Origin of the sequence: Streptomyces sp. NPDC051364 (assembly GCF_040682115.1) — a bacterium.
In the GTDB taxonomy this organism is placed as follows: Bacteria; Actinomycetota; Actinomycetes; order Streptomycetales; family Streptomycetaceae; genus Streptomyces.
Map to the genome: position 1 here is coordinate 56886 of NZ_JBFBAH010000022.1, position 52262 is coordinate 109147.

The 52262-nt window shown below is 71.8% G+C and carries 42 protein-coding genes, 1 pseudogene and 1 riboswitch (1 of these 44 only partly in view); of the genes and pseudogenes, 23 read left to right on the forward strand and 20 right to left on the reverse strand.

Annotated elements, in window-relative coordinates; all coding sequences use genetic code 11:
- On the forward strand, positions 1-1006 hold the 3' portion of the coding sequence (locus AB0M76_RS31965) for a family 2 encapsulin nanocompartment cargo protein terpene cyclase (RefSeq protein ID WP_365956227.1). Its footprint begins 242 nt before the window's first position; 1006 of the gene's 1248 nt are visible here — the last part of the coding sequence; the start codon falls outside the window, past its left edge; the stop codon is at positions 1004-1006.
- A gap of 2 nt (positions 1007-1008) precedes the next feature.
- Positions 1009-1902 carry a geranyl diphosphate 2-C-methyltransferase gene (locus AB0M76_RS31970; protein WP_365956228.1) on the forward strand — a complete coding sequence of 298 codons (894 nt, stop codon included), beginning with the start codon at positions 1009-1011 and terminating at the stop codon, positions 1900-1902.
- 62 nt (positions 1903-1964) lie between these two features.
- Here AB0M76_RS31970 and AB0M76_RS31975 read toward each other — a convergent pair whose 3' ends face one another.
- Entirely contained in the window at positions 1965-2642 is a 678-nt protein-coding gene (locus AB0M76_RS31975) for a TetR/AcrR family transcriptional regulator (RefSeq protein ID WP_365956229.1), read from the reverse strand.
- 98 nt (positions 2643-2740) lie between these two features.
- On the opposite strand from AB0M76_RS31975, the gene AB0M76_RS31980 reads away from it, so the two are divergent.
- Positions 2741-5056 carry an MMPL family transporter gene (locus tag AB0M76_RS31980; protein ID WP_365956230.1) on the forward strand — a complete coding sequence of 772 codons (2316 nt, stop codon included), beginning with the start codon at positions 2741-2743 and terminating at the stop codon, positions 5054-5056.
- Between the two features lie 11 nt (positions 5057-5067).
- Complete coding sequence (locus AB0M76_RS31985) at positions 5068-5796, forward strand: DUF2993 domain-containing protein (protein ID WP_365956231.1); 729 nt, start codon at positions 5068-5070, stop codon at positions 5794-5796.
- On the opposite strand, the gene AB0M76_RS31990 is transcribed toward AB0M76_RS31985, so the two are convergent.
- The 7 genes from AB0M76_RS31990 to AB0M76_RS32020 all read right to left on the reverse strand — a co-directional run bounded on the left by AB0M76_RS31990 (position 5789) and on the right by AB0M76_RS32020 (position 12106).
- Entirely contained in the window at positions 5789-6604 is an 816-nt protein-coding gene (locus AB0M76_RS31990) for a class I SAM-dependent methyltransferase (RefSeq protein WP_365956232.1), read from the reverse strand. The genes AB0M76_RS31985 and AB0M76_RS31990 overlap by 8 nt on opposite strands.
- A 121-nt stretch (positions 6605-6725) precedes the next feature.
- Positions 6726-7055, reverse strand: a complete 330-nt coding sequence (locus AB0M76_RS31995) for a PfkB family carbohydrate kinase (protein ID WP_365956234.1) — start codon at positions 7053-7055, stop codon at positions 6726-6728.
- A complete protein-coding gene (locus tag AB0M76_RS32000; RefSeq protein WP_365956235.1) occupies positions 7052-8041 on the reverse strand; it encodes a zinc-dependent alcohol dehydrogenase family protein in 990 nt (329 codons plus the stop codon). Before AB0M76_RS32000 ends, AB0M76_RS31995 begins: the two co-directional genes overlap by 4 nt.
- On the reverse strand, positions 8038-8865 hold the full coding sequence (locus AB0M76_RS32005) for a carbohydrate ABC transporter permease (RefSeq protein WP_365956236.1): 828 nt from the start codon (positions 8863-8865) through the stop codon (positions 8038-8040). Before AB0M76_RS32005 ends, AB0M76_RS32000 begins: the two co-directional genes overlap by 4 nt.
- Positions 8862-9833 carry a sugar ABC transporter permease gene (locus AB0M76_RS32010; protein WP_365956237.1) on the reverse strand — a complete coding sequence of 324 codons (972 nt, stop codon included), beginning with the start codon at positions 9831-9833 and terminating at the stop codon, positions 8862-8864. Before AB0M76_RS32010 ends, AB0M76_RS32005 begins: the two co-directional genes overlap by 4 nt.
- A gap of 22 nt (positions 9834-9855) precedes the next feature.
- Positions 9856-11214, reverse strand: a complete 1359-nt coding sequence (locus tag AB0M76_RS32015; protein ID WP_365956238.1) for a sugar ABC transporter substrate-binding protein — start codon at positions 11212-11214, stop codon at positions 9856-9858.
- Between the two features lie 133 nt (positions 11215-11347).
- Positions 11348-12106, reverse strand: a complete 759-nt coding sequence (locus tag AB0M76_RS32020) for a DeoR/GlpR family DNA-binding transcription regulator (RefSeq protein WP_365956239.1) — start codon at positions 12104-12106, stop codon at positions 11348-11350.
- 473 nt (positions 12107-12579) lie between these two features.
- Here AB0M76_RS32020 and AB0M76_RS32025 point away from each other — a divergent pair, with 473 nt between their 5' ends.
- Both AB0M76_RS32025 and AB0M76_RS32030 read left to right on the forward strand, forming a co-directional pair.
- A complete protein-coding gene (locus tag AB0M76_RS32025; RefSeq protein ID WP_365956240.1) occupies positions 12580-13140 on the forward strand; it encodes a sigma-70 family RNA polymerase sigma factor in 561 nt (186 codons plus the stop codon).
- Positions 13141-13314: 174 nt separating this feature from the next.
- Complete coding sequence (locus AB0M76_RS32030; protein ID WP_365956241.1) at positions 13315-14280, forward strand: alpha/beta hydrolase; 966 nt, start codon at positions 13315-13317, stop codon at positions 14278-14280.
- A gap of 23 nt (positions 14281-14303) precedes the next feature.
- On the opposite strand, the gene AB0M76_RS32035 is transcribed toward AB0M76_RS32030, so the two are convergent.
- The 3 genes from AB0M76_RS32035 to AB0M76_RS32045 are packed head-to-tail and all read right to left on the reverse strand — an operon-like array spanning position 14304 to position 18821.
- Positions 14304-15275 (reverse strand): antibiotic biosynthesis monooxygenase, encoded by a 972-nt coding sequence (locus tag AB0M76_RS32035; protein ID WP_365956242.1) that lies wholly within the window; start codon positions 15273-15275, stop codon positions 14304-14306.
- Between the two features lie 4 nt (positions 15276-15279).
- Positions 15280-17997, reverse strand: a complete 2718-nt coding sequence (locus AB0M76_RS32040) for a molybdopterin cofactor-binding domain-containing protein (protein ID WP_365956243.1) — start codon at positions 17995-17997, stop codon at positions 15280-15282.
- The gene (locus AB0M76_RS32045) at positions 17994-18821 is read right to left on the reverse strand and encodes an FAD binding domain-containing protein (protein ID WP_365956244.1); all 828 of its coding nucleotides are present in this window, start codon (positions 18819-18821) and stop codon (positions 17994-17996) included. Before AB0M76_RS32045 ends, AB0M76_RS32040 begins: the two co-directional genes overlap by 4 nt.
- 190 nt (positions 18822-19011) lie before the next feature.
- Between AB0M76_RS32045 and AB0M76_RS32050 the strand changes: the two genes are divergently transcribed.
- Positions 19012-21516, forward strand: coding sequence for an MDR family MFS transporter (locus tag AB0M76_RS32050; RefSeq protein WP_365956245.1), 2505 nt, complete (start codon positions 19012-19014; stop codon positions 21514-21516).
- 33 nt (positions 21517-21549) lie between these two features.
- On the opposite strand, the gene AB0M76_RS32055 is transcribed toward AB0M76_RS32050, so the two are convergent.
- The 3 genes from AB0M76_RS32055 to AB0M76_RS32065 form a co-directional block, all read right to left on the reverse strand.
- Positions 21550-24450, reverse strand: coding sequence for an AAA family ATPase (locus tag AB0M76_RS32055; RefSeq protein ID WP_365956246.1), 2901 nt, complete (start codon positions 24448-24450; stop codon positions 21550-21552).
- A gap of 190 nt (positions 24451-24640) precedes the next feature.
- Positions 24641-25993: a cytochrome P450 gene (locus AB0M76_RS32060; protein WP_365956247.1), complete on the reverse strand. Its 1353-nt coding sequence runs from the start codon at positions 25991-25993 to the stop codon at positions 24641-24643.
- Positions 25994-26007: 14 nt separating this feature from the next.
- Positions 26008-26940, reverse strand: a complete 933-nt coding sequence (locus AB0M76_RS32065; RefSeq protein ID WP_365956248.1) for a terpene synthase family protein — start codon at positions 26938-26940, stop codon at positions 26008-26010.
- Positions 26941-27729: 789 nt separating this feature from the next.
- On the opposite strand from AB0M76_RS32065, the gene AB0M76_RS32070 reads away from it, so the two are divergent.
- Both AB0M76_RS32070 and AB0M76_RS32075 read left to right on the forward strand, forming a co-directional pair.
- The gene (locus AB0M76_RS32070; RefSeq protein WP_365956249.1) at positions 27730-28173 is read left to right on the forward strand and encodes a hypothetical protein; all 444 of its coding nucleotides are present in this window, start codon (positions 27730-27732) and stop codon (positions 28171-28173) included.
- 109 nt (positions 28174-28282) lie between these two features.
- Positions 28283-28489 (forward strand): annotated as a pseudogene (locus AB0M76_RS32075) (zinc ribbon domain-containing protein); the annotation flags it as partial.
- 40 nt (positions 28490-28529) lie between these two features.
- On the opposite strand, the gene AB0M76_RS32080 reads toward AB0M76_RS32075, so the two are convergent.
- On the reverse strand, positions 28530-29339 hold the full coding sequence (locus tag AB0M76_RS32080; RefSeq protein ID WP_365956250.1) for a dienelactone hydrolase family protein: 810 nt from the start codon (positions 29337-29339) through the stop codon (positions 28530-28532).
- A gap of 433 nt (positions 29340-29772) precedes the next feature.
- Here AB0M76_RS32080 and AB0M76_RS32085 point away from each other — a divergent pair, with 433 nt between their 5' ends.
- The 3 genes from AB0M76_RS32085 to AB0M76_RS32095 are packed head-to-tail and all read left to right on the forward strand — an operon-like array spanning position 29773 to position 33887.
- On the forward strand, positions 29773-31239 hold the full coding sequence (locus AB0M76_RS32085; RefSeq protein WP_365956251.1) for a hypothetical protein: 1467 nt from the start codon (positions 29773-29775) through the stop codon (positions 31237-31239).
- Between the two features lie 57 nt (positions 31240-31296).
- Positions 31297-32811 carry a hypothetical protein gene (locus AB0M76_RS32090; RefSeq protein WP_365956252.1) on the forward strand — a complete coding sequence of 505 codons (1515 nt, stop codon included), beginning with the start codon at positions 31297-31299 and terminating at the stop codon, positions 32809-32811.
- Complete coding sequence (locus AB0M76_RS32095) at positions 32808-33887, forward strand: beta-ketoacyl-ACP synthase III (RefSeq protein WP_365956253.1); 1080 nt, start codon at positions 32808-32810, stop codon at positions 33885-33887. Before AB0M76_RS32090 ends, AB0M76_RS32095 begins: the two co-directional genes overlap by 4 nt.
- A 22-nt stretch (positions 33888-33909) precedes the next feature.
- Here the strand turns inward: AB0M76_RS32095 and AB0M76_RS32100 are convergent, their stop codons facing one another.
- The gene (locus AB0M76_RS32100; protein WP_365956254.1) at positions 33910-34701 is read right to left on the reverse strand and encodes a lysophospholipid acyltransferase family protein; all 792 of its coding nucleotides are present in this window, start codon (positions 34699-34701) and stop codon (positions 33910-33912) included.
- Between the two features lie 154 nt (positions 34702-34855).
- Between AB0M76_RS32100 and AB0M76_RS32105 the strand changes: the two genes are divergently transcribed.
- From AB0M76_RS32105 to AB0M76_RS32145, 9 genes are all read left to right on the forward strand, one after another.
- On the forward strand, positions 34856-35107 hold the full coding sequence (locus AB0M76_RS32105; protein WP_365956255.1) for an acyl carrier protein: 252 nt from the start codon (positions 34856-34858) through the stop codon (positions 35105-35107).
- 102 nt (positions 35108-35209) lie between these two features.
- Positions 35210-37315, forward strand: coding sequence for a SpoIIE family protein phosphatase (locus tag AB0M76_RS32110; protein ID WP_365956256.1), 2106 nt, complete (start codon positions 35210-35212; stop codon positions 37313-37315).
- A gap of 40 nt (positions 37316-37355) precedes the next feature.
- Positions 37356-37967, forward strand: a complete 612-nt coding sequence (locus AB0M76_RS32115) for a nucleoside/nucleotide kinase family protein (protein WP_365956257.1) — start codon at positions 37356-37358, stop codon at positions 37965-37967.
- A gap of 345 nt (positions 37968-38312) precedes the next feature.
- Entirely contained in the window at positions 38313-38891 is a 579-nt protein-coding gene (locus AB0M76_RS32120) for a sigma-70 family RNA polymerase sigma factor (RefSeq protein WP_365956258.1), read from the forward strand.
- 962 nt (positions 38892-39853) lie between these two features.
- Entirely contained in the window at positions 39854-40657 is an 804-nt protein-coding gene (locus tag AB0M76_RS32125) for an IclR family transcriptional regulator C-terminal domain-containing protein (protein WP_365956273.1), read from the forward strand.
- Positions 40658-40797: 140 nt separating this feature from the next.
- On the forward strand, positions 40798-41430 hold the full coding sequence (locus AB0M76_RS32130; RefSeq protein ID WP_365956259.1) for a hypothetical protein: 633 nt from the start codon (positions 40798-40800) through the stop codon (positions 41428-41430).
- 107 nt (positions 41431-41537) lie between these two features.
- Positions 41538-41789 (forward strand): ferredoxin, encoded by a 252-nt coding sequence (locus AB0M76_RS32135; protein WP_365956274.1) that lies wholly within the window; start codon positions 41538-41540, stop codon positions 41787-41789.
- The gene (locus AB0M76_RS32140; RefSeq protein ID WP_365956260.1) at positions 41782-43173 is read left to right on the forward strand and encodes an FAD-dependent oxidoreductase; all 1392 of its coding nucleotides are present in this window, start codon (positions 41782-41784) and stop codon (positions 43171-43173) included. The genes AB0M76_RS32135 and AB0M76_RS32140 overlap by 8 nt, the downstream gene beginning before the upstream one ends.
- A 26-nt stretch (positions 43174-43199) precedes the next feature.
- Complete coding sequence (locus AB0M76_RS32145; protein ID WP_365956261.1) at positions 43200-44438, forward strand: cytochrome P450; 1239 nt, start codon at positions 43200-43202, stop codon at positions 44436-44438.
- Between the two features lie 99 nt (positions 44439-44537).
- On the opposite strand, the gene metE is transcribed toward AB0M76_RS32145, so the two are convergent.
- The 4 genes from metE to AB0M76_RS32165 form a co-directional block, all read right to left on the reverse strand.
- Entirely contained in the window at positions 44538-46856 is a 2319-nt protein-coding gene (gene metE, locus AB0M76_RS32150; RefSeq protein ID WP_365956262.1) for a 5-methyltetrahydropteroyltriglutamate--homocysteine S-methyltransferase, read from the reverse strand.
- Positions 46857-47009: 153 nt separating this feature from the next.
- Positions 47010-47228: riboswitch (cobalamin riboswitch) on the reverse strand.
- Positions 47229-47372: 144 nt separating this feature from the next.
- The gene (locus tag AB0M76_RS32155) at positions 47373-48056 is read right to left on the reverse strand and encodes an HAD family acid phosphatase (RefSeq protein ID WP_365956263.1); all 684 of its coding nucleotides are present in this window, start codon (positions 48054-48056) and stop codon (positions 47373-47375) included.
- A 115-nt stretch (positions 48057-48171) separates the two neighbouring features.
- The gene (locus tag AB0M76_RS32160) at positions 48172-48930 is read right to left on the reverse strand and encodes a 3-hydroxybutyrate dehydrogenase (RefSeq protein WP_365956264.1); all 759 of its coding nucleotides are present in this window, start codon (positions 48928-48930) and stop codon (positions 48172-48174) included.
- A 112-nt stretch (positions 48931-49042) separates the two neighbouring features.
- Positions 49043-50080: a PHB depolymerase family esterase gene (locus AB0M76_RS32165; RefSeq protein WP_365956266.1), complete on the reverse strand. Its 1038-nt coding sequence runs from the start codon at positions 50078-50080 to the stop codon at positions 49043-49045.
- Between the two features lie 86 nt (positions 50081-50166).
- On the opposite strand from AB0M76_RS32165, the gene AB0M76_RS32170 reads away from it, so the two are divergent.
- Both AB0M76_RS32170 and AB0M76_RS32175 read left to right on the forward strand, forming a co-directional pair.
- Positions 50167-51135 (forward strand): LysR family transcriptional regulator, encoded by a 969-nt coding sequence (locus AB0M76_RS32170; protein WP_365956267.1) that lies wholly within the window; start codon positions 50167-50169, stop codon positions 51133-51135.
- Complete coding sequence (locus AB0M76_RS32175) at positions 51132-52004, forward strand: serine hydrolase (RefSeq protein ID WP_365956268.1); 873 nt, start codon at positions 51132-51134, stop codon at positions 52002-52004. The genes AB0M76_RS32170 and AB0M76_RS32175 overlap by 4 nt, the downstream gene beginning before the upstream one ends.
- The last annotated feature ends 258 nt before the right edge of the window (positions 52005-52262 follow it).

A 52262-nucleotide genomic window follows, 5' to 3' on the forward strand; every position in this document is an offset into this window, starting at 1 on the left:
TGCGCCGGAGGCGGAGCCCCCGGTGGCGGGCCGTCCGATCCCAGGTCTCTACTTCCACCCGGTGCCGGAACCCGACCCCGTACGGGTCGAGGAGCTCAGCCAGAGGATCAAGGCGTGGGCGGTGGACGAGGTCGAGCTGTACCCCCCGGAGTGGGAGGACCAGTTCGACGGCTTCTCCGTGGGCCGCTACATGGTCGCCTGTCATCCGGACGCCCCCACCGTCGACCACCTGATGCTCGCCACACGGCTGATGGTCGCCGAGAACGTCGTCGACGACTGCTACTGCGAGGACCACGGGGGCTCGCCCGTCGGCCTCGGCGGACGCCTGCTGCTGGCGCACACCGCCCTCGACCCCCTCCACACCACGACGGAGTACCAGCCGGAGTGGGCGGAGTCGCTCCACTCGGACGCGCCGCGGCGCGCGTACCGCTCGGCCATGGAGTACTTCGCCCACGAGGCCACCGCCTCCCAGGCCGACCGGTTCCGGCACGACATGGCCCGTCTGCACCTGGGGTACCTCGCCGAGGCCGCCTGGGCCGAGACGGACTACGTCCCGGAGGTGTGGGAGTACCTGTCGATGCGCCAGTTCAACAACTTCCGCCCCTGCCCCACCATCACCGACGCCGTCGGCGGCTACGAACTGCCGGCGGACCTGCATGGCCAGCCCGCCATGCAACGGGTCATCGCGCTCGCCGCGAACGCGACCACCATCGTCAACGACCTGTACTCCTACACCAAGGAACTCGCCAGCCCCGGCCGGCACCTCAACCTGCCCGTGGTGATCGCCGAACGCGAGGGCTGCTCCGTCCGCGACGCCTATCTGAAAGCGGTCGAGGTCCACAACGACCTTATGCACGCGTTCGAGGCCGCGGCCGCCGACCTGGCCGCCGCCTGCCCCGTCCCGAGCGTGCTGCGCTTCCTTCGGGGCGTGGCCGCGTGGGTCGACGGCAACCACTACTGGCACCAGACCAATACCTACCGCTACAGCCTGCCCGACTTCTGGTAAGGATGGATTTATCTGTGACCAACACCGAGCTCACCATGCCCCCCGCCTCCGCGTTCATCCCCGCCCCGGCGACGCCCTACCAGGGTGACATCGCCCGTTACTGGGACCACGAGGCCCGGCCGGTGAACCTGCGTCTCGGCGACGTCGACGGCCTCTACCACCACCATTACGGCATCGGTGACGTCGACCACGCAGCCCTCGGGGACACCGAGGACAGCTCATACGAGAAGAAGCTGATCGCCGAGCTCCACCGCCTGGAGTCGGCGCAGACCGACGTCCTCCTGGACCACCTGGGCGCCATCGGCCACGGCGACATCCTCGTGGACGCCGGCTGCGGCCGCGGAGGCTCGTCGGTCATGGCCCACCAGCGGTTCGGATGCAAGGTCGAGGGCGTCACGCTGTCCGCCAAGCAGGCCGAGTTCGCGAACGAGCGCGCCCGCGAACTCGGCATCGAGGACTCGGTCCGCGCCCGCGTCTGCAACATGCTGGACATGCCGTTCGAGACGGGGCAGGCCGCGGGCTCGTGGAACAACGAGTCGAGCATGTACGTAGACCTGCACGACCTGTTCGCCGAACACTCCCGCGTGCTCGCCGTCGGGGGCCGCTACGTGACCATCACCGGCTGCTGGAACCCCCGGTATGGCCAGCCCTCGAAGTGGGTCTCCCAGATCAACGCGCACTTCGAATGCAACATCCACTCCCGCCGGGAGTACATGCGGGCCATGGCCGACAACCGTCTCGTACCGCAGGCCGTCATCGACCTGACGCCCGCGACCCTGCCCTACTGGGAGCTGCGGGCCACGTCCTCCCTGGTCACAGGTATTGAAGAGGCGTTTATCAACTCCTACAAGGACGGCTCGTTCCAGTACGTCCTGATCGCAGCCGACCGCGTCTGATCCGAAGGAAGCCCGAAAGGGCGGCCGGGCCCGTGACCCACGGGCCCGGCCTTTTGCGTACGTCACGCAGACCGCTGCGGCGCCCCCGCAGGAGGGTCGATCGAGGCGAGCAGGCTCAGTACGGTGGCCTCCATGGCGTGCCGCGCCTCCTCGGGGCCGAGCCCGGTGGAACGCCAGTGGTGCCAGGCGCCCCACGTGGTCACCGCGTCGAGCCCGTTGACCAGGTCCGTACGCCGCCGGCCCGACACTCGGTCGAGTTCCTCCGCCAGCACGGCCTCCATGCGTCGGCGGGCGTCGGCGAAGGTCTCCTCGGTCACCTGACGGATGCGCTCCGAGGGGCGGTCCATGCGGATCATCGCCAGGCGTGCCGGGGTGATCCATTCGAGGATCCGGGCCCGCTGTTCGGCCAGGGCCGCCACTCGCGCGGCGCGCGGACCCTCGGTGGGCAACGGCCTGATCTGCTCGGCCAGTTGTTCCAGCCGCCGGGTGATGGCTGTGTCCACGAGCTGGGCCATGTCGTCGAAATGGTGGAACACCGACCGCCGTGAGACCCCCGCGTACTGGGCCACCCGGTCGGCGGGGAAGTCCGTCATGCCTTCGTCGAGGAGCGCGAGCAGCGCGTCGGCGATCTTCTCGCGGGTCTGCCGGCCGCGCTCGGTCCGGCCGTCCGTGGCGCCGGCGGCCGGCGGGCTGCCCTGCTCCGGCCGCTGCGGGGTGTCCTGCTCGGGATGCCGTCCCACCTGGGGCTCCTCTCTCCGATTGACATTATTGCACTCCGAGTGCAACGGTGAATGTGCACTCGGAGTGCAACTTCATTCGTGGAGGGAAGCGCAGCACGATGTTTCTTGCCCTGGGCCGCTGGTGTGCCCTGAGACCGAGACGGATCCTCGCCGTCTGGGCGGCCGTGACGATCGCCGTCGCCGTCGTCGTGATGCTCCACGGCCGGGTCACCAGCGAGGCGGTGGCCATCCCCGGCAGCGACAGCCAGGCGGCCCGCGACGCGGCCGACTCGTTCCACGGGCCCGTCTCCGGTAACCAGCCGGTCGTCCTGCACACGGCCCCGGACGGGCCGGTGCTCACCTCCGCCGCCGCGCAGCAGGCGGTCGAGGCGGCGGCCGGGGACGTGGCCCGGGTGGACCACGTGGTGAGCGTCGCCGCGCCGTACGGGCCTTCGGGCCTGGCGGCCATGAGCCCGGACGGCCACACCGCCTACCTCTCGGTCGGGCTGGACGTGACCGGGCGTGACATCACCCCGGAGATCAGCGAGGCCGTGCTGTCGGCCACCGGGCCCGCCCGGCAGGCCGGAATCGAGGTCACGGCCGGCGGCGGCCTCGCGGCCGCCGCCGACAAGGGGTCCACCGCCCACAGCGAGCTGATCGGTCTCGCAGCGGCCGCGGTCATCCTGTTCCTCGGGCTGCGCAGGGTCCTCGCGGCCGGCCTTCCCCTGCTGGTGGGGGTCCTGGGGCTGGTGATCTCGCTCTCGGCGATCGGGCTGGTCGGGCACGTCCTCGACATGCCGTCGGCGGGTGCCACGATCGCGGCGATGATCGGCCTCGGCGTGGGCATCGACTACACCCTCTTCTGTCTGACGCGCTTCCGTGACCTCCTGGCGGAGGGGCACGGCGTGGTGGACGCCGTGGGGTACACCACGGCGGGTGCAGGCAAGGCCGCCGCCTTCGCCGGCTGCGCGGTGGCGGCCGCGCTGGCGGGTCTGGCTCTCGGCGGGCTGCCACTGCTGTACGCGCTGGCGCTCGCACCGGCGATCGCCGTACTCGTCGCGGTCCTCGCGGCCCTGACCCTGCTTCCGGCCCTGCTCGCGCTGTTCGGCCACCGGCTGGGCCGGAAGGCGGGCCACCGGCCGGCCCCGGCGAACCCTGCCGACCCTGCCGACATGGCCGACACGGCCGATGCGGGCGACGTGACCGAGGCCGCCCGTGCGGCCGACGCCGCGGGCGTGCGCTGGCAGCGGTTCGCCGCGCACGTGGCCGGCCGCCCCTGGCGCTACCTGCTCGCGAGCCTGGTCCTGGCGGGCGTACTGGCCGCGCCGGCCGCCGGGTTGACGTTCGGCCAGCTCGACGCGGGGGACAAGGCGGCCGGCACGTCGAGCCGTACTGCGTACGAGCAGCTGGCCGAGGCCTTCGGACCGGGCGTGAACGGCCCCCTCCAGGTGACCGAGACCTTGCCCACGGCGGCCGACGGACCGTCCGACCACCGCGTCTCGACGGTCACCGAGACCCTCGGGCAGACCCCCGGTGTGGCCGCCGTGAGCCCGGCCCGGCTCGGCACGGACGGTCGTACCGTCCTCTGGCAGGTCACCCCCACCACCGGCCCCGGCGATCCCACCACCGTCGCGCTCGTGGACCGGCTGCGGGACAACGCCCTGCCCGAGGCCACCGCCGGCACCGGGGCCACCACCCACGTCGGCGGGCCGACGGCCGCGCAGGCCGACCTGAACGCGCGGCTCGCCGCCCGGATGCCGGCGATCATCGCCACCGTCGTGCTCGTCGCCGGCCTGCTGCTCCTGCTGGCCTTCCGTGCACCGGTGGTCGCGGCCAAGGCGGCCGTGATGAACCTGATCTCGGTGGCGGCCTCGTACGGCGTGCTGACCGCCGTGTTCCAGTGGGGCTGGGGGGCGGGCCTGCTCGGCCTCGACGGCCCGGTGCCGATACCGGGATACGTCCCGCTGCTGATGTTCGCGGTGCTGTTCGGGCTCTCCATGGACTACGAGGTGTTCCTCCTGAGCGCCGTACGCGAGTCCTACCTCCGGCACCGGGACAACACGCGCGCGGTCGTCGACGGACTCGCCGGGACAGCCCGGATCATCACCTCTGCGGCCATGATCATGGTCTGTGTGTTCCTCAGCTACCTGCTCTCCGAGGACCCCGTGGTGAAGATGTTCGGCATCGGACTGGCCACGGCCGTGGCCCTGGACGCCACGGTCGTCCGCGGACTGCTCGTCCCGACCAGCATGGTGCTGCTCGGCGAGCGCAACTGGTGGCTGCCCGCCCGGCTCGACCGCATCCTGCCCCGGACGGACATCGAGGGCACCCCGACACCCCCTGTACGCCGCCGGTCCCTGGCCGCCGCCACCGCTCCGGTTCCGCCCACCGCATCCACCGCCGCGCCCGGTCCCGACCGGCTTCCCGCCCCCTGAGGTACGTACCCATGCCGCTGAAAGCCCCGCACACCCCGACACCTCCGAAGAGCCGGACCGTACGAAGGGCTCCGCCACGGCGACGTGTCCGGCGCGCCGTCGCCGTGGTCGTGCTGGCAGGCGCCCTGCTGCTCACGGTCGACGCCGTCGCCCGCCAGGTGGGCGAGGAGAGGTTCGCCGACCGGATCGCCTCCCGCCAGGGCGGCGGTCTCAGGTCGCCGGAGGTCACCATCGAGGGCTACCCCTTCCTGCTCGACGCCGCCCGGGGCAGCCACCCCGAGGTGCGCGTCAAGGGAGACGCCCGTACGAGCGACGGCATCCCGGTGAAGGCCGCGGTCGACCTCCACGAGGTGTCCGAGCACGCCGGTGGCTACGCGGCGCAGTCGTTGGACGCCGCGTTCACGGCCTCCTTCGACTCGCTCGGCTCCCGCGGCGACCGCAGCGTCCGGCTCTCCGATGCCGGCAACGGCCGGGTACGGATCGAGGCCGCCGTCGTGGGCATGCCGCTGGTCATCACGGCCGCACTCCGCCTCGACGCAGGCGCCGTCACCCTGAGCGCGGACAGCGCCTCCCTGGCCGGCCGCCCGCTCGACCCGGCCACCCCCGCCATCGGCAGGGCGCTGTCGGAGCGCAGCCGGGAGATCCCGCCCCTCCCGATGGGCCTGGAGCCCACCGCCGTATCGGTGGGCCCCGGCGGGGTGACCGTGCACGCCCGAGCACGACGCACGGACCTCACCTGACGAGGCCGGCCGGCCTGCGGCCCCAGGCGGTGATCATTCCGGGGGACAACGCGGCGCAGTCCGGCGAGTCGAGATACCGGATCGCCTCGTCGACCGTCGCGCCGTCGACCAGTCCGGTGGCCACGATCGCCTCCCTGGCCCGGTCCCATGTCCCGGCCCAGAAACGGCTGAGGGGGCTGTGCGGGACCAGGGGTGGCACCCGTATCTCGGCGGCGACGGACACAAGTCCCGCATCGAGCAAGTGCCGTGGGTAGTCCGGGACCCACGAGATGTCGGTGCCGATGGTGTCCCGCAGCCCTTGCCACATGGCCTGCATGACCCGGGTGTACGGGGTCGGCGGTGCGTTACGGGTGGTCAAGTCGACGGCGTCGCTGAGGACCAGCACTCCGCCCTCGGCCAGCAGTCCGCCGAGCCCGGCGATCAGGCGCCGCCACGACGGCAGGTGCATCAGGACGAACCGGGCGTGGACGAGCTGGAAACGGCTGCCGGGGTCGAACTCCGGCCCGCTGATGTCCGCCTCCAGGAGGTCGAGCCCCGGCAGGGGCCGGGTACTGAGGAAACGCACGTCGCGGTCGACCGCGAGTACATGTCGGACCCCGGCCTCCTCGATCAGCCGCCGGGCGATCGTGCCGGTGCCGGCCCCCACCTCGAGGCAGTTCCAGCCCGGCCCGGCCCCCAGGGCCCGCAGCCGGTCCATCGTCATGTCGTCGTACGTGAGTGCCCCGAGGTCGATCCGATCGTCCTCGCCTGCCTGCTCGGGCCGGAACACGGCCTCGCCGTAGCGGCCGTGCCTGTCACCTGTGCTCATGCGTCGGTCACCACCTCTGCGCGGCCGGGGGCACCGGTCACCGCCGCGGCGCGTGCCCTTCCATTGTCGCCGGGGTGCCCCGGCCGCGCCCGGCGTCAAGGGACGCGCGGCGGCTACTCCCTCAACTCCCCGCCGTCCACTTGACGAGGTCATGGCGGGTCGGCGGGTCCGCGCCTTCGCGGGTGCACGTCAGCGCCGCCGCGCGGGCAGCCAGGGAGAGGGCCGAGGCCACGCGCCGGTCGAGGTGCGCGGAGGCCGTGGCCTCGCGCAGTGCCGTACGGGCGCGGGCGGCGTCGGGTGCTCCGGGCAGGCCGGCCGAGGCCAGCAGGCCCGTGTGGAGCAGACCGCTGACCAGGCCGGCCATGAACGCGTCGCCCGCGCCCACGGTGTCGGCCACCTCGACGGGAGTTGCCGGTACGTCGCACCGGCCGTTGCGCGGGCCCGCCGTCACGGGGTGACCAGGATCTTGCGGCCCTGCCCTGCCCGGAACCGCTGGAGCGCGGCGGCGTAGTCGGTGAGCGGCAGCCGGTCGCTGATGAAGACCTCCGGGTCGAGAACGCCCGCGGCGAAGAGCTCGGCGGCCCGCTCGTAGCTGTGCAGGACCGCCATCGACCCGGTGATGGTGATCTCCCGGTTGTAGATGCGGTACGGCTCGATCGTGGCGCGGGCCGCGTAGTCGGCCACCCCGAACTGGAGGTACGTACCGCCCCGGGCCACCCGGCCGAGGGCGTCCTGGATGGCCTGTTCGCTGCCGGTGGCGTCGATGACGAGGTCCCAGCCGCGGGGCCGGTCGATCTCGTCCGGGGATCCGACGGCGTGGGAGCAGCCGAGGGTGCGGGCGGTCGCGAGTCGATCGGGGTTGATGTCGACGATGTCGACGGCGATGGCGCCGGTGCGTTTGGCGAGCTCCAGCATCATCAGGCCCATCGTGCCGGAGCCGTAGATCAGGACGCTGCTGGCGAGTTGGGCGCGCAGGACGTCGTACCCGCGTACCGCGCAGGAGAGCGGCTCGATCAGGACGGCGTCCTCGGGGCGGACGTGGTCGGGCAGTTTGACGCAGTTGGCCGCGGGTGCGACGGCGAACTCGGCCGCGGCTCCAGGGACGGTGACGCCGATCGCCGCGTAGCGCTCGCACAGGTTGTTGCGTCCGATGCGGCAGTAGTGGCACGCATTGCAGTACAGCGACGGGTCCACCGCCACCCGGTCGCCGAGGGTCAGCCCGGTTGTCCCGGGGCCGTAGGCGACGACGGTACCGGCGAACTCGTGGCCCGGTACGAGCGGCAGGCTGGGCGCGAACTCGCCCTGGAGGATGTGCAGATCGGTCCCGCACAGGCCGCAGGCGGCGACCTGGACCACCACCTCCCCGGGGCCGGGCTTCGGGTCGTCGACGGTCTCGGTGGTCACGACGCCGGGAGCGCTGATGACGGCTGCTTTCACTTGACTGCTCCAAGGGAGAGGCCCTGGACGAGCTTGTCCTGGGCGGCGAACCCGGCGACGAGAACCGGCAGCGAGATGCACACGGCGGCGGCGCACACCTTCGCCAGGAAGAGCCCCTGGCTGGTGACGAACCCGGTGAGGAAGACGGGTGCGGTGCCGGCCACCACTCCGGTCAGAACGCGGGCGAAGAGAAGCTCGTTCCAGCTGAAGATGAACGAGATGAGCGCGGTGGCGGCGATACCGGGCGCGGCGACGGGCGCCACGATCCGCACCAGGGTCGTCGGCAGTCCGGCGCCGTCGATCGAAGCCGCTTCCAGGATCTCCTTCGGCACCTCGGCGAGGAAGGAGCGCATCATCCAGACGGCGATCGGCAGGTTCATCGAGGTGTAGAGGATGACCAGGAGCCAGATGTTGTCCAGCATCCCGGTGTTCTGCGCGATGAGGTAGAGGGGCAGCAGCCCGGCGACGGCGGGCAGCATCTTCGTCGAGAGGAAGAAGAACAGCACATCGGTCCACTTCCGGACCGGCTTGATGGACAGGGCGTACGCGGCGGGCAGGGCCAGCGCCAGGACCAGCAGGGTCGACACGACGCTCGCCGTGGCCGAGTTGATCAGCGGCGGCCAGGGGCTCGTCCCCGTACTCGCACCGAAGAACTCCCGGTAGCCGTCCAGGGTGAACCCGGCGCTCACGCTGGGCGGGTTGGTCGCGGCGTCCTGCTCGCTGTGCAGTGAGGTGAGGACCATCCACCCGAACGGGAGGAAGAACAGCAGCCCGCAGAGCCAGGCCACGAGGCCCCAGAAGCTGCGGCGGACGAGGGCGGTCACAGCGCCTCCTCGCGGAACAGGGACGAGACGGTACGCAGCGCGAAGGTGGCGATGACCATGGAGCAGACGACGACGAGAACGCCCTCGGCGGAGGCCTGGCCGTAGTCGTGGGCCTGGTAGAAGGTCTGGTAGACGGTGTAGGGCAGGTTGGCGGTGCCGAGGCCGCCGGAGGTGAGGGTGAAGACCGCGTCGAAGTTCTGGACGACGTAGATGCTGCCGAGCAGGGCGGCCAGCTCCAGGTAACGGCGCAGGTGCGGGAACGTGAGGTGGCGGAAGACCTGCCAGGTGTCGGCCCCGTCCACGTGCGCGGCCTCGACGATGTCGGGCGGCCGGCTCTGCAGCCCGGCGAGCAGGATCAGCATCATGAACGGCGTCCACTGCCAGATCAGCGACACCTCCACGGCGACCAGGGGGAGGCTGGACATCCAGTCGGGCTGCGGTGCGCTGTCACTGCCGAACAGGCTCCAGATCCAGGTGAGCGAGCCGTTGATCAGCCCGTACGAGGCGTTGTAGAGGGCGTGCTTCCACAGCAGGGCGGAGGCCGCCGGGACGACGAGGAAGGGCGCGATGAGCAGGGTCCGGACGATGCCGCGGCCGAGGAAGCTCCGGTCGAGCAGCAGGGCCAGCCCGAGGCCGAGGAGCAGGCTGGTGAGCACCACCGCCGAGGTGAGGACGACGGTGGTCAGGAGCGAAGACCTCAGCGCGGGATCGGTCAGGGCGTTGCGGTAGTTGGCGAGGCCGCCGAAGCCCCGGTCGTCCGGCGCCAGGGCGTTCCAGCGCATGAACGAGATGACCAGGGTGGCGACGAACGGCAGCTGGGTCACCGCGATCAGGAAGACCAGAGCCGGCAGCAGCGGGGCGCGCCGGGCCCAGGCGCCGCGGGGGCGCGATCCGGTGGGGCGGGCGGCCCGGTGCAGGCCGCCGCGCAGCGCGGTGCGAGGGGGTTTGGCTGTCAGAGGGGCGGTCATGGGGTGGCCTCCGTCCTGCCGCTCAGTTGCCCGCGTACTTCTTGGCGACGGCCTCGGCACGGGACTGACCCGCCTTGAGGGCTTCCTCGACGCTGGTACGGCCCGCGATGGCGGAGCTGATCTGCTGGGAGACCTCGGTGGCGAGGTCGGTGAACTCGGGGATGCCGACGAACTGGATACCCGGGGCGGGCCGCGGCTGGACGCCCGGGTCGGCGGGGTCGGCCGTGGTCAGCGCGGACTTGGTGGCGTCGGCGAAGGCGGACGCGGCGGCGACGTACTGCGGGTTGGCGTACGTGGAGGTGCGCTTGCCGGCCGGGAGGCGGGACCAGCCGAGCTGCTCGCCGACGAGGTTCTCGTACTCCTTGCTCGACGCCCAGGAGACGAACTTCCAGGCGTCGTCCTGGTGTTTGCCGGCCTTCTGCAGGCCCCAGGCCCAGGTGTAGAGCCAGCCGGAGCTCTTGGTCCGCTCGACGGGGGCGGGCGCGTAGCCGACCTTGCCGGCCACGGGGGAGGCCTTGTCCTCCAGGGGGCCGGCGGCGGAGGTGGCGTCGTACCACATGGCGACCTTGCCCTGCTCCATCTCGTTGAGGCATTCGGTGAACCCGGCCTGGGGGGCTCCGGCTTCGCCGTGGTCGCGGACCAGATCGACGTAGAACTTCACGGCCTTGGCGAACTCGGGGCTGTCGAGCCGCGCTTTCCAGTCCCTCTCGAACCAGGTGCCGCCCATGGTGTTCACGACAGTGGTCAGCGGGGCCATCACCTCGCCCCAGCCGGGCAGGCCGCGCAGGCAGATCCCCTTCATGCCGGGCCTGGCCCCGTCGGCTTTCGCCGCGAGCTCGGCGACCTGGGCCCAGGTGGGGTTCGCGGGCATGGTCAGGTTCTTCTCGGCGAAGACGTCCTTGCGGTACATGAGGAACGACGACTCGCCGTAGAACGGCTCGGCGTAGATCTCGCCGGAGGCCGTGAGGGACTGCTGGATCGGGGGCAGGATGTCGCCCTGGTCGAAGGCGGGGTCGGCCTTGGCCCGGGCGGTGAGCGGGGAGAGCCAGCCGTTCTTGGCGTAGATCGGGGTCTCGTAATTGCTGATGGTGGCGACGTCGTACTGGCCGGCCTGGCTGGCGAAGTCCTGGCTGATCTTGTCCCGTACGTCGTTCTCGGGCAGCGTGGTGAAGTTGACCTTGATGCCGGTCGCCTTGGTGAAATGGCCGGCGGTGAGCTTCTGAAGGTCCGCCATCTGCGGGTTGTTGACCATCAGTACGTTGATGGAACGGGCCCCGGAGTCGCCTGCGGTTGCGCCGGCGCCGGAGCACGCGGCGAGTACGGCGACGCCGAGTCCGACGGCTCCCGCGTGGGCGGTGGCTGCTGCTCCTCTGGTCGTCATGGTGGATCCCCTTTGCGGTAGTGGTTTCCGGGCACGCCGAAGACACGCGTGGCGTGCGTGAGGCACTCTTTGTCACCGGTCGGAGTCGGGTCGGAGTCGGGTTGGAGACGGTCGGAGTCAGGTCGGCGTCGGATCAGACGCGGATGACCTGCGGGCCGAGAAGCGTGTAGCGGTGGGCCTCGGTGGCGGACAGGCCGGTGTCGGTGATGATCGTCTCGAAGTCGGACACCTCGGCGAAGCGGCAGAAGCTGCTCGCCCCGAACTTGCCGTGGTGTCCCATGAAGATCCGTCTGCGGGAGACCTCCAGCGCCTTCGCCTTGACGTCGGCCACGACCGGATCGGGGGTGGTGAGGCCGGAGTCCCGGGAGATGCCGTTCGATCCCAGGTAGGCCAGGTCGATGACGAAGCCCGAGAGCATCGCGCAGGCCCAGGAGCCCACGTTGGCCAGCGTCCGGGCGCGGACCCGGCCGCCCAGGAGCAGGGTGGTGTGGGGCGAATCGGCCACCGCCGCGGCCGTCGACAGGGAAGCGGTGACCAGGGTGAGCGGTCGGTCGGCAGGCAGCAGGGTCGCGAGCAGCTGCGGGGTGTACCCCTCGTCGATGAAGACGGTCTCCGCTCCGCCGAGCAGTTTGGCGCCCTGCGCGGCGATCCGGCGCTTGTTCTCGACGTGCAGCGTGACGCGCTGCGCAAGGTTGGTCTCGAAGCCGGCGCTCTCGACGGGATACGCGCCGCCGTGGGTGCGGCGTACCAGGCCCCGGCGTTCCAGTTCGCTCAGGTCCCGGCGGATGGTCTCCGGCGCCACCCCGAAGTCGGCCGCGACACCCGCGACCTCGAGCCGGCCCTGCTGCCGGGCCAGGGTGAGCAGCCGCTGGTGACGTTCCTCTGACCGCATCGGACGTACCTGCCCTTCCCTCGCCCGTTCGGGCACCGGCGGCCCGAACGGGCCTGCCACAGATTTATACCGCCGGGCGCGAGCGGCACACCGGCCCGTTCCGGGCAGGACATGGCTTGGATGCGCCCGTTCCGGAGACCGGCCAACAGCACGTCACGGCACGCCAGTTGGGCATTCCGGGCACCGGTGGTGCCCGTTTGGCGGCGTGTGCGTGCCGGATCGTGTGCGGCACAGGAATGCGAAACTCCCCGGGCCGCAATCGGATCGGCGAAACCCGCCCTTCGGGCACCCGGTGCGGGCGCCAGGCCCTGCGGATCACCGCTGAACTGGGGATGCGCGCTCGTCCGGGCGGTCGAACTCGGGCGCGATCCGCTCCGTAACGGGCCCGGTCCGGCTGCCCGTTCGGCACTACAACTGCATCAGAGATCAGATGCGGCAGCCGCCACTGCCGGTGCCGGACCGGAGGAACCGTCGTGCATGACCTACTGACAACGACCCCGCAGGCATCGCAGAACCCTTCCGCGGAGCCGAGCGACGCATTCCTGAGAGCGCTCTACGAGAAGTACGGATACGTGCTCATGCGCTTCGCGGCCCGGCTGCTCGGCGGCGACTGGCACCGAGCCGAGGACGTGTTCCAGGAAGCGGCCATCCGCGCCTGGCAGCACGCCGCCGAGCTCGACCCCAGCGGCGAGGCGCTGCGCCCCTGGCTGTTCGCAGTGGTCCGCAATCTGGTGATCGACGGCTACCGGGTCCGCCGGGCGCGCCCGCCGGAGGCCGACGACGGAGGCCTGGGCCGGCTGCCCGTACCGGACGGGGTCGACCGGGCCCTCACCACGCAGGTCGTGGTCGACGCCATGCGCGACCTCGCGCCGTTCCAGCGGGAGGTGTTGCTGCACATGTACTACATGGGGCGCAGCGTGAGCCAGACCGCGAAGGTGCTGGGCGTGCCGCCGGGCACGGTCAAATCGCGTACGCACTACGCGATGCGAGCCCTCCGGGAAGGCCTGAGCAGCCGGGGCCTCAGCGCGGCCTGACCCCCGCATCGCCAGGGTGTTCTCGAAGTCCTCGATCGGGATGCCGATCAGGCCCTCGGCGCGTCGCTGCCGCAGGACGAGGCCGCCCGCCGGGAGCCTTGAGCAAAGGGCGCCCATCGGCCTGCATCAACCGGCCGGGCTGCCCCTCCGGTACGCCGTACGAGGAGAACCGTTATGACCGACACCTCCGCCCACCGCCCCGTACTCGAGCCGGCGGCCGCCCAGCTCGCAGCGGATACGGCGAATCCGCCGTACCTGTTCGAGCTGGGGCCCGCCGGGGGCCGCAAGGCCGTCGACGAGATCCAGTCCGGTGACATCTCCGTGCCCCGCGTCGACGAGGAGTGGTTCACCGTCCCCGGCGGCCCGACCGGCCAGGTCAAGGCACGTGTCGTCCGCCCGGCGGGCACGACCGGGCTGCTGCCGGTCGTCCTCTACATCCACGGGGCCGGCTGGGTGTTCGGCAACGCCCACACCCACGACCGGCTCGTGCGCGAACTGGCCGTCGGCGCGGGCGCGGCCGTGGTCTTCCCCGAGTACGACCTCGCGCCCGAAGCCCGCTACCCCGTCGCCATCGAGCAGAACTACACGGTCGCCCGCTGGATCGTCACCGAGGGCGCCGGACACGGGCTCGATGCCACCCGCATCGCGGTCGCCGGGGACTCCGTCGGCGGCAACATGAGCGCCGCGCTCACCCTGATGGCCAAGGAACGCGGCGACGTACCTCTCGTCCAGCAGGTCCTCTTCTACCCGGTCACCGACGCCGCCTTCGACACGGCCTCCTACCACCAGTTCGCCGAGGGCTACTACCTGCGCCGCGACGGCATGCAGTGGTTCTGGGACCAGTACACCACCGACGAGGACCAGCGGGCCGAGATCACCGCATCCCCGCTCCGGGCCACCACCGAACAGCTGAGGGACCTGCCCCCGGCCCTGGTCATCACCGGCGAGGCCGACGTGCTGCGCGACGAGGGCGAGGCCTACGCCGACAAGCTCCGCCAGGCCGGCGTCCCCGTCACCGCCACCCGCTACCCGGCCATCATCCACGACTTCGTCATGCTCAACGCCCTGCGCGAGACGCACGCCGCGGGAACAGCGATCCAGCAGGCCGTGGACACCCTGCGAGCCGCGCTCCACAACTGACCGTCGGCGCAGCCGAGGGTCGGTCAGGGCAGTGTCCAGATCTTCGTCGTCACGACGTAGAAGACGACGACCCAGAACAGGTTCGCCACCGCGACGATCCCGAGGCCGATGAGGTTGGTCTTCAGTGCCGGTTGGTCCGGGGCGGGGCGCAGCCACCGCTTCAGCAGCGGGTTCACGTAGAACGGCATCGTGAAGAAGCTCATGATCAAGCTCGAGAGGAGGTTTCCCAGGAGCAGCCCGATCCAGAGCGGCAGCTTCAGCGGCGAAAGGGCGAGCGCCAGCAGTACGACCGTCGGGTACAGGCCGACCCAGATCGCGATGGCGGTTTTCGTGACCGACGGCGGCGGTGCTTCCCTGCCGTTCTCGTCGAAGGCGAACCAACTGCCGAACGAGTTGTCGATGGTGCGCATCTTGTAGTCGCTGAACTTCTCGCCCTCGGCGAGGACCTCCTGCCGCTCGGCCGACGTCAGCCAGGCGTCGAGGTGCTCGGCGTTGTCGAACCGGTACAGCGTGGTCCATTCGTCCTGGACTCCCTCGACCGGCCGGAAGAGCTCGGTTCCGCGGAATCCTTCGAATCTGCTCTCAGCCTCGCTGATGTGCCGCTGCCATGCGAGGAAGTCGTCGACGGATTCCGGGTGGACGTGGTGGCTGACCACCACGGTCACCAGCGGATCTGCCGGCCGGGTTCCACCGCTGAGCACCTGCTGGGTCGCCGGACCGTCGAAGAACTCGCTGCCGGCATCGAGGAGCCGCTGCCTGGTGGCGCTGTTGATCCACGTCTGCAGATGGGCTATCGAGTCGAAGCGGTACACGGTGACCCAGTCGGGCTGCAGCGGCGTCGGCGGGGAGACCTCGGAGCCGAGGGCCCCGGGATAGTCGGCGGCCGCGGCGTTGACCTCCTCCTGCCACGTCTCGTACTCCCGATCCCGTCCGGGCCGGACCTTCTGGCCGATGATCGCGGTCGCCGTGGCTTCGTGGTGTCTCTCGGCGTTCATGGTCTCAGGCCGTCTGTACCGACCGGCTCTCGCCCAGCCGGCTGTAGATGCGCTCAGGAGTCAGGGGCAGGGCGCGGAACCGGACGCCGGTGGCCTCGTGGAGCGCATTCGCCAACGCGGGGGCCACCGGGTTGATGCAGCATTCCGCCATCCCCTTCGACCGCATGGGCCCCACGGAATCCGACGAGTTCACCAGGAGCACGTCGGTGCGGGGGACATCGGCGTAGGTGGGGATGCGGTAGTTGCGGAAGTTCGGGTTGACCATGACACCGTTCGCGTCGACGTGGAAGTTCTCCGTCAGCGCGAAGCCGATTCCCTGCGCGACGCCGCCCTCCACCTGCCCGCGGACCTGCGCCGGGTTGATCACGACGGCAGCGTCGGTCGCCTGGACGCTGTACAGGATGCGGATCTCGCCCGACACCCGGTGGACGGCGATCCGGAAGCCCTGCGTATTGGAGACGACGCTCCGGGGCGAGCCGTAGGCCTTGCGGGCAGCGGTGAACCGGATCCCGCGCGCCCGGGCCAGGGCGACGAGCTCGGCCAACGACACGCGCCGGTCCCCGCAGAGGACGCCGTCGTCGGCCATCGAGCACATCACGAGGTGGACGCCCGTATGGGCGGCGGCGAATTCCAGGATGCGGTCGCGCACCGCGTTGGCTGCTCGTAGTACGGCATTGCCCGATACGAAAAGGCCCGCGCTCGCGAAGGCGCCGGTGTCGAATCCCGTGCGGTCGGTGTCGGACTGCACCAGACGGATCCGCGACGGCGTCGTGCCCAGCTGGTCGGCCGCGATCTGGACATGGGCGGTCGACGTACCCTCGCCGAATTCGACGGTCCCGACGGCCAGTTCGTAGATGAGATCGTCGCCGAGCGTGACCCAGGCCTCCGAGACGTGCTCGGTCGGGGGCGCGGTCTCGTGCAGGGAACTCGCGACGCCGGCCCCGACGAGCCACCCGGGGCCGGGCGACGGCTGATCGGCTGTCCGGGCCATGGCCCGGTCCACCAGGTCGATGCACTTCGAGAGTCCGTCCTCGGTGAAGATCACGTCGTCCGGGCCGTCGTGCAGGGCGACGAGCGGTTCACCCGGCCGCACGATGTTGCGCCGTCGCAGTTCGAGCGGATCCATGTGCAGCGCGCGTGCCAGTTCATGCATCGCCGATTCCACGGCGAACGCCGGCTGTGTCATCCCGTACCCGCGCAATGCACCGCTCGGCACGGTGTTCGTATAGACCGAGTACGCGTCGTACTTCTTGTTGGGGCAGCGGTAGATCATGACCGCAGCGCCGCCCGCGTACAGCGTTTCCCCGCCGTGGTTGCCGTAGGCACCCGTGTTCGACACATTGCGGACCTGGAAAGCCGTGAGCCTGCCGTCCGCCTTCGCACCGAGCTTGACCGTCAGCTTCATCGGATGCCGCGGCGACGCCGTGGTGAACTCCTCCTCACGGGTGTACTCGAAGCAGACCGGCCGCCCGGTGTCCAGGGTGGCGAGCGCGGCCAGATCCTCCGAGATCACCTCCTGTTTGCCGCCGAAGCCGCCGCCGACGCGCTTGCAGAACACACGGAGCTGGTCGGGACGCAGCGCGAACAGATAGGCGAGTTTGACCTTCGCGATCGACGGCGACTGCGAACTGGTGCGGACGTTCAGGCGGCCGTTCTCCATCCACGCGATCGAGCCGTGGGTCTCGAGGTGCGCGTGCTGCACGCGCGGTGAGACGTACGTGCCCTCGTGGATCACGTCGGCCTCGGCGAAGCCCGCGTCGACGTCGCCGATGTGGGAGTGGATTTCGAGCAGGATGTTGTGGGCGGGATCGCGGGCGAACGGATCGTCCGTGACGTGCAGTTGTGGCGCGCCCTCGGCCATGGCCTCTTCGGGGTCGAACACCGCCGGCAGCACCTCGTAGTCGACGTGAACCCTGCGGCAGCCCTCCTCCGCCGCCGCGGCCGTGTCGGCCAGGACCGCAACGACGCGCTGGCCGACGAAACGGACCGTGTCGTCGAGGATGAAGGTGTCGTCCGGATCGACCAGGTGGTCGGTGTGGATCGCCGTGGTGAACCGCCTGCGCGGCACGTCCTCCCAGGTGTAGACGCGCTGCACCCCGGGAACGGAGAGTGCGTCGGTCTTGTCGATCGAGACGATCCGGGCGTGCGCGTGCGGCGAGTGCAGCACCTTGAGGTGCAGCATGCCTTCGATGTGGGTGTCCATCGTGAACTCGGCGCGGCCGGTCACCACGTCGTCGGCGGCCGGCGCGCCGACGCTCGTCCCGACGGCCTTCCCCGGCGCGGCGCTCTCCACGCCGACGACGCCCTTCACCGCGTCCTCGATTCCCCGATAGCCGGTGCAGCGGCAGAGGTTGCCCTGCAGCGCCCGCGGCAGGTCCGCCTTCTGGGCCTCGGTGAACGTTGCCGAGGTCATGATCATCCCTGCGGTGCAGAAACCGCACTGGAACCCAGGGGCGTCGCGGAACCGGCGCTGCATCGGATGCAGGCGGCCCGGCGATCCGAGCCCCTCGATCGTGGTCACCGCACGACCCTCCGCGCGGAACGCGGGGGTGATGCAGCTGTGGACCGGGCTGCCGTCCAACCAGACGGTGCAAGCGCCGCAATCGCCTGCGTCGCACCCCTTCTTGACGCCGTAGTGGCCGAGGGAGCGGAGGAACGTACGCAGGCACTGACCGGGTTCCGGTTCCTCGTCGAAGCTCTTGCCGTTGACGGTGTAGGTCATCCCGGGCCCCCGGTCATCAGTTCGCGACGTATCTCCTCGGCGAAGTGCTTCGTCAGGTGGCGACGGTGGTCGGGGGTCCCGTTGGCGTCCGCGAACCAGACGCCGGCGGGGATGACGTCGATGCTCTGCTGCAGGGTTGCGGCATCGGGCATGCTGTCGAACGCCATGCGCACCGGGCGCGTGGTGCCGGCCGTGACGGTGAGCAGCAGGTCGCCCGTTCCCGGCGTCTGCGTACCGATGAGGAACACCGTCGAACGGCCGAGGTGGGTCAGCGTGAAGCGGCGGTGCGTGGTGCGTTTGCGCAGGGCGGGCGCCGGGATGTCGATGCGCCGCAGGATTTCCCCGGGCGCGAGGACGTTTCGATGGTCGCCGGTCACGAAATCGAGGGCATCGACGATGCGCGTGGACCCGTCGGGGGCCCACAGCTCGTACGTCGCCTCGAGGGCGACCGTCAGCGTGATCATGGGGCCGGCAGGCAGGGACATGCAGATGTTGCCGCCGACGGTCGCCGAGTTCCAGACCTTGAAGGAGGAGAGGAACGCCTCGCAGCTCGTCGCGAAAAGGCCGCCCGCGATCCAATCGGCGGGCGGCGCAAAGGCGTACAGGTCGCGAACGGTGCACGTCGCGCCAATCTCAAGGCCCTTGTCGCGCGGGACGAGCGGATCCCAGCGCAATGCCGTCAGGTCGATGAGGCGGTGCACGCCCGGCTGCTCCGCCGAGAACAGCCAGGTTCCGCCGGCGAGCCAGGCGTCGCCCTCGCGCCACTCCGCACCTGGACGGTCGGACGGCCGCCGGACGAGTTCGGTAACGGTGTTCAGATCCATGGGAACTGATCTCCCTCGGCGCTCTTCACAGGATATCGCGGAACGTGTCAAGCCGGCCAAGCGAGCGCGAGTGCCGATGAGCGCAGCGCATCCTGCGCTCATATGAGCACGAAGTTCGGCTCTTCCCGGCCACTGATCGATTCGGCCGATGTCCCCACTGGCGTTGGATAGTTGGACTATCCTTCTCCCCGTGGACCAGCTGATCGCCGAAGACCCGCCGCGCATAGGCCCGTACCGATTGATCGCCCGGCTGGGCGCAGGCGGCATGGGCCTGGTCTATCTGGGTCGCTCCGAGGGCGGCCGTACCGTCGCCGTGAAAGTCGTGCAGGCCGAGTACGCCGGGCACCCCGAGTTCCGCAAGCGCTTCGCCCGCGAGGTGGCCGCTGCGCGCAGGGTGGGCGGGAGTTGTACGGCGGCCGTGCTCGATGCCGATCCCGAGGCCGCCATCCCCTGGGTGGCGACCCAGTACATCCCGGGGCCCGACCTGCACGCCGTGGTCGCCAAGCACTTCGGGCCGCTGCCCGAGCACTCGGTGCACACCCTCGCCAACCGCCTCGCCCTCGCCCTCCAGGCCGTGCACGGGGCGGGCCTGATCCATCGCGACCTCAAACCGTCCAACGTCCTGGTCACCGTCGACGGCCCCCGCGTCATCGACTTCGGCATCGCGCGGGCGATGGACAGCCTCGCCGACGACCACAGCCTGCACACCCGCACCGGTATGCTCATCGGTTCCCCCGGCTTCATGTCGCCGGAACAGGTCCGCGGCCTCGAACTCACCCCCGCCAGCGACGTCTTCTGCCTGGGCGCCGTCCTCGTCTACGCCGCCACCGGGCGGCTCCTCTTCGGGGCCACCGACACCGGGCTCAACGCCCACCTCTTCCGGGTCGCCGAGGAGGAGGCGGACCTGACCGGCGTACCGGAGACGCTGGTCGACCTCGTACGCGCATGCCTGCACAAGGACCCGGCCCGCCGGCCCACCCCCCAGGAGGTGGCCGAACGTACGGCGACGGACCAGGCCGCGGAGTGGCTGCCGGGCACGGTCCTGGCGCAACTCGGTCGTCATGCCGCCGAGTTGCTGGACTTCGCCCCCGCGGTGCATGCCCAGGCCCCCGCCGAAACTGCCGCACTGCATCCCGGGCCGATGCCGCCCCCGCCGCCCGAGTACGCCCCGACGGCCGCCGGGCACTTCGATCCCGCGCAGGGGTTCGGCCCGCCCCCGGGACCGCCCCCGGGCGCCTGGACCGTACCCCCGCCCCGGGCCGCCCTCCCGGACCCGGCGTCCCCGCACCCCAGGCGCTGGTGGGGCCTGGTGGTGATCGCCCTGGCGCAGCTGATGGTGCTGTTCCAGGCGGCGAACTTCGACATGGCGATCCCGGCCGTCCAGGCCGACCTGGGCCTCTCCGGCGACGGCCTGGAACCGATGACCAACGCCTACTTCATCGCCTTCGCCGCGGTGCTGCTGATCGGCGGGCACATCGCGGACCTCGTGGGGCGCAAACAGACCGTGGTCGTCGGCCTGCTCGGATGTGCAGCCGCCTCGGCGCTCGGCGGATCGGCCGGCGAGTCCGGCACGCTGGTCTGGGCCCGCGTCCTGCAGGGCGTCTTCGGCGCGCTGCTGACAGCGGGCGCGCTGTCCGTGGTGGCCACCGGCTTCACCGACCCGAAGGAACGCGGCAGGGCCTTCGGGATCTACGCCGCGATCACCGGCGGCGGTTGGGCACTCGGGCTGGCCGCGGGCGGCTGGCTCCTCCAGGTCCTGTCCTGGCGCGGGTCCCTGTACGCCGCCGTCCCCGTGGCCGTGATCGCCCTGATCGGCGCGCTCACCCTGCTCCCCGACCGCACGGTCCGCACCTCCGGCCACTTCGACGTACTCGGCGTGCTGCTCGGCTCCGGCGGAGTCGCCGCCCTCGTCTACAGCCTCGGCGAGGGCCAGTCGAGCGGCTGGACCACCCCCCTGGTCCTGGCCCTGCTCGCGGGGGGCGTCCTCCTGCTCGTGGCCTTCGTGTGGTGGCAGACAGCGACATCGAGCCCGCTCCTGCCGCCGTATGTCTTCAAAGACCCGAACCGTGCCGGCAGCATCCTCAGCATGATCCTGGCCGGCGTCGGCATCCTCGCCCTGTACCCGGCCGTTGGGTACTACCTCCAGAGCATCTGCGGATTCGACCCCCTCATGGCCGGGCTGGCCTACCTGCCCATGGTCGCCGCCCTCATCATCGCCTCCACCCAGGTCTCCGCCCGCCTGCTGCGCCGCGCCGCGCCCCGCGTCCTGATCCTGGCGGGCATGGTGCTCACGGCCGTCGGGCTGCTCCTGCTGACCGGCCTGAGCGTCGACGGCTCTTATCCGACCGAGGTCCTGCCCGGCACGCTCCTCGCCGGCTTCGGCATCGGCCTGGCCTTCGTACCGATCTTCGCCATCGCGACCGGGGGAGTCGCCGCCGAGCACTCCGGTGCTGCTTCGGGAGCGATCACCACGGCCCAGGAGGTGGGTGCGGCGATCGGCGGGGCAGTGCTCAGCAGCGTCCTCTCCAGCCACCTGCGCGATGCAGCGTCGTCCGACACGGTCGGCGAGGACCTGCTGGGCGGCTACACCGCCTCGCTCTGGTGGGCGGCCGGCAGCGTGCTGCTCGCGGGCCTGGTCGCCGCGCTGATGGTCAGGGCCCGGGCACCCCGGGACGACGCCCGCCTGCCGCTGTGATTCCCACGGCGGCAGGCGGGCGTCGTCCGGCCGTCAGATTCCCAGGGCTCGGCGCAGGCCGAGCCGGTCGGTGCCCAGCTTGGTGAAGACCGCCGACAGCAGCTCCGACACCGCTTGAGCGTCGGTGTGCATCTTCGCCGCGATCGCCGTGTTGTCGAGGCCGAGGGCGGCATGCCCGGCCGCCGTGTTCTCGGCGACCGTCAAGGTGTCCTGCTCGAACGTGTGCAGACGGCGGGGGCGCAGCCCGGCTGACGCGAGCTGTGAACGGGCGCGGCGTGCAAGGGCATCGGCGCCGCAGGCGGCGGCCGTTTCCATGCCACGGTAGAGCTGCTGCGCCGCCCGGTGCGGGTCACCGAGGGTGTGCAGGGCCGTGCCGTGATCGATGAGCGCATGGGCGAGTTCGCAGGCGGCCGGGGACTGTTCGAGATGGTCCACCGCCTCCTGCAGCAGGACCGCCGCCTGAGCGGCGTCCGTGGTCGCCGCCGACACCCGCAGGGCGTGGCCGATCACGCTCGACGTGCCGAACGCACGTGCCCGGGACACCGCTTCGGCCGCCGTGGCGCTCGCCTGCTCGGGCTCGCGGGCCACCTGTGCCAGCGCCAGGTCGAGTTGCCAGGGGCTCCAGGACGGGTTGCGGGTGCCGCGCAGATCCAGGCGCTTGCCCGCCGCGGCGAGGTGCTGCACCGCCTCCTCCACCCTGCCCTGGGCCAGGAGGAGCTTGCCCCACACGGCCTGCGGGTCGGGGTAGACGACCGCCTGCGGGAAGCCGTCCCCCAGCTTGTACGTGTGGGCGACCCGCTGGGCCTCCTCGGTGTTCCCGCGGGCGAGCAGGGTCTCGATGAGGGTTCCGATCGCGTACCACTGCGCCGGGGTCCCGTGTCCGATGCGGTCGGCGATCTGCAGGCCGTTGCGTACGAAGTCCTCGGCCTCGGCGAGGCGCCCGCGCCGGAAGCGGACGTACCCGAGCAGGGTGTACACGAACGACAGGTGCGCGCCGCGCCAGCCCTTAGCCTCGAACTCGACGATGCCGGTGTTGAACAGGTCCTCGGCGCGGCCCGGCTGGTCGCAGTACATGAGGGTGACGGCGACGGAGGCCGGCACCTCGAATCCGAAGTCCTGGTCGGTCCAGCTCATGCCGCCGTCCAGCGCCTGTTCCGCGTACTCCAGGGCCGTGGTGGCGGGTTCGCCGCGCATGGCGGCGTCCCAGGCCCGCAGGCCCAGGATGTGCCGCTCGGCCAGGCCACGGCCGGTGAGCCGCTTGGCGAACTGGGCGAGGAGCCGGGAGCGGGCGGGCGAATTCTCCTCGTCGACCCGGACCGAGTTCCACTTGAACTGTTCGGCCTGCATCCGCAGCCGCGTACGGGAGCTCGTGGCGCGCTTGGCCTCCTCCGAGAGGAGGTCGGCGGCATCCGCCAGCTGACCGGTGTGGGCGAGGGCCTGGGCGAGCCGGTACGTGATCGCCTCCCGCAGGCTCTGTTCGGCCTTGGGCTCTTCCAGCGCGGCCCTGAGCTGGTTGATGGTCGTCACCGGATCGTGCAGGAGGTTGGCGGAGCCGAGTTCGAACAGCACCTCGGCCCGGTCCTCGACGTCCGGCGGCTCGCGCAGCGCCCGGGCCAGATAGCGCCGTGCGGCATCGGGCGCTCCCGCCGAGAAGCTGTCGCGGGCAGCCTGGCGCAGCTGCTGCACCACCCAGGGATCGCCGTCGGGGTGCATCTCGAGCAGGTGGCGGGCCGCGGCGGCGGCACCCTGCCCGTCGTCGACGAGAGCCTGCGCGGCCATGCCGTGCATGGCGACGCGGACACTGGGCGGGATCGAACGGTAGACGGCGGTGGCGATGAGCGGATGGAAGAACTCCACGACCTCCTTGCGCCGCAGGCTGGTGAGGACGGTCAGGATGCGGGCGCTGCGCAGTTGGTCGATGGCCTCGGAGAGCTGGGCCTCACCGAGGGCCGCCACACTGCCGACGATGCTGGTCGGGACCGCGGTGCCGAGCACCGCGGCGGCCCAGGCGAACCGGACGGTGGACGGTCCGAGCTGTTCGAGGCGGGCGATCAGGCCGCTGCCCTTGACGGCGGAGGCCAGATCGCGCAGCTCGGGGATGCTGTCCTGGTGCGGCTTCAGCTCGCGGTCGCGGCCCTTCATGGCCAGCTCGACGACCTCGAAGGGGTTTCCGCCGGTGATGGCCCAGCACTCCCGGCAGAACACGTCGTCGGCGCTCTGTCCGAGGGCGTCGCGCACTATGCGGGCCACCGCGCTCGTGGTGAGGGGAGCCAGCTCGTGCGGACGCGTCCCCTGGCGTCCCATCAGGGCGCGCAGGGCGCCGGCGCCGGCGGGGATCTCGTCCGGCCTGCAGGCCACCATGATCAGCATGGCCAGCTCCTCGGCCCGCGCCGTGAACGCGGTCAGCCACGCCAGGGACTCGGCGTCCGCCCAGTGCGCATCGTCGAGGACGAGGACGACGGGTGCGCTGCGCACCGTCAGATGGGTGACGACCCAGTCCAGGCCGTCGCGCACGCCCTGCGGGTCGGGCGCGGTGGGGACTTCCGGGGCGGCGGTCAGGCCGAGCGCCGGGGCGACGATGTTGTACCAGGTGCCGAGGACCTCGTGCCGTTCGGCCTCGGTCATGGCGGCGAACGCCGGCTGGATGAGCTGCCGCATCACGTGGAACGGCACCTGCTTCTCCTGCTCGCCGCCGCGGGCGAACAGTACGGTGCAGTTGCGCTCGGCGGCATGCCGGCGGGCCTCGGCGAGCAGCGTGGTCTTGCCGATGCCGGCCGCCCCCGCGAAGGTCAGCACACCCCCGCGGCGGGCGGCGGGACCGGTGTCCGTGATGCCGCAGAGATCGTCCACCGCACGGTGGATCGCGAGAATCTCGGGCTCCCGTTCGAGCAGGGGCTGGGACGCCCACCCTCGCGGTTCCGTGACATGTGACATTCCTGCCCCCTCCTGCGCGTGCGGCCGAGTGTACGACCCAGGGGACGAGAAATTGCTGCTTAAGCACATTATTGCGGGATCACGTCACTCGTACGGGAACGACGCTGTATCCTCCGCTGACGTCACGAGCGGTGTGACGTCAGCGGATCGGTGAACTCGCCATGAAATGAACCGGATCGCCGGTCCCCCGTCAATGGCGTGAAACAGGGATCATGGGCAATTCGCTGGGCTGGGGTATGCCCGCCGGGAGTTCACGCACCGTCACACCCGGGGCGGGCACCAGCTTCCACCGGGACGCCACGGTCGCCACCGCGGTCAGGATCTCCGCCACGGCGAACGCATCACCGATGCACTTGTGCTGGCCCGCCCCGAACGGGATGAACCGGTGGGGCCGAGGCAGCTCGTCCCCGTCCTCCTGCCAGCGGTCCGGATCGAAGGCCGTGGGATCGCGGAACAGCGCGGGGTCCCGGTGCAACGCGTACGGGCTGTAGGCCAGTTCCGCCCCGGCCGGGATGGAGACACCGCCCAGGGTGAGGGGCTCCAGGGACCGCCGGGTGAAGAGCAGCGGCGAGTGCAGGCGCAGCGCCTCCTGGAACACGTTGTTCGTGTAGGTCAGCCGGGGGAGGTCGTCGGGGCGGACGGGGCGCGCGCCCACCACCGCATCGACCTCGGCGTGGAGGCGCTTCTCCACCTCCGGATGCCGGCCGAGTTCATGGAAGATCCAGGCCAGGGTGGTGGCCGGGGTCTCCGTCCCCGCGAACATGATCGCGATGACCTCGTCCCGTACCTGCTCGGGGCTCATCGTCGTGCCCGTCTCGGCGTCCACGCTGGACAGCAGCAGGGAGAGGAGGTCGTGCCGGTCCTCCTTCTCGACGCCGTACTGCGCGATCACCTGGTCGATGACGCGGCGCAGGCGGGCGGCCGCCGAGTCGAACCTCCGGTTGGGCGGGATGGGCAGCCGGTCCAGGGATTTGGGCATGACCACGCGCAGGAGCATGCCCTCCAGGACGATGGGCAGCGACCGGTGCACCTCCGCGATCGCGGCCCCGCTCAGGCCTCCCGAGAAGGTCATCTCCGCGACCGAGGCAAGCGCGTACCGGCGCGTCTCCGTGAGCATCGAGACCTCGCGGCCCGCGGTCCACGAGGCGCACATCGCCTCCGCCGCCCGGCCCATCACCTCGGCGTAGCCGGCGATGTGGTCGCGGTGGAAGGCCGGTTGCACCATGCGGCGCTGTTTGCGGTGGAAGTCCCCGTCGGTCGTCACGATGCCGTTGCCGAACATCGGGCGGAGCCGCTCGAAGATCCTGCCGCGGCCGAACTGCTGGGCCTGCCGGACCAGTACGGCGTGCACGTGGTCCGGGCTCGTGAGCACGTGGACGGGCCAGGTGCCGATGTCGAGGCGCACGATGTCGCCGTGCTCGCGCAGCGATTCGAGGAACGCGATCGGCTCCCGCCACAGGGGGAGTGCGTGCCCCAGGAGCGGTAACCGTCCCGGGGCCGCGGGGGCGTGGACCACAGGGCCGGGATGTTCCGCGTGGGTCATGGATCGACTCCCTGTCATGCCACCGAGACCAGGTCCGGGCGGATGTACGCAGACTCCAGCCCGGCTGCGAACCGTTCGTCGCTGTACCGTGTGCACTCGTAACGCTGCCACAGATCCGTGCCGATCATCCAGTCCTCGTAACTCCGCACGCACCGGGTGACCGCCGCACGTACGGCTGGTTCCATCTCCCCCTGGGCGTCCATGACTTGAACCAACCGTCGTTTCGCTGCCACGTAGTCCTCTATGCGGACCTGGATACGTTCCCAGGCCGCCTGGACGGCGTCCGGGAGGGAGCATCCCTCCCAGGAGGAGATGAGGGAGACGAGGTTGTTGTTGTCCCCGCAGGCGTGCTCCTTCCGCAGGGAGAACACGTCGTTGCCCCACGAGATGATGTCGACTGCGCTCTCGACGACCGCCTGGAAAGCGGGGAGGTCGTGGATGCCCTGCGGCACATCGATTCCCAGCCCGGCCTCGACCATGTCCATCATCGGCAGCAACTGGGAACTGTGCCGGCGCATGAGGACGTAGTCCTGGATCGAAGGACGCCCGCCGGACCGGCGATTGCCCGCCTCCTGGTCCAACGACCGCAGCATCAGCGGGACGTGGGCCCGGTATCGGGCCGCGGTTCCCGGGGACATCCCGGCGAGGATCCGGTCGCACAGGTCGACGAATCCGTTCACCAGCGGATTGCGGCGCGATGAGGCCCTGTTGGTCCTGCCCGTGTCCAGATACTGGGTGATGGCATCGGTGACGGGCCGCCAGGCCGCAAGTTCACCCGTCCTGATGAGATGATCGTGCTGATCGTCGAGGACGAACGACCAGGCCATCCACTCGGCGAGCAGGACGATGGTGTCGTACGGCACCTCGCCGCTCACCCGCCCCGCAAGGTGACCGCAGCCGATGCCGGCGAACTGCTCCGCGGCATCGGTGACGAGCTCGTGGCGCAACGCCCATGACGTGGCCCCGGCGTTGGCCCGTGCGGCCAGTGGATGCTTGGAGTTCCCGAACGGGAGATGAAAATCGGGAACAGGGAATGGGTCGAGCCGGGCCATTGATCCCCCCACGGAAGAGTCGGATTCGCCAATACCCGCTCAATGTACGATCGTCATGGCACGTGCGATTTCCGAGCACCCTGCTGGTGCGGCGCCGTCACGGCCCCACAACCGCGACTGTTCGGAATGAACCGGTCGCCAAGCGACCAGATCCCGCCCACACACGACTACATCAGGCCACCCGTGAACTAATTAACTCGCAGGGCGCGGCGCACTGTCAATGTAGGAAGTGGGGAGATACTGAATTCGCCGTGAAATTACCGAAGGAATATTCGCTGCGGATGTGCGGGCGGCATAGTCACCCCGAGCGGAGGTTCGCGCGAGGGGCGTGGGGGACTCCCCGGACGGGGACTCGTTCGATGCACGCTCGGCCCCGGAGCTGCTCATAGGCCTCTTCCGGCCACTGATACGAGCGCGGGAGCACCGACCCCGGGTGCGCAGGTGCGCAGCGCGGGGTGGATGCTGCGCACGGGGCGCCGACGTCCTGCGTGACGAAGCTCCTGACGCATCCGATGGAGGTGAACTCCGCTGGGATCAATGGCTGTTGAGGGATCGGCGATGGCCGGGCGAAGCCAAGTCGGGGGATCGTGCGAGGGTTTGGCGGATGGCCGAAGACCGCCGTGCACCTACCGCAAGCTCCCTACACTGCGAAGGGACGCGGCCGTCCGGGAAAGGGCGGGGAACATGATCGAGCACCATGCGGCAGACCCGGGGGACGGCCAGGAGGACGATGTTCTGGGCCCCTATCTGGAGGTCCTGCGAGCACGCCTGAACAGGGAGCGGTTCGAGGTACTCATCAGGGCCGTCCAGGCCACCTGCGCGCTGCTGGCCGACGGACGGGAGGCCGTCCTGGAGGTACCGGGCGACACCGACCTCGCCCCCGATCTGCAGCGCGAGTACCTGTCCCTGATGGCGGTCATGATCACGGGCCACCTCGACCACCGCCTCGTCGAACTGGCCGCCCCCGACGGCGGCAAGGGCTGGGCGGTCGTGGACAACACCCGCCCCCACCAGCACATCGCGCCGTCCTTACCGCCCTGCGATGCGGCCGAGCAGGCCTGGATCGCCCAGGAGCTCGACGGCATCGCCCGCGCCACCGACGACACGGGCAGGACGCGCGGCGGTTGACGCACGCTCGGACACCTGCCGTGCCGGGCGCGTCGGTACGACGGCGGGCCCGGCCGGGGCCGCCCGCTACGGGAGCGCGGCCGGAGGCTCGGGGCCGCCCGCCAGGCGTAGCGCCGGTCGGGCGACGATCCCCGTGGACCCCCGCAACACCTCCCGAACCTGCCCCGAGTGCGGGCACGTCTCAGCGGAGAACCGCACCACTCAAGAAAAGTTCCACTGCGTGGCCTGCGGCCACCTCGCGCACGCCGACACCGTCGGAGCGATCAACGTTTTGAACCGGGCCGGGCTGGTCCGCTGCAACGCCAACCCGGCGTAACAGGAAGCCCCGCCATTTATGGCGGGGAGGAGTCACCCCGTCAGCCGCCCAGCCGCTCGTGCAGAAACGCGGTGACGTCCGCCCGGGCCTTCAAGGCGGGGTGGTCCGCCGGGGTTTCGCGGACCTCCAGGGTGAGGACGGCATGGGCCAGGCGGCCGAAGCCGTCGCCGTTGTCCGGGGCGGAGCTGAGCCGGATGACCTTGAAGGCGTCCCCGAGCCGGGAGCGCAGGGTGTCGAAGCGCTCCTCAGGGGCCATCCAGTCCCCACTGAAGCGAAGCCCCATGACGCAGAGGCCATTGTTGCGCGTGCGGTCGACGACGCGCTGGAGCTCGTCCTCGGAGACACCGGCGTCCGCGCGCTGCGCGGCGGTCAGGGCGATCGGGGCCGAGGGCTGGCTCATGACGGGGGCCAGGACGGAGTCGTCCACGGCGGCGGCCAGGGCGAAACCGCCCGTGAAGCAGAGGCCGATGACACCGACCCCCGCGGCGGGGGTACGGGCCGCGAGGTCGCGGGCGAGGGCCCGGAGGTAGTCGGCGACGGGCCGGCGGGCGTTCGTGGCGAAGGCCCGGAACTCCGCGGAGACGCAGATGCGGGCGAAGACGGCCGCGGTCCGGGCGACGGAGACGGGCTTGCCCGGCGTGCCGAACAACGACGGCATCACGACGGTGAATCCCTCGCCCACCAGGTGCTCGGCGAGGCCGAGCACCTCGGGCGTGATGCCGGGCAGCTCCGGCAGGAGCACCACGCCGGGGCCCTCGCCCTTCTCGAAGCAGTCGTACGTGAGCCCCTCGGCGGAGAAGGGAGCCCGGTGCCATCCGGCGAGGGTGGCGGTCGGTGCGGTGCCTGTCATCGCTCCTGCTTTCGGTCGGAGTCGAGGGGTGGTCGGGTCCTGGCGTCGGCAGCCGACTGTACGCCGCGTCCATGCCAAGCAGTTCGCCGGAGCCCCGCCCCGCCGGGCGGCGTCCTGGAGCCGATCCCGCCGCCCCCTCCCGACCCGTGGCGGAGGCCGTGGGCGGGGCGTGTCAACCGGGAGGGGGTGAGGTCATCCTCCCGGGCGCGGCCAACCCCGTCGGGTGAACCGGGCGCCTGCCGGATCCGCCGTCGCCCCCGTGGGCAGGGGCCCGCGAGGGGCCTGCGAGAGGGTCCGGGCCGGCGGCCGCACGGCGGCTGACACGCGGAAACGAGGGTCCGGCCGCGCGGAAAGGATCATATTCGGTGCCACGATTCCCCCGCACACAGCGGGCAAGGCTGCAAAGCCTTTGCACAGGATGAGAGGTAGGAAAGTGGCGCCTCAGGTGGTCGACGAAACGGCTCAGCGTCTCCCCACGCGGAAGGGTCCGGATGCCGCCGCCCAGAGCGCGGCCCCGGCCGCACCCGCTCCGGCGGCGCAGGAACCGGCCCCGGAGCGGATCGACTCCGAGCTCCTCATCGCGGCGTCGGTCCTGCTCGCGGACGCGGCCCTGACGGCCAAGCAGTCCGGCGCGGAGCTGACCGGAGCCCTGTTCAGCTGGCGGTTCGGGCTGGAGGCGCTGCGGCGCCCCGGCTGGGCGCTCGGTACGGCTGCCTCCTGCGCCCAGGCGCTGACCGCCTCCACCGGGCTCGGGTTCGGGGCCAACGGCGGCCTGATCGGCGAACTGGCCCGGATGGCCGGGAGCATGACGTACCGCCGCCCCGCCAAGGTGGCCATGGCCGTGGACGCCTTCGCCCTGCGGATCAAGGCGGCCGCGGCCGATCATCCGGGCCTCGACTCGCCGGCCGCACGCCGCCTCACCGACGCCATGGTGGCCGGGAACCGGCTCGAGGCGCTGCGGGCGATGCACGGGCTGATCGAGCTGCTGGGCGTGACCCGCGCCCTGACCACGGTGAGCCCCGTGATCATGGAGCTGATGGCCCTGCTCGGCATGCTCGACGAGAACCCGGTCAACGACGACTTCTCGTGGGTGACGCTCGCCGGGGGCGTGCCGACCACCGACCCGATCCTCGGACTGCCGAGTTCGGTCCTCAAGTTCCTCAACCCCGGCCCGGGCCGCGCCGAACGCGCCGAGCCGGACCCGATCCTCGCGAAGGTGCTCGCCACCTCCCGCAACGACATCGTCAGCTACGTGAACGACATCGGGGCCCTCGGCAACCACGGCCTGGTACTGCTGCGCCGCGTCGCATGCGCCGACGGCGCCGTACGGTACGTGCTCCTGCTGCCCGGCACGAGCTTCGGGCTGCTGAGCAACAGCACCCCGCAGGACCTCGTCGGCGCGTTCGACGGACTGCTGCGCACCGACACGACGTACACCCGTGCCGCGAAGAAGCTGCTCCGGCGGGCGGGGTTGCCCACCGGCTCGGAGCTCATGATCGTCGGGCACAGCCTGGGCGGGATGACCGCCATGAACCTCGCGAGCGACGTGGAGGTCTCCTCCACCTACCGGGTCACGCACGTCGTCGCGATCGGCTCCCCGATCGACAGCAAGCGGCCCGCCGACCACACCACGCAGGTGATCAGCCTCGTCAACAAGCACGACGTGATCCCGGGGCTGGACGGGCGCGGACCGGCCTCGCCCAACGACATCCCCGACAGCTGGGTCGAACTGGCCTGGCTCGACGAGTCGTACGACTACCCGCTGTCGCACGCCCCGCAGGCCTATTCCGACGCGCTGCGCGGGGAGTTCACGCACTACCGCGAGCAGGTCAACAAGCTGATCGGCGCATACGACGGCGAAGTCGTCGGCAACCAGCCGTACATGCTGCGCGACAAGTGATCGCAAATGACCTCAGTGATCACAAGTGACCCAAGGGACCACAAGGGAGACCGACCGATGACCACTGCCGAGAGCCCGGCCACCACGGCGCGACGTCCCGCGACGGCCTGGCCCCTGGAGAACGCCGTGTTCAGCGCGGCGATGGTCGCCCAGCGGCTGCCCTGGGTGGACGCCCCGGCCCGCGCCCTGGGGCTGGACGCGCTGACCCGGGAAGGGGTGACGCACCGGCTGCTGGCGTTCCTGCGGCACACCCGCTCCGGACGGCCGGTGCAGCTGCGCACCCCGTTCGGGCCCTTCCTGCTGCCGCTGGCCGCGGCCGACGCCGCAGGCCTGCTCGCCCGGGCGGACGAGGCGGGGGCGCTCGCACCTGCGGTCGGCCTCACGGCCGGCGGGCAGCGATACGGCCTGTCGCCGCACGTGCCGCTGCCCCGGGACGCGGCGGTTCCGGCCGCCGAGCTGCGCGCCCTGCTGGCCGAGGACGTGGACCGGGTGATCGCAGCCCGGCGTGGGGACGGCACGCTGGAGTGGCACGACTGGCAGCGCGGCATGCAGCGGCTGGGCCGGCGCGTGGTGGCGGGCGCCACAGCCGTCGAGGACACGCTGCTCAGTGAGGTGCTCGCGGCGGCGACGGCGGCTGCTGACAGCAGGTCGTACGAGGGCCGGGCCACGGCGCTGCGGCGCCGGCTGGCACCGTACCTGGCCGCTCCGGACCCCGCCTCGCTGGCGGGTCGGATGTCGGGGCAGGGCGCGGGCCGCCAGGGCACCGAGCCGGAGGAGGCCGTACCGGCCGTCGCGCACGCGCTCGCGCTGGTCTCCGAGGCCGCCGCGGGGACCGTGCTCCAGGCGCTGGCCCTGATCGCCGTGGGCGCCGCGGAGTCCCCGGAGGCGGCCGTGGCCGAGGCGCTGCGCCGCTGGCCGCCGGTGGCCGCGGCCGTGTACCCCGTACGGGCCGACTTCGTATGGCAGGACCTCGAGGTCGCCGCCGGTACCGAGATCCTGCGGGTGCCCGGCTGGCTGCGCGGCCTGGACGGCGAGGGCCGCCCGGACCCGGGGCCGTCGGGGACGTCCGCGACGGCGCTGACCTCGGGGATGCCGCCGCTGTGCGGGGCTCCGACGGGGTGTGCGGCGACGCGGTTCGCGGCGCTCGTCGCCGAGCAGGTCGTACGGGCCGTCACGGAGGCGGCCCGCCCGGTGGTGATCGCCCCGCAGTTCACCGCGGACCGGCTGCCGGACTCGCTCGATCCGCGGACGCTGGTCGTGGCGCTCGAGGACCTCGCCGCCCGGCCGGGCGACGGGCGCGTGACGGTCGGCATGCCGACGGCGGTGCCGGTCTCGGCGTTCGGCTACGCCCCGGCGGCGTACGGAGCCCTGGCGCACGCCAGCGCCGACCGGCTGGAGCGGCACGCGGAGAGCCTCGCGGCCTGTGCCGGGAACAGCGGCTGGAGCACCGACGAGGAGGGGGAGCGGTTCCGCGTGGCTCTGCTGAGCCACGCCGAGCGGTGCGCGACGGCTGCCGACGGGGTTCGGCGGGCAGCCAAGCGGCTGACGGACCGAGGCGGACGGGATTCATGAACACTTCGGCAAACATCCCCGCGGCCGCGCCCGCCGCAGGGTCTGCGCCCGTGCCTGCGCGCGGCCGCTGCGCGGTCCTCGCCGGGCTCGGCGCGTACGTCCCGCCGCGCGTCCTCACCAACGCCGAGCTGTGCGGGCAGCGGCCCATCGGCGACGAGTGGATCCGCACCCGCATCGGTGTGGGGAGCCGGCGCATCGCCGACGGGGAGGCCACCGTCGACCTGGCGGTACGGGCCGGCCGGCACGCGCTGACGGCGGCGGGGGCGTCCGCGGTCGACGCGGTCGTCCTGACCACCATCTCCCCGGACCGGCTCGTGCCGGCCGGGGCCCCGGAGGTCGCGGCACGGCTCGGGCTGGGCACGGTGCCGGCATTCGACCTGGCGTCGGGCTGCAGCGGGTTCCTGTACGGCCTGGGCGTGGCGTCCTCGTTGATCACCGCGGGGGCCTTCGACCGTGTCCTGCTGGTCGCCTCGGACGTGTTCAGCGCATTCGTCGACCCGGAGGACTGGCTGATGTCTGCCATCTTCGGCGACGGGGCGGGAGCGGTGGTGCTGCGCGCGGGCGAAGCCGGCACACCGGGCGGGTTCGGTCCCTTCGATCTGGGCAGCGACGGCGCGCAGGCCGATCTGCTGGAGATCCCCGGCGGCGGTGCCCGGGCCAGGAAGCGGCAACTGACGGCGCCGGAAGAGGAGTTCTCGCCGTACTTCCGGATGGACGGGCCCGTCGTACGCAAGCAGGCCGTCGTCGGGATGTGCGACTCGGTGACGCGGGCCCTGGACAGGGCCGGTTGGCGACTGGCGGACCTCGACCTGCTGGTCGCCCACCAGGCCAATCAGCGCATCCTGGACGGACTCGCCGCCGAGCTGGGCCTGGCGCCCGGGCAGGTGCTGTCGCACATCGAGAGGTACGGGAACACGGCGGCCGCCTCGGTGCCTGTACTGCTGGCCCAGGCGGCCGCCGCCGGAACGCTGTCGCCGGGCCTGCGGGTGGCGCTCACCGCGTACGGCGCGGGACTTGCCTGGGGGTCGACCACCCTGGTCTGGCCCGAGGTGCGGGCGGTGACCGAGGGCGGATGAGCCGTCCCCCAGAAGGCGGGGGCTACCAGAACGGCGTGTCCCGCCTGCGCCGTTCCCGGTCCACCAAGGCCTGTACGGCCGCCTGCGACTCGGCGCACAGCAGGCGGGCCGCGGCGGCGCGGGCGGCGTAGGACTCGGGCCGCCGTGGCGCGGGGATCGGCTCCCCGATGGTGATGAGCCACTTCGATGGCAGCGGGAAGACCGTGGTGATCGGGAAGTAGGGGAGGTCGAAGAGGCGTGCCAGGGCCGGGATCTCGCCGAGCCGGGGGCAGGCCTCCTCGGCGCCGATGACGGACACCGGTACCACGGGGGCGCCCGCCCGGACGGCGGTGACCGCAAATCCGGGGCTGAACGGCCGGAGTTGATAGCGCTTGCGAAAGGGCTTTTCCAGACCGGAAATGCCTTCGGGGAACACCCCGACGAGTTCCCCTGCGGTCAGGTGTTCCATTCCCAGCATCGGATCGAGAGGAATGGCGCCCTTCTTGCGGGCGTACGAGCCCAGGACCGGGAATCGGAAAAGCAGCGGTGCCGCGGGGATGTGCAGGGGTCGCCGCAGGCTGCGGGTGAACACCTTCTGGAGAACGAAGGCGTCGAGCCCCCAGGCGCCCGAGTGATTGGCGACGACGATCGCGGGCCCTTCGGCCGGGATGTTCTCCACCCCGACCACCTCGAGCCGGAAATAGTCGTCGACGAGCCAGTCGAGGAGGCGGTCCCAGGCGCTCTCCCCGGCCTCTCCGAGCAGCCGCTTCACGTACCTGAGTTCGGCGCCGGCCACCTCGATCACATCGGTCACATCGACCATGCTTTCCGACACGAATGATCACCACTCTCACGTTTGGAATCATCAACAAGCGCAGCAGGGACGGGCTTTGAGTAAACCCTCTGCCGTGGTACTTATTTGAGCACGAGAAGCATCTCCCCTCGCCACCCTGCTGTACGTGGCACCGATACTGCAAATGAGAGAATCCGTGACTACTTCCGCGCCGGAATCCGTCCTCGACGTGATCAGTGAACTGCTCATCGAGAGGCTCGACATCCCCTCCGACGAGGTACGGGCGAGTACGCCCATGCGTGACCTGCTGACCGATTCGCTCATGATCGTCGAAATGGCCATCGCCGTTCACGACATGCTGGGCATCACGGTCGAGGAGGAGGAGCTCCGCGCCGCCACACTCGAGGAATTCGCCGCGTCCGTCGAGGCGCGGCGCACGGACCGCTGATCCGGCGCCACCACCACGCCGCGGCCGTGCCCGCACGCCCCCGACCACGCCGGGAAGCGGTTCCGGGCCGCCAGGGCGACCATGGGTGGTAGTGGAGGCCGGATGAACGAGCAGACGCCGATCGAGGATCTGATCAGCGGCGCCGCCCAGGACGCCGGCGGGTGGCTCGGCTCGCTGGCCGTGGCGCAGCTGGCCACCAGCGCGGACGGCACCATCGTCCGCTGGAACCGGGCGGCGCAGGAACTGCTCGGCTACACCCCGCCACAGATCGTCGGCCGGCACATCGCCGACCTCCTCCACCCCGGAGCCGACCGCAGCCTCGGCCGCGCCCTGTGGGAGACCGCCGTCACCGGGCGCGGGGTGATGGGCACCGTGACCGCCTGGCACCAGGACGGGCACCCGCTGGAGCTGGAGATCTGGGCCAGCCCGGTGCCCGGCCGCCGTCACGGCGCCTCCGCGGTCCTGGTCTTCGCCGCCGACGCCCACGCCGCCCGGCGGATCCGGGGATCGTCGGCGGTCTGGGACGGGCTGTTCTCCCGCTCGCCCGTCGGTATCGCCATCCTCGACACGCAACTGCGATTCCTGCAGGTCAACCCGGCCCTGGAGGCGATGAACGGCCTCTCGGAGTCCTCGCACGTGGGACGCCGCCTCGCACAGGTCCTGCCCGAGGTGAACGCGGAGGACATGGAGGACGCGATGCGGCTGGTCCTGGCCACCGGGGAGCCGATGCTGGACCGGCGCCGCACGGGCCGTACCCCGGCCGACCCGGTCCACGACCGGGTGTGGTCCTGCTCGTACGTCCGGGTGGAGGACCCCGGCGGCCGCCCGATCGGCGTGATCGCCTCCCTGCTCGACATCACCGAGCAGCAGCACGACCACGTCGAGGCCGAGGCCGGCCGCCGCAGGCTGGCCCTGCTCAGCGAGGCCAGCGTCCGCATCGGCGCCAGCCTTGAGCTGGAGCGCACCGCGCAGGAGCTGGCGGACCTCGCCGTACCGCAGCTCGCCGACGCCGCCACCGTGGACGTACTGGACACCCTCGCCCGCGGCGACGAGCCCGGCCTGGGACTGGCCGGGGGCGTGGCGCTGCGGCGCCTGGGCAAGGCCCCGCTGACCGGCTCCGCCGTGATCGGCATCCTCGCCCCGCTGGGCAGGACCCTTACCTTCCCGGCGGCCGCCCCCTACACCCAGCCCCTCGCCGCCCGCCGGCCCTTCCTGATCGCCCACCTCGACGAGCAGGTCATCGCCAGCGCCGCCCGCCACACGAACAGACCCGCACAGCTCCTGCCCGTCGGCGTGCACTCGTTCATGATGGTGCCGCTGATCGCCCGGGACCTCGTACTCGGCGTCGCCACCTTCTACCGGACCAGCCCTGTCGGCCCCTTCGGGCCCGACGACGTCACCCTCGCCGGCGAGCTCGCCGCCCGCGCCGCCATCAGCATCGACAACGCGCGCCTCTACCACCGCGAACACGAGACCGCCGTCATCCTGCAGCGCAGCATGCTGCCGCAGCACATCACCCCGCCGCCCGGCATCGAGGTCGCCCACCGCTACCTGCCGGCCAGCGACGTCAACGAGATCGGCGGCGACTGGTACGACGTCCTGCACCTCCCCGGGGGCAAGGCCGCCCTCCTCATCGGCGACGTCATGGGCCACGGCATCGCGGCCGCGGCGGTCATGGGACGGCTCTCCGCCAGCGTGCGCGCCCTCGCCCGGCTCGACCTCGCCCCCGAGGACCTGATGCACCAGCTGGAGGCGACCCTGGACGACCTGGCCGAGCCCATGATCGCCACCTTCCTGTATGCCGTGGTCGATCCGGAGACCGGCCGCTGCCGGATCACCCGCGCCGGGCATCCGCCGCCCGTGGCAGTGGAGCCCGACGGCACGGTCCACCTCCTCGACCTGCCGCCCGGCACCCCGCTGGGGGTCGGCGGTACCGCGTTCACCACCACCGACCTCACCCTTGCGCCGGGCAGCATCCTCGTCCTGTACACCGACGGCCTCGTCGAAGCCCGCGGCAGCGACATCGACGAGCGCCTGGGCGAACTCACCCGCCTGCTCACCGAACCCCAGCGCTCGCTGGACCACCTGTGCGACTCGCTGATCACCCACCTGGTTCCGGCCTCGGCGGACGACGACATCGCCCTGCTCGTCGCCCGTATCGGCACCGACCCCCACACACCACCGCCCCCACCTCAGGCCGGAGCCTGAGCCGTACCCGGCACCCGCACGGCCCGGGCAGGATGGGCGGATGGATTTCACCGAACTGGAGCGGCGCGCCCGCGCGCTCGCGGCGTCGGGCACCCGTCGGATCCTCGGCATCGCCGGGCCGCCCGGAGCCGGCAAGTCGACCCTGGCGGCCCGCCTCGCGGACGTGCTGGGCCCCGAAGTGGCCGTGGTCGTACCGATGGACGGGTTCCACCTCGCCCAGGCCGAACTGGAGCGGCTGGGCCGGGCCGACCGCAAGGGAGCGCCGGACACCTTCGACGCCGCCGGGTACGCGGCGCTGCTGAGCCGGCTGCGCACACCCGCGGCCGCCGCCGTCTACGCTCCGGCTTTCGACCGGTCGCTGGAGGAGCCGGTCGCGGGGAGCATCCCGGTGGACCCGGCGGTGCGCCTGGTGATCACCGAGGGCAACTACCTGCTGTACGTGGCGGGGGAGTGGGCGGCGGTACGGGCGCTCCTCGACGAGGTCTGGTTCCTCGCACCCGACGACACCGTGCGCGTCCGGCGGCTGGTGGAACGCCACGTCCGCCACGGGAAGGCACCGGCCCACGCCGAGGAGTGGGTGAGGCGCTCGGACGAGGCGAACGCCCGGCTGATCGCCGCGGGCCGGACCCGGGCCGACCTGGTGGTGGAGTAGTGGAGTAGGGGCGTACGCGGCGGCAAGGGGGGCGCGCAGCGGAGCAGATGCGCCATTTCCCGAAAGATTTCCGTCGACAGCCGTGCACATTCGGGCGTCTTTTCCGATGGGGTGGTGTTGGGGGAGCAGCCGGTCCGGCCGGCTGCTGGATATGGGGGGCAGGCATGCCCGTTCCGTTCATTTCACCGGAAGGCTTCCCGCCGACGTGAATCCTGTCCAGACCGTCACTCCCGTGCCGATACTCGTCGCTTTCGATGCCGTCAGGAGACACCCACGCCACCCGGGTGCGAGGACCCGGGCCGCGACCGCTCGTACCGGCGACGACCGGCATCCCTGGAGGAGCGTATGAGTGAGGGCGAGTTCGACCCGTCCGGGGACCGGGCGGTCTCCAGCGAGCTGGCCGGCGTCCTGCCGGTGGAGTTCAGCGCGTTCCACTCCCAGCACCACCGCGCCTACCTGCGCTACGCACACCTGCAACTGGGCTCCCGCGAGGACGCCGAGGACGTCGTCGACGACGTGTTCACCTTCCTGCTGAAGGTGTGGCGCCAGGCACTCAAGGAGGCGAGCCTGCACGGCTTCGCCTGGGCGGTGCTGCGGGAACACGTCGCGCGCAGGCTGGCGGTTCTCGGCCGGCCCGCGGCGATGGTGGAAACCGCCTGGTTCGCCGCCCTGCGCCGCGCCTCCCGGCAGCACATGGAACTGCTGGAGGCCAAGCTCGGCCTGTACGCGGCGATCGCGTGCCTGCCCGAGCGGCACTACGACGTGGTGCTGCTGGCCTTCCTGCTGGGCTACGACAGCGGAGCCGTCGGCCGGATGATGGGGATCTCCCCCGCGACGGTCCGTTCGCACATTCGAGGAGCAAGCCGAATCCTGTCCCAGAAACTCGGGGCGGACTGGGCTCCTGGAGAGGAGAAGGGCCAGTGAGCGACATGACGGCCGACCGCGACGCCGAGCTGGGGGAGGAGCTGGCGGCGGCACTGGAGCAGGCGCAGGTGCTGATGGAGGAGTACGCCGGCTACGACGAGGACGCCGCCCGGCGGCGCATCGCCCGCAGAATCGCGGCGGACCGGGCCCGCTCGGCGACCGGCGCCGCCGGCCGGGGCGGCTTCCCGGCACCGGCCTCCCTCCGCGGACCCGCGCCTCTGCCCGCGCCGGTGCCCACCCCGGCGGACGACCTCGTACTGGACGCGGCCTGCCACGCACGGGCGGCACGGCTCCTGGACGACCTGGCCTGGTCCCTCGCGGAGAGCCGGTCCTTCGCCGAACTCGCCCTGGCCGCCGGAACCTGGCCCCACGGTGCGGAACCGGCGCTGCTGTTCGGCTGTCTCCTGCACCTGGCCGACCGGATGGAGGGCGCCCAGTTCTGGCTCCAGTACGCGGCAGGAGCCGGCTCGCAGACCGCGGCCCGCCTGCTCCACCTCCACCACCTCGCACGCGCCGAGGTGGCCACCGCCCGGCACTGGAAGGCGCTTGCCGGGGTGCTGCCGCCGGACGAGGGTCTGCCGCACCTGCCGGAGATCCCGGAGAACCTGGAGGAGGCCCTCGGCGCCTCGGTCATCTGGACCTCGCCGCCGATCACCACCCAGGACCTCACCGCCCTCACGGCGCTACGGGGCCACGGCGGGCGGCCCCCCTACCGGATCCCCGCCCGGCTGCGCCGGGCCGTGACCGCCCAGAGCTGGACCGACGACCACGACCTGGGCGAGGTGTTCCTCCTCGGCCCGCAGGTGGCGGTGGCGGTGGCCCAGCACGCACGGCTCAACCTCCTGCACCTGACGGACGAGGCGAACGCGAACGCCTGGGCACTCGAGGCCCTGAGGCAGCCGCAGCCGCAGCCGGTCCGGCCCGGCCGTAGCTGCGCCGAAGCGCGGCCGGCTCCGGTCGCGATGGAGAGCGTCCACCGGGCGCTGCGCGTCCTGGAGGTCGTCAACCGGTACTCGGGGGGCGTCAGCCTCGCGCAGGTCGCCCGTGAGACGCGGTTGCCGCAGCTGGTGCTGGCCCGGGTGATGGAGCAGCTGGTACGGGCGAACCTGGCGGTCCCGACCGGCCCCGGCGCGTACATCGCGGGCCGCGCGCTCTTACTGACCGAGGCGGCGTCCGGTGACGGGCGCGGACACCTGCAGGAGACCCTCGCCTGGGTGCGGGACGCGGTCGGCGCCGCCGTCTACGTGGCCCGCTACACCGACGGCGAGGTGTGCATCACCCAGTACGCCGACGGTCCGGCGACACCGCTCGTGGAGGAGTGGGCCGACTTCCGGACCGCCGCCCATGCCTCGGCGGTCGGCAAGGCGCTGCTGGCCCAGCTCGGTCCCGACGGCCGCAAGGACCACCTGTCCCGGCACCGGGCGGAGCGGTTCACCGCGCACACCCTCACCCGTCAGGAGGACCTCTTCCGGCAGCTCGACACCCGCGGGCCGGGCGCCCCCCTGCTGGACCTGCAGGAGTACGCCCTGGGCACCGTCTGTGCGGCCGTCCCGATCACATCGGGCCCCAACGCGGAATGCCTGGCCCTGTCCATCCCGGCCCCGGACCCGCACCGCCTGGTGCAGGCCGCCCGGATCCTGCAGAGCGAGGCCGCCGCCGTCCTGCTCGCGCTCATCGTGGCCGGCACCGGTCCGGGCGCACCCCGGACCGCGCCGCAGCAGGAAGGTGCGGGCGAGCCGGGCAGCATGCTCATCACGGCCACGTAGCCGGCCGTCGGGGATCCGGGGCGGGGCCGCCGCACACCCGCGGCGGCCCCCGCCCCGGATCCGGCAGGCTCCGTACCGCTCCGTCACCCGACCGCGCCGTCCCGCTGGCACGCGGGCCCGGCCGGCGGCTTGCTGGAGCCATGACACAGGGAGCACCCGGGAAGACCCGGCAGAAGAACCTGAGCACCCCCAAGGCCGCAGGCCTGGCCGGGGTCGTCTTCGCCGTACTGCTGGCGGCGGCGATGGTGCTCGCACGGATGGCACTGCCCGAAGGCGCCGGCGGCGACCAGGTGGCGGTCGCCCCGGGCAGGCAGGGGCAGCTGCGCTGGGCGACGGAGCTCGTCCCGTTCGCCGGTATCGCCTTCCTGTGGTTCATGGGCGCGCTGCGCGAGCACACCGGGGACGCCGAGGACCGGTTCATCGCCACCGTCTTCCTCGGCAGCGGGCTGGTCTTCGTCGCCTGCCTCTTCTGCGCCGTCGCGGCCGCCGGAACCGTGCTCGACGCCGAAGACCCCACCGGCTTCGGCCGGCATTTCGCGTACACGCTGCTCACGACGTACGGGATGCGGATGGCCGCCGTCTTCGTCCTCGCGACCTCGACCCTCGGACGCAAGCTAGGGGTCTTCCCGAGGCCGCTCGTCATGATCGGGACCCTGGCGGGGCTGCTCCTGCTGGTGGTCGGCTCCAGCCTGCCCTGGTCCGAGCTCGTCTTCCCGGCCTGGGCCCTGCTCCTGAGCCTGTACATCCTGCGCGCCGCCCGCCGCACCCCGTGACACCTGCCCGGCCGTCACCCCGATGGCCCCGCCGGACGGGCCCTCCCGGTCCGCGCGCCGCACGCTGGCCGGGGAGTCGGAGGGGCCAACGAAAGGACTGGACCTTGCTGAGGCTTGTCGTCGATCTCAACCGGTGCCAGGGATACGCGCAGTGCGCCTTCCTCGCACCCGACGTCTTCGCGATGCACGGAGACGAGGGCCTGCTCTACGACCCGCAGGCGGAGGACGCCTACCGCGAGCGGGTGGCCCAGGCGGTCGCCGCCTGTCCCGTCCAGGCCATCCTCGTGGACGAACTGGACATGGCCGCGGCCGCGCCCGGCGCCCCCGGCGCCGGCAGCGGGGAGGCATCCGATGGCTGACGCAGCTCTGGACCGCCTCAAGGCGGACGGCCGGATCGTCGTCGTCGGAGCCTCGCTCGCCGGCCTGCGAGGCGCCGAGACCCTGCGCGACAAGGGCTTCAAGGGGTCGCTGACCATGATCGGCGACGAGCCGTACGAGCCGTACGACCGCCCGCCCCTGTCGAAGCAGGCGCTGCTCGGCAAGGGCGCTGCCGAGCGCACCGCGCTGCCCCGCCGCCGCGAGCTCGACGCGGAGTGGCGCCTCGGCGTACCGGCGAGCGGTCTGGACATGGCGGCCAAGCGGGTCAAGATGGCCGACGGCGACGAGGTGCCCTACGACCGGCTGCTGATCGCCACCGGCGTACGCGCCAGGCCCTGGCCCAATCCGGCCGAGGCGGAGCTCGACGGCGTGTTCGTCCTGCGGACCCGCGACGACGGCGCCGCCCTGGCCCGGCGGCTCGACGCCGGCCCCCGCCGGGTCCTGGTCATCGGCGCCGGGTTCACCGGCTCCGAGATCGCCTCCGCCTGCCGCGAGCGCGGACTCGAGGTCACCGTCGCCGAACGCGGCGACGCGCCCCTCGTCGGCGCCCTGGGCGGGGTCATCGGCGCGGTCGCCGCCGAGATGCAGCGGGAGAACGGCGTAGACCTGCGCACCGGCGTCATGGTCACCGGCCTCGAAGGCGACACCACCGGACGGGTCCGCGCCGCACACTTCTCCGACGGCACGTCACTGGAGTGCGACGTCGTGGTCGTCTCGCTCGGCGCCCAGCGCAACACCGAGTGGCTGACCGGCTCCGGGCTCGGTGCCGGCCCGCGCGGCATCGCCTGCGACGCGGGCTGCCGGGCCTTCGACATCCGCGGCATCGTCACCGACGACATCTTCGTGGCGGGCGACGTCGCCCGCTCCCCGCACCCGCTGTTCGGCTACCAGTTCCTGTCGCTGGAGCACTGGGGCAACGCCGTCTCCCAGGCCGAGACCGCGGCCCACAACATGCTCAGCGAGAGCACCGAGCGCCGCCCCCACATCTGGGTGCCGGCCTTCTGGTCCACCCAGTTCGGAGTGAACATCAAGTCGGTCGGCGTGCCCTCGATGGGGACCGAGATCCTGATCGTCCAGGGCTCGCGCGCCGAGCTCCGCTTCACCGGCGTCTACGGCTACCAGGGCCGCGTCATCGGGGCGGTCACCTTCGACAACTCGCGCTGGCTGCAGTTCTACGAGCAGCAGATCGAGGCCACGGCCCCGTTCCCGCCGCCGTTCCCCACGGTCGACCGGCGCCCCGAAGGGCAGAAGCCCCTCCCCGCGGACTTCCCCGACCCGTCCGTGCCCACGCACGGACCGACGATCACCCTCAGCGGATATTCGCCGGCCGACCGGCGGATGACGTTCACCCCCGCCGGGCACTGACCCGCCCGCCCTCCGGAGGACCCGGCATGAAGCAAGGCATCCTGAGCGACATCCTCGACTACTCCAACCGCGCGAACCCGTACCCGCTGTACGCGGAACTGCGCAAGACCCCGGTGTTCCACGACGGGGACGGCCCGTACGCCATCAGCACCTACCACGACATCCAGAGCCTGCTGCACGACCCGCGGCTCAGCTCCGAGGCCCGCAACCTGGCCGCGACGGCGGGGGATCCGCTGGCCGAGGGCGAGGAGGAGGGGGCCGCGACCCTGCCTCCGAGCTTCCTGAAGCTGGACCCCCCGGAACACGACCGGCTGCGCCGGATGACCAACCGGCCCTTCGGGCCGCCGCACTCCCCGCACCGCATCGACGGCATGCGCGACGATCTCAAGGGCATCGTCACCGGTCTCATCGACAACCTCGCCGACCCGGGCCGGATCGACCTGGTCGATCAGTTCGCCTACCCGTTCCCCGTCACCATGATCTGCCGGCTGCTCGGTGTGCCGCGCGAGGACGAGCCGCGGTTCCACGTCTGGGCCGACACCCTGGCCGCGAGCCTGGACCCCGACCCGGGCGCCGACCCGAAGGAACGCGACAAGACCACCCACGACGCCCGGATGGAACTGGGCATGTACCTGGCCGGGCTGATCGAGGAGCGCCGCAAGAACCCCGGCGACGACATGCTCTCCCAACTGGCCGTCGGGCACGGCCAGGACGAATCGATGAGCACGATGGAGCTGCTCAGCACGGCCGCCCTGCTGCTGATCGCGGGCCACGAGACCACCGTCAACCTGATCACCAACGGGATGCTCACGCTGCTGCGCAACCCGGACGTGCTGAAGCAGCTGCGCGAGACGCCCGGGCTCGCGGTGCCGATGGTGGAGGAGCTGCTGAGGTTCGAGCCGCCGGTGCAGCTGCTGCCGCAGCGCACCCCGCTCGTCGACATCGAGGTCCGCGGGGTGACCATCCCCAAGGGCTCCTCGATGTGGCTGATCCTCGCCTCCGGCAACCGGGACCCGCACCGCTTCGAGAACCCCGACCGCTTCGACCCGTACCGCAAGGACATCCAGCACCTGGGCCTCGGCAGCGGCATCCACAGCTGTTTCGGCGCCCCGCTGGCCCGGCTGGAGGCGCAGCTCGCGCTGAGCGAGCTGGCCCGCCGCCTGGAGAACCCGCGCCTGGTCGAGGACCCGCCGCCCTACCGGCAGAACGCGGTCCTGCGCGGCCCGCGCCACCTCCAGGTTACGTGCGACGGGATCCGTCCCTGAAGCAGTGGAGCCGAGCCCGGGAGCGGGTACGGCTCAACGTGTGGCTCCGGTCCGCGGGAAGGACCGGAGCAGACGCTTCGTACGGGCAGTCAGGACCGGTCAGGAGCCGGTGAGTTCACCCCGGACCTCGCGGGCCGCCGCCACCAGGCTCGCCAGGGAGGCACGGGTCTCGGGCCAGCCGCGGGTCTTCAGGCCGCAGTCGGGATTGACCCACAGCCGCTCGGCCGGAATGGCCTCGAGCCCCTTGCGCAGCAGCGCGGCCGCCTCCACGGCGGACGGGATGCGCGGCGAGTGGATGTCCCAGACACCCGGACCCACCTCCCGCGGGTATCCGGCGCCGGCGAGCTCGTCGGCCACCTGCATGTGCGAACGCGCGGCCTCCAGGCTGATCACGTCGGCGTCGAGGTCGTCGATGGCCCGGAGGATGTCGCCGAACTCCGCGTAGCACATGTGCGTGTGGATCTGCGTGTCCGGCCGTACCCCGGAGACGGCGAGCCGGAAGGCCTCGGTGGCCCACGCCAGGTATTCCGCACGGTCGGCGGCGCGCAGCGGCAGCGTCTCCCGCAGCGCGGGCTCGTCCACCTGGATCACCGAAGTGCCCGCGGCCTCCAGGTCCCCGACCTCGTCGCGCAGGGCGAGCGCCACCTGCCGTGCCGTGTCCCCGAGCGGCTGGTCGTCCCGTACGAAGGACCACGCGAGCATGGTGACCGGGCCGGTCAGCATGCCCTTGACCGGCCGGGCCGTCTGCGCCTGGGCGTACGTCGTCCAGCGCACGGTCATCGGATCGGGACGGGAGATGTCCCCGGCCAGGACGGGCGGGCGGACGTAACGGGTGCCGTACGACTGGACCCAGCCGTGCCGGGTGGCCAGGTACCCGGTGAGCTGCTCCGCGAAGTACTGCACCATGTCGTTGCGTTCTGGCTCGCCGTGCACGAGGACGTCGATGCCGGCCTTCTCCTGGAAGGCGATGACCTCGCGGATCTCGTCCTCGATGCGCTCCTCGTAGCCGGCCGTGCCGATCCGGCCCGAGCGCAGGTCGGCGCGGGCGGTGCGGAGTTCGGCGGTCTGCGGGAAGGAGCCGATGGTCGTGGTCGGCAGCAGCGGCAGGCCCAGGAGGGCGCGCTGGGCGGCGGAGCGTTCGGCGTACGGCTGGGCACGGCGGGCATCGGCTTCGCCGATCGCCGCCGTACGGGTCCGTACCGCGGGGTCGCAGGTGAGCGGGGAGTTCGAACGGGAGGCCAGGTCGGCGCGGTTGGCGGCGAGTTCGGCCGCGATCGAGGCGGGCCCCTGGCCGAGGCCGCGGGCGAGGGTGGCGATCTCGGCGGTCTTCTGCCGGGCGAAGGCCAGCCAGCGGCGGATCTGCAGGTCGATGTCGCGTTCGACGGCGGCGTCCAGCGGGACGTGCAGCAGCGAGCAGGACGCGGCGACGTCGACCCGGCCGGCGAGGACGAGCAGGGTGCCCAGGGTGGTCAGCGACTTCTGGAGGTCGTTGATCCAGATGTTGCGGCCGTCGACCACGCCGGCGACGAGGCGCTTGCCCGGCAGCCCGCCCACCGCGGCGAGGTCCGCCAGGTTCGCGGCGGCGGCCCCGGTGAAATCGAGCGCCAGGCCTTCGACGGGGGCCTTGGCGAGGACGGGCAGGGCCTCGCCCAGCCGGTCGAAGTACGAGGCGACGAGCAGTTTCGGGCGCTCCGTCAGGGCGCCGAGCTCCCGGTAGGTGCGGGTGGCGACGTTCAGCTCGGCGGGGGTGCGGTCCTGGACCAGGGCGGGCTCGTCGAGCTGCACCCACTCGGCCCCGGCCGCGCGCAGCTCGGCCAGCACCTGGGCGTACACGGGCAGCAGCCGGTCCAGCAGCGTGAGCGGCACGAAGTCGTCGCAGACGCCGGGGGCGGGCTTGGCCAGCAGCAGGTACGTGACCGGTCCCAGCAGGACGGGCCGGGCGCGGTGCCCGAGCGCAAGGGCTTCGCGCAGTTCCGCCACCTGCTTGGCGGGGTCGGCGGTGAAGACGGTGTCCGGCCCCAACTCCGGGACGAGGAAGTGGTAGTTGGTGTCGAACCACTTGGTCATCTCCAGCGGCGCCACATCCTGCGTGCCGCGGGCCATCGCGAAGTACCCGTCCAGAGGGTCGGCCTCGACGGCGGCGCGGTGGCGGGCGGGGACGGCGCCGACCATGAGACTGGTGTCCAGTACGTGGTCGTAGTACGAGAAGTCGCCGGTCGGGACCTCGTGGATTCCGGCATCTGCCAGCTGCTGCCAGGCGCTCCGGCGCAGTTCGCGGGCGGTCTCCCGGAGGGCGGCGGCGCCGACGCGGCCGTTCCAGTAGCCCTCGACGGCCTTCTTCAGTTCCCGGTTCGGCCCCTGGCGGGGGTATCCGTACACGGTGGCGCGTACGGCCGTGGCAGCGGACTCGGTTGTCACGTGACTCTCCTTCGCGAGCATGCGTGTGCGCGTCTTGCGACGGATCCCGGGGAAACCGGGGCGAAGGAGTGACGAACCGGACGGACCACCTGTGCCCGCCTGAATGTGCACGCCGACCCGCCCACGAAGTCACCGGGATCACCGCACGCGAACGGTCGCGTGCGGGCAACGGGCAGGTCTTCGGACTCGCGGGCACGTCTCGTCGTACGAGACTCCTACTGGCCGTCGCTTCCCAGACCCGTCCGGGCCCAGTGCGTATGACGGCGGTCGTTCCCGCTCACCGCTGCGGGGCAGTCCCGGATTCCCACCGGGTTCCCTCTTGCGACGCATCCCGCCTGGAGGACGGGGCGAACCAGCTGCGGAGTCAGCCTAAGGGCAGCCGCCGGGCGGCGGACAGGTGTGATCACCATGCGGACACGGCAATGAGACGCCCCGCCCCCCGGTGCGCCGCCGCCGGCCGCCTCTGTGTGCAGGCGGCCGGCGGCGGGGACCCTTGGCAGCGGGGCCGAAAAGCGACTAAGAGAGCTTGCCGTCGTAGTCCGGCAGCTTGAAGGTGCGCTCCGCGTGCCCGCCGACCAGATCGCTGTTGTTGTTGCCGATGTTGGCGATGATCGTGTAGCCGCGGGCCTCGATCTCGGCGCGCTTGGCCGTCTTGTAGGTGCTGACCTCGCTGAAGAGATCGGGCAGGTCCCGGACGTACAGGTCCGAGACGGGGTAGCCGACCGCCTTGAGGTTGTGCTCGGTGAGGGAGTGGATGATCCCCGGTCGGGCGGTGACGAAGATGATGGCGACGCCGCGCTCGTTCGCGTACCCGGTCAGGTCGCGGACCTCGGAGATCGCCGGGGTCGGGAACGTCCAGAACCAGTGGAAGTCCGTCTCCAGCGAGGAGTTGTCGATGTCGAGGACGATCGCGGGCTTCTCGCCGGCGGGCGACTGGGCGATGCGCTGCTCGACGTACGGGCGGGCCGTGGCCATGACGGCGGCGACATCGCGCTTCCAGGTGCCGTAGTCGATACCGCGGATGAGCGCGTTGCCGCCGGGCGCGGAGGCCGTCGCCGCGGCCGGGGCGGCAGCCGGGGCCGGGGTGGGGACCGGGGCGGCTTGGGCGGAGGCGGCAGGGGCCAGCATCAGGACGACGGTGGCCGCGGCCGTGCCGGTGGCGGTTCCGAGCGTGCGGATGCGGGCGTGGGTGCTGCGCATGTGGGGGCGCTCCTCATGGGCTTCATTGGCCGAAATGACATGTACGGGGCCAGAATCCGCATGCCCGCCCTCCCTGTCTACTGACCGGTAGTTAATTTTTGGTGGCCGTCCCGCTTCACGTGGCGGTCCACCCTCCGTCGAGGGGGAGCGAGGTTCCGGTGAGGTACCCGGCATGGGGCCCGCACAGCCACACCGCGGCCGCGGCGACCTCCTCGGGCTCGATCAGGCGCTTGATCGCGGACCGGTTGAGCAGCACCTCGGACAGCACGTCGCCGGGGCCGATGCCGTGCGCGGCCGCCTGCTGCTCGATCTGGGCCTCGACCAGGGGCGTACGCACGTAGCCGGGGCTGATGCAGTTGCTGGTCACGCCGTACGGGGCGCCCTCGAGCGCGGTGACCTTGCTCAGCCCCTCCAGGCCGTGCTTGGCGGCGACGTAGGCGGACTTGTAGGCGCTCGCGCGCAGCCCGTGGACGCTGGAGATGTTGACCACCCGGCCCCAGCCGGCCGCGTACATGTGCGGCAGCACGTGGCGCAGCAGCAGGAACGGCGCGGTGACCATCACCTGCTGGATCCGGGCGAAGCGCTCGGCCGGGAAGTCCGTGATGGGGGCGACGTGTTGCAGGCCGGCGCTGTTGACCAGGATGTCCACCGCGGCGGGCAGCCCCTCTATCGCGGCCGGGTCGGCGAGGTCGGCCACGTGCGCCTGCCCGCCGACCAGTGCGGCGACGCTCCGGGCCGATTCCTCGCCGATGTCGACCACGTGCACGGTGGCGCCCGCCTCGGCCAGGGCGATCGCGCAGGCCCGGCCGATGCCGCTGCCGCCGCCGGTCACCAGCGCGACGCGCTCCCGCAGGAAAGGAAGTTGGCTCGTCATGGCTGAACAGTAGGGAGGGCGGGCAGCCGCGCCCATGGCGGCGCACACCACACTCCGGGACCCTCGTGTGGTGTGCGCCGCCATGCGCGTCGCTCTGAGGCGATGCCTGCCGTCAACGCCGCTGCGGGGAAAGGAAGTCGAGCAGGGTGCTGCTCGCATCCAGTGCGGTGCTGACGGGGCCGAAGCCTGCGGGCGGCGCAGCGGCCGAGCCGGGCCAGGTGTGGCCCGCGCCGTGCATGACGAGCAGCCGTACGGCTGCCCCCGCGGGGCCGGGCTGCCAGGTGGCGGAGTCGTAGCCGGGCTTGCCCTCCTCGGCCGGACCGCCCGCCCCGGCTGCGGTGGCGAACGCCTCCGCGCTCGCCCGGGCGGACATGGTCGCAGTGATGGGTTCCTCCCCGGGACCGGCCGGCCCGGGACTGGGCAGGCCGGCCAGGGGCCGTACGGGGTCCTCGGCCCCGTAGACGATCAGTACGGGGACCGGCCCGGTGGGCTTCACGGCGGCGGCCCCGGTGGGCAGTTCACCGGAGACCGAGGCCGCGCCCGCGACCAGGTCCGGACGCTGCGCGGCCATCCGCAGGGCCATGGAGCCGCCGTTGGAGAACCCGGCGACGTAGACCCGGTGCGGGTCGGCCCGGCCGGTGCGCACGAGCTCGGCGATCAGTGCCTCGGTGAACCGGACATCGGCGTCCGGATCCGGCCGCTGCCCGGTGGGAGCGGTGCCGGCGCCCCAGGCCTTGCCCAGGGCCTCGGGGTACACGAGGAGCATGCCGCGAGCCTCGGCGGCCCCGTCCAGTCCGCTCTGCTTCCGCAGGTGCTCGGCGTCGGCGCCGCGCCCGTGGAAGGCGATGAGGAGCGGACGGGGTCCGCCGCCCTCCGCGGCGGGGCGGTGCAGCAGGTACTCCCGGGTGCCGCCGTCGACGGTCAGCCGCTCCCGGCTGTCGACGGCGGGGGCGGACGCGGACGCGGACGCGTTCAGGCTCACGGTCGGCCCGGCCGCCGCGGGCGGCCGCGAGTCCGCCGCGCAGCCGGTGAGCGCGGCGGCCAGCGCGAGGCCGAGGGCCACCGCGCCCACCGCGGCGGTGCGCCGGAGGCGGTGGGCGCGGTGGGGGGACGGCAACGAGGTGGAGAAATTCGAGGAGTTCGAGGACATGCCCGTGAGCACAACACCGACGCCGGGTCTCCGTCCAAGATCCATATCGATCTCGGATCAATCAATCTCCGATATCGTTGCTGGCCGTGGACCTGATCCGGCATCTGCAGTGCTTCGTGGCTGTTGCAGAAGAAAGACATTTCGGCCGTGCCGCCGAGCTGCTCGGCATGGCCCAACCACCCATGTCCCAGCGCATCCAGCGCCTGGAGCGCGAGCTCGGCGTCCGGCTCTTCGAACGCACCAGCCGCCAGGTGACGATCACCGCGGCGGGCGCGATGCTGCTGGAGGAGGCCCGCTTGCTGCTCGCCCGTGCGGACGCCCTCGCGGCCACCGCCCGCCGCATCCGCGACGGCGAGAGCGGACTCCTGCGCGCCGCGCTGCCGCCCGACCTCGCCGGCGAGGCCATCGCCGCGATCCTGGCCGCCTTCCGGCAGCACCACCCCGGCGTGGAGCTGGAGCTGCACGAGCTGTCCACCGCCGAGCAGCTGGCCCGGTTCGCCTCCCGCGAGCTGGACGTCGGGCTCGTCCGGCACCCCTGCGACCTCGCCGGGCTGGAGCTCGGGCCGGTCCTGCGCCGCGAACTCGGCGTGCTGCTGCCCCGCGAGGCCCCGGCCGCCGCACTGGACGAGGTACCCCTCGCCGCCCTCACCGGATACGGCCTGGTCCTCTTCCCGCGTGCGGAGGCCCCCGCCCTGCACGACGACGTACTGAACACCTGCGCCCGGGGCGGCTACACCCCCGCCACCGTCCGGCAGGGCCGCGGCCCCAGCTTCGTCCGCGGCCTCGTCCTCTCCGCGAACGCCGTGGCCTTCGCCCCGCGCGACACCGGGTCGGCCGATGCCGCGGGCCCGCACGCGGACATCGTCTGGCGGCCCCTCGCCGGCTCCCCGCTGGCCTGGCGGCACAGCGTCGCCTGGCCGCTGGGCCGCGGCGACGCCGCCGTCGGAGCCTTCACCGAAGCGACCACCCGCGCCCTGTGGAACACTGCGGCGGTGACCGCCGACGTACCCGCACGGCCGCTCCACCTGCGCCCGGCAGCGGAGTACTGGCTGTGAACCACACCCTCCACCGCATTCGCGCAGCCTTCGCCGAAGCCGGCGTCACCGGCCGGCTGCACGCCGTCGACATCGATTCCGGTACGGAGATCGACGCCGGCGCGGACCAGCCGGTCGTCACCGCCAGCGTGCACAAGCTCTGCCTGCTCGTCGCCCTCCACCAGCGCGCCGCGGCCGGCCGGGTGGACCTCGGCGAACAGGTCGAGTGCCCGCCGGGCGACCGCACCGCCGGCCCCACCGGACTGGCCGCGATGCTGGATCCCGTGCGCATGTCCCTGCGCGACGCCGCGTACCTGATGACGGCCCTCAGCGACAACGCCGCCGCGGACCTGCTCCTCTCGCGCATAGGCATCGACGGCGTCAACGAGGCCACGGCCCGGCTCGGCCTCACCCGTACCCTCGCCGTCCACACCTTCCGCTCGCTCTTCGCCACCGTCCGGGAGGACGCAGGGCCCGCAGGCGCCCAAGCCCTCGTCGATCCGCACGTCATCGCCCGGCTCCGCGCCCTCGACCCGGCCCACAGCAACCGCAGCACGCCCCGCGACATGACCCGGCTGCTCGGCGCCGTCTGGCGCGACGAGGCCTGCATCCCCGAACACGGCGCCGCGATCCGCCGACTGCTCGGACTCCAGGTGTGGCCCCACCGGATGGCCGCCGGATTCCCCTTCGACGACGTCCACGTGGCCGGGAAGACCGGCAGCCTGCCGACCCTACGCAACGAGGTCGGCGTCATCGAGTACCCCGACGGCGGCCGCTACGCAGTCGCCGTCTTCACCCGGGCCGCCAACCCCGCAGCCACCCTCCCCGCGGCCGACGCGGTGATCGGCACCACCGCCCGCATCGCCGTGGACGCCCTGCGCGCGCTCTAAAGCGGCCCCGGGGAAGTGAGGCACGCGCCCCCGCGCCGCCCGGCACGGCGCTTCGCCGCGTTGTCGCAGCACGCTGGTACGTCCAGTAAAGGCGTGCAGCTCCGCCTTGCGATGCACCGCACCGGACGACGCGGAAACGCACCCCACTTCCCCGAGACCGCTTACGGCCTCGGGGGTAATTGAGATCGGGACGCGTCGGCTTGGCGGTTTGGCTGGCGGATGATCAGCAGGTAGTCGTGTGCACGAGTACCAGTTCGG

Excerpts from the sequence above, each read along its gene's own strand:
- AB0M76_RS32010 (WP_365956237.1), bottom strand. The coding sequence starts at position 9,833 with ATGACCGCCCCTCTGACAGCCAAACCCCCTCGCACCGCGCTGCGCGGC.
- AB0M76_RS32110 (WP_365956256.1), top strand. The coding sequence starts at position 35,210 with ATGAACGAGCAGACGCCGATCGAGGATCTGATCAGCGGCGCCGCCCAG.
- AB0M76_RS32120 (WP_365956258.1), top strand. The coding sequence starts at position 38,313 with ATGAGTGAGGGCGAGTTCGACCCGTCCGGGGACCGGGCGGTCTCCAGC.
- AB0M76_RS32130 (WP_365956259.1), top strand. The coding sequence starts at position 40,798 with ATGACACAGGGAGCACCCGGGAAGACCCGGCAGAAGAACCTGAGCACC.
- AB0M76_RS31980 (WP_365956230.1), top strand. The coding sequence starts at position 2,741 with ATGTTTCTTGCCCTGGGCCGCTGGTGTGCCCTGAGACCGAGACGGATC.
- AB0M76_RS32145 (WP_365956261.1), top strand. The coding sequence starts at position 43,200 with ATGAAGCAAGGCATCCTGAGCGACATCCTCGACTACTCCAACCGCGCG.
- AB0M76_RS32090 (WP_365956252.1), top strand. The coding sequence starts at position 31,297 with ATGACCACTGCCGAGAGCCCGGCCACCACGGCGCGACGTCCCGCGACG.
- AB0M76_RS31990 (WP_365956232.1), bottom strand. The coding sequence starts at position 6,604 with ATGAGCACAGGTGACAGGCACGGCCGCTACGGCGAGGCCGTGTTCCGG.
- AB0M76_RS32070 (WP_365956249.1), top strand. The coding sequence starts at position 27,730 with ATGATCGAGCACCATGCGGCAGACCCGGGGGACGGCCAGGAGGACGAT.
- AB0M76_RS32095 (WP_365956253.1), top strand. The coding sequence starts at position 32,808 with ATGAACACTTCGGCAAACATCCCCGCGGCCGCGCCCGCCGCAGGGTCT.
- AB0M76_RS32140 (WP_365956260.1), top strand. The coding sequence starts at position 41,782 with ATGGCTGACGCAGCTCTGGACCGCCTCAAGGCGGACGGCCGGATCGTC.
- AB0M76_RS31970 (WP_365956228.1), top strand. The coding sequence starts at position 1,009 with ATGGATTTATCTGTGACCAACACCGAGCTCACCATGCCCCCCGCCTCC.
- AB0M76_RS32165 (WP_365956266.1), bottom strand. The coding sequence starts at position 50,080 with ATGTCCTCGAACTCCTCGAATTTCTCCACCTCGTTGCCGTCCCCCCAC.
- AB0M76_RS32020 (WP_365956239.1), bottom strand. The coding sequence starts at position 12,106 with ATGCGGTCAGAGGAACGTCACCAGCGGCTGCTCACCCTGGCCCGGCAG.
- AB0M76_RS32045 (WP_365956244.1), bottom strand. The coding sequence starts at position 18,821 with ATGGATCTGAACACCGTTACCGAACTCGTCCGGCGGCCGTCCGACCGT.
- AB0M76_RS31985 (WP_365956231.1), top strand. The coding sequence starts at position 5,068 with ATGCCGCTGAAAGCCCCGCACACCCCGACACCTCCGAAGAGCCGGACC.
- AB0M76_RS32115 (WP_365956257.1), top strand. The coding sequence starts at position 37,356 with ATGGATTTCACCGAACTGGAGCGGCGCGCCCGCGCGCTCGCGGCGTCG.
- AB0M76_RS32040 (WP_365956243.1), bottom strand. The coding sequence starts at position 17,997 with ATGACCTACACCGTCAACGGCAAGAGCTTCGACGAGGAACCGGAACCC.
- AB0M76_RS32060 (WP_365956247.1), bottom strand. The coding sequence starts at position 25,993 with ATGACCCACGCGGAACATCCCGGCCCTGTGGTCCACGCCCCCGCGGCC.
- AB0M76_RS32155 (WP_365956263.1), bottom strand. The coding sequence starts at position 48,056 with ATGCGCAGCACCCACGCCCGCATCCGCACGCTCGGAACCGCCACCGGC.
- AB0M76_RS32035 (WP_365956242.1), bottom strand. The coding sequence starts at position 15,275 with ATGAACGCCGAGAGACACCACGAAGCCACGGCGACCGCGATCATCGGC.
- AB0M76_RS32080 (WP_365956250.1), bottom strand. The coding sequence starts at position 29,339 with ATGACAGGCACCGCACCGACCGCCACCCTCGCCGGATGGCACCGGGCT.
- AB0M76_RS32015 (WP_365956238.1), bottom strand. The coding sequence starts at position 11,214 with ATGACGACCAGAGGAGCAGCAGCCACCGCCCACGCGGGAGCCGTCGGA.
- AB0M76_RS32125 (WP_365956273.1), top strand. The coding sequence starts at position 39,854 with ATGGAGAGCGTCCACCGGGCGCTGCGCGTCCTGGAGGTCGTCAACCGG.
- AB0M76_RS32055 (WP_365956246.1), bottom strand. The coding sequence starts at position 24,450 with ATGTCACATGTCACGGAACCGCGAGGGTGGGCGTCCCAGCCCCTGCTC.
- AB0M76_RS32160 (WP_365956264.1), bottom strand. The coding sequence starts at position 48,930 with ATGACGAGCCAACTTCCTTTCCTGCGGGAGCGCGTCGCGCTGGTGACC.
- AB0M76_RS32030 (WP_365956241.1), top strand. The coding sequence starts at position 13,315 with ATGACCGACACCTCCGCCCACCGCCCCGTACTCGAGCCGGCGGCCGCC.